Genomic DNA, 44,529 nt, shown 5'->3' on the forward strand with positions numbered 1-44,529 from the left:
TACAACGGGTTCAGATGTTCGCCTTGGGCGTCGCCGCCGCTAAAGCTGCCTATGCCAGCGATGGATAATGCGAGTTTGTGGGTAATCGGATGGCCTTCTGGCCAGATCGAATATATTGAAGTTCCTACTTAAGTAAGAAAAATTCAGATATCAACTGATTTTATGGCAGACATAATCCCGGATTCGCATGGATGGTATTCTATAAAGGGCGATCCAACTCATGAAGTTATTCAGTCACTCCGCGCTGTTGGGCATATAGATAAGCTGTCAATCACTCAAACCCGTCTGATAACCGTTGATATCGCCAAGCGTCTTTGCAGGATTCATTCAGTCCGTCAGCTCTGGCTCTGGTGCGACGTGACTCGAACTGCAATGCGGCACATTTTGCGGATAGCTGGACTCGAAATTCTTGATGTATTGAATATCAAATCACCCGGTACCCTAGCTGGCTTTGATCTTGCCACTAGCCTGCACACTGTTAGAGCGAACCATTACCTGAAGGAACAGGATATCATAGAAATTTCTAAGTGTCTGACTATAAAAGAGCTAGGTATTCAAGGAGCCGAACTTACCTTAACGGCGATTGATACCTTGTTATCACTCAAACGACTCAAATCGCTTGATGTCGAAGGAACCTTGTTCGATGATCAGATGGCTCAACGTGTGAGCACCTCAACCGTCCTGGAATCACTCGAAATTGGCGGCACCAAAATTACGCGCAATGGCTTGAGGCATTTAGTTTCCATGAAACAGCTTCGCTCTCTTGATCTTTGGGCAACGAATCTAGTTGAAGATGATTTTGACCTACTGCGTCAGTTACCAGCCTTGGAATATATTTCCATAGGCGGATATGCTCATTTGCCCTCATTAGATTCAAAGAAAATAGTCCCACTGCTTTTGTCACTTCCTGCGCTCAAGCGAGTCTGGCTTGATGGAGCAAGCATTACTAAGACTGAGCGAGATGCTCTTGAGGAAAAGCTTGAGGAACTTCGTATTACATAGCCATAGAATATTAATAGAGACATTAACTAAAGAACTTATTTTTCACAGTGACTCTTATTAGTTTCTACCAAAAATCTCTTCTAATACCGCCAATAGTATTAGGTTTGATTTCATTATCATATCTAATATTTGAACTGGAATCTTCATCTTCTGTGTGGATTTCTGGTATCGGTGTTTGGGGCCTCATATTAGGTGGCGTTCCATATATTTTTCTAAGTTGCTGGCTTGTTGTGCAAAGTCGAAAACATTCGGCACGTTGGCTTAAAGAGAAATTAGCACTTGCGCTAACCCTTCTACTAGCTTTGATTATAGTTTGGATATTTTTTATTTTGTTTTTCTTGAGCATTATCAGCAGCAGTGAATTTGTAATTAGAGATTATTTAGGTTTCAGCATGGTTGTGAGCATAGTGGCATCTATATACGCTACATTAACTGGTTACTTTTTTGTAATTCTAATCTTTTTAACCTGCATAATTTTGCAGCGATATGGATTCGTAGAACGCCAGTCGCCACCTGAAACACTCGCAAATGACCTTTAGATAGGAGCCGCCCGTGGCCAAACAATACGCGCCCCACATTGAACGCCTATTGGCCGTTGCTGCCAGCGGCAAGTTATTAGCGGTCGGTGGCCGCCGCGACGCGGTGGGCGTAAACAACTCCAGCGTTCATCTGCTGCAACTGCCTAAACTGAACACCCGTTTCAGCGCCCCAACGACCTACCAATTTCAACATCTTCTAGCTAGAACAAGTACTTCTATTGAGTAATTTCTAATGCCAAAAGAGGCCAGCGTAACTATTCAAGCTAATCTCGATAATTTATATCGAGCCGTTGATCTTATGTTTCAAAAAAATACTGATATTGCGCTGTTGCCTGAAAACTTTCCTACTGAAGGACTCGGAGATCAAACTACCTTAGAAATTCTTGCTCCTCACGTTTTTGGGAAAGCGGCTGATTTGGGTAGTCCCATTGCTCTTGCCCATATGGACCCGCCGACACTGCCAATTACCTGGGCGGCTACTTTATGGAATGCCAGTTTGAACCAGAATCTACTGCATCCAGCCACTTCACCCTTTGCCTCTTCGGCTGAAGAAATCGTCATCAACTGGCTCTGTCCCTTTTTTGGCATGAGTGGCGGGCATTTTTGCTCAGGTTCAACCATTGGTAACCTAACCGCCTTATGGGCAGCCCGTGACCAGAAAGGCATTAAGCAAGTTGTATGCTCCGTAGCTGCACATAACAGCATCGAGAAAGCTTGCAAAATTCTTGGAATTAAACTGACTAAAATTCCCGTCGATCAGGATTTACGGCTGCGTGATCCGGAACTTGATTTAAAGGAATGCTGTCTCGTTCTCACTGCCGGAGCGACCGGAAATGGAGCTATTGACCCTCTGGTCTATTGCGGCAAAGCTGCCTGGACTCACATTGATGCTGCATGGGCTGGCCCATTTCGATTAGCACCAAACTATAGCTATTTACTTGATGGTATCGATGGTGCGAATTCTGTAGTCATCTCAGGTCACAAGTTACTCTTTCAACCGAAAGATTCGGCTTTAATTTTATTTAAAGATTACGAAGAATCCAGAAGATATATATCGTTAGGTGGCAATTATCTAGCACGCCCTACTGTCGGTGTACAAGGTTCACGCTCAGCGAATGCAATACCCTTATTAGCGACTCTAATGGCACTTGGCAGGAATGGGATTGCGATGATTTTAGGCCAAATCATGTCCAATGCGGAGAATTTTTATCAATATCTGGTTTCAAACAGCAATTTCACTGTTCTTTCAAAACCTGTAACTGGCATCACTATCTTTCGTCCCAATCATCAAATGACATCGGATTTTCTCGCAAAGTTGCCACAAGGAATGTTTGCAACCTTTCTTTACGAAGACAAAGAATGGGTCAGGTCTGTTTCCGCTAATCCCAAGGCAGATATTCCAACCATTATCTCTTACATCGAAAGAGCTAACAGTATCAAATAAGGAACTACCCATTTTGGCCAAACAATACGCGCCCCACATTGAACGCCTATTGGCCGTTGCTGCCAGCGGCAAATTATTAGCGGTCGGCGGTCGCCGCGATGCGGCAGGCGTGACCGGCTCCAGCGTTCACCTGCTGCAACTGCCGAAGCTGAACGCCCGCTTCAGCGCCCCGTTGAACGCCGCCACCACCGCGCTGGCCTTCAGTGACGACGACCTGCTGCTGGCTGGAACCGCAGACGGTGAACTGCTGATCTGGCGCAGCGATGGCCAGGGCGCAACGCCGGACGCGCAACAAACCGTCCACGCGGGCGCGATTCGGGCGCTGGCTATCAGCGGGCGACAGGTCGCCAGCGTCGGCGAGGAGGGCCTGCTGGTGCTGCATGACCTCAAACGGGATGGCGACCGCATCCAGTTCCGCGAACGCGCCCAGCGCCGCCTGAGCGAGCAAGCCTTACGCGCCGTCGTGGTCGATACCGCCAGCGCCAGTATTGCCGCCGCCGGAGCCGATAACACCATTTACCTGCTGCCACTGGCGAACATCGGCGACGCCGAACCGCGCATCATGCCCTGTGGTGAACGCGGCATCTTCGCGCTCGCCTTCACCGGCGATGGCCGCATCGTGGCCGGGTGCGGCGATGGCTCTATCCGCGTCTGCTTTCTGGAAGGCGCGATTGACGAGGAAGACCGCAGCGGCGATGCCGCCCATCAGGGGCCGGTGCGCGCCCTGCTGTTCAGCGCCGCGCTGAACGACGAGCAGAACCGCCCGCTGCCGCACCGCCTGTTTTCGCTCGGCGAGGACGGCGAACTGAAAATCTGGACGCTGGATCAGCGCCGCAAGCCGCGCACCGTGCCGATTGGCCGCGATCCCCGCGCGCTGGCGCTGGTCGAGGGCAACCCGCAAGCCAAGCCGGAACAGCGCGGTGGAACGCTGGTCGCCGTCACCGAACAACGGCAACTCTGGCTGAGTCCGATCAATCAGGACGGCAATCCCACCGGCAATGGCGAAGTGTGGGATTCGCGGCTGCAACGGCTGCTGGATGAGGTGAAAGCCACTCGCTCGTCATCGGCCACGCTGGAAGCGCTGGCGCAACTGGCCGAGGACGACGCGCGAGATGCTTTGGAATACGTCCTGACGCAGGATTCCCGCCCCGCGCAACGCATCGAGGCGGCGCAATGGCTGGGCAAGACCCAACGTCGCCGCAGCAAGCCCGCGCTGGCGCGAGCACTCAACGACGACAATCCCGGCGTACGCAAGGCCGCGTTGACCGCGCTGGAACAGATTGACACCGACGCGCCCCTGCAAGCCCTGCAACCGGCGCTGACCAGCCGCCATGCCGACCTGCGGCTCTATGCGGTCAAGCAGTTGACCCAATTGCGGCAAGCCTCGCCGCTGGCGCCGCGCTGGCTGGGCGAACGGCTGAACGATAGCGATGAGAACGTCCGCGAAGCCGCTTTGGATGCGCTGCTGGCGCTGGAACCCGCCACGAGCGTCGCGCCTTTGCAAAGCGCCTTCGAGCGTGGCTCACCCGACATCCGCCGCGCCGTGTTGATTCGGCTCGGGCGGCGCAAGCTTGGCGCAACCCCGGACGGTCGTCGGCTGCTCGATCAGGCGCTGAATGACGACACCTTTGCGGTGCGCTATGCGGCGTTCTGGATCAGCGTCATCGCCTATCCCACCCTGCTGGCCCGATTGGGCCGCGATAATCTCGTCAAAATTATCGAAGAATTCAGAGCACAGGGTGTCATCGGGGCTATCACCGACAGCGAGCACTGGAGCGAGGCGCAACTGGAACCGCTGTTCGCTGCGCTGGCCTGTCGCCAGCCGGACATGGCTCTGCAAGCCGCCTTGTGCTTAAGCTGGCTCGGTGACGAGCGGGCCAGTGGTGCGCTGCTGCAACTCAGCCGTGAACCGAATCCGGCCCTGCGCCGTCAGGTCGCCCACTTCCTCGCTGCCGCCATCAACGATCTGGCCGGTGATGCGCGGTTGCGGGCGCGGTTGCAATGGCTCCTGACCGACGAAGACGCCCAAGTCCGCGCCACCGCCTTCGACAGCCTGCTGAAACTGGCCGAACCGGAAGGCCCCGCCGGTGAAATCGCTCTGGCTGAACCCGCCCTGCGCACCCCGTCCGGCGACATTCGCACCCGCGCCCTGCAACTGCTGGTCAAGCACGGCGCGACCGCGCCCACCGAGTTAGCGACTCGCATTGATGGCCTGCTGGGGCAGGCGTTGGACGACGAAGCCGAAGACGTGCGCCGCGAGGCGATGCGCACCCTGTGGGCCTGGCACAGCAAGCGCCCGGAAACGACGCTGCGGCGGGCGGTCACCTCCGTCCATGCCGACGTGCGGCGCTGGGCGGTGGAAGAACTGGCCCGGCAACTGCGCCAGTCCCGCGCCTGGGCCAAGGAGTTGTTGTTGGAGCGGGTCGGCGACAGCGCCGCCGAGGTCGGTTTGGCCGCCTACGAGGCGCTGACCAAGGAAGACGCCGACAAGAAACACCCGGAATACCATCTCGCCGCCCTCCATTCGCCCGCGCCCGCAGTGCGGATAGCCGGTCTCAAGGGCGCGTTGGAAGCCGCATCCGCCGACACCCTGCGCGGTCGGTTAATCGAACTGCTGCAAGTCGAAGACGCGGCGCAATTCATCGCCGCCATCGAAGCGCTGGATAAGCTGTTGCCGAACGATGCGCACGCCTTCGCGCTGGCTTTCGACAGCCCGTTTTATCTGCTGCGGGTGCGGGCGGGCGAACTGTGCGGCAAGCGCCGCGATGTCCGTGCGGTCGGGCCGATGCAGGCGCTGCTCAGCATCACCCCGGCCTCGCGCGACTGGCCCGGCCCTGAATTGCGCCAGCGCGCCGCCGCCGCTTTAGCCGATGTCGGCGATCCGGCCAGCATTCCGTTTTTGACCACCCTGCTGCGCGACGACGATGCGCTGGTGCGCGAGCACGGCGCGCGCGGGCTGGCCGCCGCCTGTCAAAGCGCCAACCCGCAACCGCTGCTGGACGCGCTGGCCCACGCCGATCTGGCGGTGCGCAGTTGGGCCGCCGATGGTCTGTCGAAACTGGGCGATGCCCGCGCCTTGCCGGTGCTGGCCGGAACGCAACGGCACGAGCATCTGCCGATCCGGCGTGGCGCGCTGTATAGCTTTGTCGCGCTCGGCGGCGATGGCGTACAGGGCTTGCTGCAAGGGCTGGAAGACAGCGAGCGCGAGTTGCAGGAACTGACCTTCGCCGTGATCGTCGCCCGCGACATCGCGCTGGCTCGCGCCCGTCTGGAGCCGGATTTGCTGCTCAGCGCCTTAAGCGCCAGTTCGCCGGAAATCCGCTACGCCGCCGCGCGCGTTCTGGAAGCGCGGTTGCGCGATGAAGATTTGGGCCAATGGGGCTTGGATTTGATCGGCCCACGTCAGCCGGAAAAAGCCAGCGACACGCGCAACTGGCCGGATGCCGGGCAACGTCCGCGCCTCTTAAACGCGGTGGTCAACGCGCTGGCCAGCGATGCGCCCGCCCGCCGCTACGCCGCCGCCCAGATTCTCGGCCTGCGCCCGCAACCGGAAACGTTCTGGCGCGAAACCAAACGGCTGGCCGAAGTCGCCACTGAATCCGCGCCACCGCCGACCGCGCCGGAAACCGAGGCGCGACTGGAACGTAAAACCGGCTGGATTCGCAGCCTGTTCGCCCGTCCGGCCAAAGCCGAAACCGGCTCGGCCACCCAACGGCTGTTGACGGTATTGCGCTTCGCCGGTGGTGGACGTCGTCCACCGAACGAGGGTCAGGCCAGCGCTGCCGAATTGTGGCGGCTGGCCTTTGGCAGCTATGCGGGACTCATCCGGCAAGCGCCGGTCGCCAAAGGGCCGGATGACTATCAGCGGGTGCGGCGCGACTGCATCGCCCGACTGGCGGCACTGGCGCAACAAGCCGACATTGGCCGCGACGCCGTGTTGCCGGTGCTACGGCAAGCCCTGAGCGACCCGCATCATCTGGTGCGACAGGCGGCGCTCAATGCGCTGATCGAACTGCATCCGACTCAACCGCTGGAGCCGCTGGCGCTGGCCTTGCAACGGGAGTCGGCCGATATTGGCCGCGCCGCCTTCGACCGGCTGCTGACCGCCGCTGCAACTGGCGACACGGCCGCGCTGGAACTGGCGCAAGGCGCAGTCAACGCCGCCAGCGCCGAAGTGCGCCGCCATGCGCTGGAACAACTGCCCCGGCTGTATCCAGCGGGCAGTCTGGAACCGTGGCTGCTGGCGCTCAACAGCCGCTTCGACGATTTACGGCTGACGGTGGTAGATCGGCTGTTGGACGAGCACGACCCCCGCGTCGCGGCGGCGCTGACCCGCGCGCTGGAAAGCGAGCACGAGGAATTGCGGCTGCGCGCCGCCGTCGGTCTGGCCCAGCGCGGCGAGGCGCTGGCGCTGGACGTGCTGGCGAGCGCCTTACGCGCCGAACCCCGCATCGCTAATCGCGCTTTGGAAGCGCTGGTGACGCTGACCCACGCCCGGCCTAACCCGCAAACGGCGGAACAGGCCGCCAACGCGGTCATCGCCCGACTGGACGACGATCCCGACAAAACCGCCGACCGTCCGGCGCTGCTGCGCGCCCTGGGCCGCATCGGCAGTCTCGCCGCCCTGCCCTTGCTGGGTCGCGGCCTGCTCGACAAGGAACAAGCGGCCCAGCACGGGTTGATGCTGGACATCCTGCTGCAACTGTTGCGCGATCCATCGCAACCGGAGCAGAAGCGCGACGATGGCAAACGCTATCCGAATTATCAGGAAGCCCCGGCGCTAGAAGCGTTGCCGCCGCTGCTCGATCACGATAACCCGGCGATCCGCGCCCGCGTCATCGACGCGCTGGCACTGCTGGACGCCAAGCCCGCCGAAACGCTGCTGATGCGCTTGCTGGACGACCGCAACGAAGCGATTCGCGCCCAGGCGTGCGCGCAACTGGCGCAGCGCATCGTCATCGGCGTGCCTGGCGCGAGTCTGGAGCCGCTGACGCGGGCGCTGGCTGGGGGTCGGCGCGAACTGCTGCTGGCCGCCGCTGAAGGGCTAGCTCGCCAGCAACGGCCGGAAGCGTTTCAACCCTTGTTGCTGGCCTTCACGGCGGGACTGGAACCGGAGCGGAAACGGGCCATCGCTGCGCTGGGCGAATTGGGCGACCGTCGCGCCCTGGAGTATCTGGAGCCGCTGCTCGACCCGCGCGCCGACATTCCGGCGGATGATCGCGCTCTAGCCCCAGATGCTGCCGAAGCGCTGGGCGCGCTGCTGCCGCGCCTGACCGACGCCGACGAACAGAAGCGCATCCGCGATACTCTGGAGCGGCTGGCGCGCGAAGGTTCCGGCGAATTGCGCTGGCGCGCGCTGCGCGGCTTGCGGCGGATCGGCGACGAGCGCAGCCGCGCCCTGCTGGAGCGGCTGACCAGCGATCCGTATGAAGACAGCGCTGCCCGCCAGCGGGCCGCCACCGAACTCGGCCAACTGGGTGCAACCGCTTCCGAGCCGGTGTTGGAAACCCTGTTACATCAACGCGATGCCGGATTGCGCAAGGCTGGGTTGGACGCCTTGCAAAAGCTGTATCCGAACGACGCCACCCAGGTCAATCTGCTGGCGTTGAACAGCGAACATGCCGAAATCAGCCGCCCCGCCGCTCGCTTCCTGGCGCGGCAGGGCGATCCCGACACTCTGACCCAGCGGTTGGGGGTGGTGAAGGATCAGCAGGTGCGGCAACGGCTGCGGCGCGGATTGATCCGGCGGCAGCATTTCTCGACTGACGCGCTACGGACGCTGCTCGACAGCGATTCGGCAGCGACGCGGGCGGAAGCGGCCTGGTTGGCGGGAAACAGCGGCGCGGCGGAATTGGCTGATGCGGTACAGACCGCCTTGCAACGCGCCGCCGATGGCTGGCGGCAGACGGAGCAGAACCACTGGCGCGAGCAGGCCGCGAGCGAAGCGCACGCTTGGCAAGCCGGTTTATGGGCGTCGCGGCAATTGCAGTTGAAAGCGGCTCCTGCCATGCGCGCGGCGCTGGCCAATGCGCATATTCCCAATGCGGTGCGTTGCGAAGCTTTGCGCGGATTGGCCGAGTGTGGCGACGCCAGCGATCAGGCGTTGTTGTTGCCGTTGTTGACCGATGTCGATCCCGACGTGCGGGCAGCGGCTAGCGCGGCGTTGGCGCAGCTTAACAGTCAAGCGGCGCTGCCGGTGTTGGAAAAATCGGCCAGCGTGGACGGCGCGGCCTTGCGGCCGGTGTTGCGGGCAGCGCTGCCGAATGCCGATGGTCGGTTGTTGGCGACTGCCGAGCAGCGCCAAGCCGTATTGCCGATTGTATTGGAACAGCAAGACGCCGCTGCCTTGATCCGTCGCGCTACCGCAGCGGGTGACACGGCCCGCTCTAGCGCCATTGCTGCGTTAGGTCGCTTGGGCGGCGATGCGGCTAAAACCGCCTTGGAAAGGATTTTGGCGAATAAGGGCGAGGATGGCGCAATTCGGGCGTTAGCGTTTAGGAGTTTGAGAAGGGTAGAGAGGAGGGTGACAAGGTAGGTCTTTTAACGGCCATATTCATTGGATACTATTTTTTTAGACAAAACATCATGCAATAGATGCAACTAGCTGGCGAATGTTAGGCTGCTGGTTATCAAGTTGAGATTGGTTAACAATTACCCGACGTCCAGCCACATCATGCTGGCCTGCTACTAAAAGGGTAATTGGAATTCCCAACGAACTTGATATAACAGACGCTGTATTGGCATCAACTATCTCAAACTGAAACATACTGTTGAATTGTGTACGATTGCGTGGACTTCCTACGCCTGTTGGATGGACATAGAACATATTTGGGTTCTGTCGCCAAACAGACCAAATCTCTTCTCCAATTTCGTGCACCACAGTACGGAATGCTTGCGCTGATCTTATATATTGCGTGAGTCTGTTACCGATGTAGCAATATATCTTAGGAATTGCTAATCTAAATTGATTGGAGTTTAAGAAAAACTGTGACTGTTGAGCACCAGGAATCCGGGTAACTCCATACAAAAGAGCTAACAAAGAACGTACAGCTCTTTTTGAGGAACCATCTGCGGAGAATGGGATAATGAGACTGTCCGCTGCTGACAAGGCAAGCTCAGTGTAAATCGAAAAACTAGGATTGCAATCGATAAATATTGTTGAGTTTTCTTGATCCCAAGATTTTTGTAGATCGTCTATAAGATCACGAATCCAAATGTGAACAATCCTCCAAGCATCAGTTGGGCCAGGAAGAGTGGCTCCGAGAACACGAGGTGCTTGAATTTCAAGCTGTTCATCACCAGGGATTAAAAAGAGATTACCTGGAACGGAAGAATTATAATCGACAACATTTATACCATAATTTGATCCTGTATGCGGATTAATGTATGGGCTTCGAATGCGATCCTCAATATATCCAGAAATAGTCTTTCTTGGAGTTTGGCCGCTCAGCATATCAAGTAATTTTTCTCCATTTACCATACCTCCTAGTAACATACCGGATGAGTTGGCTTGTGGGCAAAGGTCTATAACAAGTATCTTTTTTCCTGGATGAGTTCTAGCGTATTCACTAGCGATTTGAAATGTCAAATAACTTTTTCCAACTCCACCTTTATTGTTCCACACAGCATATACGGGCATTTTGAAACCTCCGGTTCTGTTCAGCTGTAAAGCTTAACGCAAGTAAGTTTACTAATGTTAATAAAATTGAGTTCTTCAAGGATTTTGGTATATTTGATAGTTTTTCAAATAGATTTTTGAAAAAAACCATTGCTGAATAAAAAGTTATATTTAATCTATCCTCAACTTTGTTGGTCGGATAAAAATTATTGATGCACCAAAATTAGACATTGAATTTCTTATAAGCATGTTAGTCATTCCTCGAAATCACTGATTTATTCGTTTGCTTACAATCGAAGTATTTATTCCAAGCGATCTCGTAAAATTTAATCTTCTAGGAGTTACGCAGTTGGATCTCTAACGCTCTGATTTTAAAAGAAATCGACTTGTGTGGCAGACAGCCGAAATCTTCTATTAATCAATCACTTAGAATTTCAACTGCGTAACTCCTATCTTCATCAAGCAGCAATTCCCGCTCTACGATATTACGGCCTTGACGGATATTCTCGATGCGCTTTAGTAGCACGCTTCTATTTGGCTCGCGCAACAGATAGGCGGTTTCGTCTTCGGAAGATCGGCTTAGCAGAGTCTCGTATTCAGCAATCGGCAAAATCACTGAAACTCGCTCGCCCGATGAATTGATAATGTATTGCATAGCTAACCCTCAACGGAATCCAGACAACGTATGATAAAACTCAACATCCGCGAAGCCAAAACCCACCTGTCCCGCTATCTCGCCGAGCTGGAACACGGTGAAACCATCCTGTTATGCAAACGTAACGTCCCCATCGCTGAAATTCGCCCCTTGCCCAAGCCCCGCAACCAACCGCGTCCCCTTGGCCTGGCGGCAGATCGCGGTGTGGCACTGTCGCCTGAGTTCTTCAAGCCAGTCTACAAATTATGAATGCTGCACAACAGACCCGGACACCAGCGAACGTCCGAACTTCAACTAAAGATACCCGATCAACGGCATAGACGCTTATCCTACGAAATATAAGCCCATCTACCTCAAACAGCAGGATACAACCTTTTTCCATGCGTGGTAATCTCGATTTCAGTTCCTGGAGCGGGCTGGCGTCCACCCTGTTTGGCCTGATACTCATTTCGCTGATCGCGGTCGGTATCCGCCTGATTTTCATGCAGACTATCCAGCGGCGGCGCGAGCGCGAAAACCGCCAGATCAACGAACGCCTGCGCACCCTAATCGCCGCTTACAAAACCCTGGGCGGGTCGTTCACTGGCGAACTGGCGGTTGATCCCAGCCATCTGGGGCAACTGCGTCAGGTGGAAATCTCAATGGATGAGGCTGAAAACGCTAACGGATTAACGCCCGCAGGCGGCGAGGGCGGGCCAGCGGTCACCAGTTCTGAACGCCGCCGCCGTATCCGCGATACAGTCGAAGCCTCTTTATCGGATGTCATCCTGCTGGGTACGGATGAACAAGTCCGACTGGCTGCGCACGCCGCAACCGAAATGGTGGCTGGCCGTAAAGTCGAACTGGCTGAACTGGTGGTGTCCTTACGAAATTTCATCCGCCAGGCGCTTGACTTAGCGCCGATCCCTCTTAGCCTGATTATCCCCAGCCAGGGGCCATTGCGGCCGAGCACGAGCGGTGGTCGAGGCGGCGGTGGCGATAAAGGGGGTGGCATGGATGGCGGAATGGGTGCCGGGATAGGCGCGGGCGTCGGCGCCAACCTGGGTCACGAATCCGCCGAACCGACGGGAACGCCGCCTGATGAAGCGCACCGATAATCAATCAGCAATGCGCTCTACAAACGGCTTAACTGGAAGTCCGTCCTTCCAACGCTTCCCACCGCCCATAACATCCTTCCAATTCCGTTTCCAGCGCCTTTAATTCTTCCAATCGGGCAGTAACCGCTGCGGCATCCTGCTTATAAAAGGCGGGATCGGCGGTTAAATCATGTAATTCCCGCTGACGTTGTTCCAATTGCTCGATGCGAGCGGGCAATTGCTCCAGTTCACGCCGTTCGTTATAGCTCAATTTGCCCGCCGCCGCCGATTTCGAGGGCTTGGGCGACAGTGCGGGGGCGGGTTTCGGTTTGACGGCAGACGCGGCTTCTGGCGCGGCGCGCTGGCGCAGCCAATCGCTATAACCGCCGACATATTCCCGGATGCCGCCGTCACTCTCGAACACCACGCAACTGGTCACCACGTTATCCAGAAACGCCCGGTCGTGACTGACTAGCAGTAAGGTGCCGGTGTACTCCAGCAACAGTTCTTCGAGTAACTCCAGCGTTTCCAGATCGAGATCGTTGGTCGGTTCGTCCATCACCAGCAGATTGGCGGGCTGGGTGAATAAACGCGCCAATAACAGCCGGTTGCGCTCACCGCCGGACAGCGATTTGACCGGCGAGCGCACCCGTTGCGGGGTAAACAGAAAATCGCCCAGATAGCCGATGATATGGCGGCGCTGACCGTTGATTTCGACGGTTTCCCGCCCGCCCGCCACGCTATCCAGCACAGTCTGTTCCGGTTCCAGATGCTCGCGCAACTGGTCGAAATAGGCGATGTCCAGCTTGGTGCCGTGCTTAACCTCGCCCGCATCCGGCGACAAGCGGCCCAGCAGCAGATTCAACAAGGTGGTCTTGCCGGAACCATTCGGGCCGATCAAGCCAATGCGGTCGCCGCGCATGATTCGGGTCGAAAAATCACGGATCAGCGGTTCATCCTGCCAGGCGTAGCGGACATTTTTCGCCTCGATCACCAGCTTGCCGGACAGTTCGGCCTGGCCCAGCGCAAAGCTGGCCTTGCCGAGTTGTTCGCGGCGCTGGCGGCGCTCCTCGCGCAAGGCGTACAGCGCCCGCACCCGACCCTCGTTGCGGGTGCGACGCGCTTCAATCCCTTGCCGAATCCAGATTTCTTCCTGCGCCAGATTCTTGTCAAACTTGGCGTTGTGGCGGGCTTCAATCTCCAGCAGCGCCGCTTTCTTCTCCACAAACGCGGCGTAATCGCCCGGCCACGAAGTCAGCACGCCACGGTCCAACTCCAGCAAACGCGTCGCCAGCCGTTGCAACAGCGCCCGGTCGTGGGTGACGAACAGCAGCCCGCCGCGAAACTCCAGCAACTCATTTTCCAGCCACTGAATAGTTTCCAGATCAAGGTGGTTGGTCGGCTCGTCCAGCAGCAAAACGTCCGGTTCACGTACCAGCGCCCGACCTAACAGCACCCGCCGCCGCCAACCACCGGACAGTTCCGCCAGCGGGGTATCAGCGGGCAATTGCAAGCGGCTGATGACGGTTTCGACCCGCTGCTGCCAGCGCCAACCGTCGCGCGCTTCCAGTTCGTGCTGCAAGCGTTCCATCTGGCGCATCTCATCGGAGGTGGCGGCCTGGCTCAGCCGGTGGGCGGCTTCGTGATATTCCGCCAGCAGTCCGCCTAACTCCAGGCCACCGGCGACGATTTCAAACACGGTGGCCGCTGTATCAGCGGGCAACTCTTGCGCCAGCGTGGCGACCCGCAACCCGGGCTGCCGCCAGAGATCGCCGCTGTCGGGCTGGATTTCCCCAGCCAGCAGGCGCAGCAAGGTGGTCTTGCCCGCGCCGTTGCGGCCGATCAGGCAGACCCGTTCGCCCGCATCCAATTGGAAATCAGCCCCATCCAGCAGCTTTTCCGCACCGAAGGCGATGGAGAGATTGTCAAAACTGATTAAAGGCATGATGCGAATTCCGTTTTAGGCGCGGATTGATGGGTAGTTTGCGCGGTAGTTTAGACCGGATTGGAGGTTTTCTTGCTTGATAGCAATTCGGGCAAACCCGGATTTCCTTGACAATTTCGGCTCCGCTTCCGCCCGGATCGTCACGCGATTCCCAGCGGCTTTTCTTGGAGAGCGAATCGGCTTTGGTCAGCTTAAACCAATTGGCTTCCGAACGATGCGGATAGGACTTGAAGCGGGTTTTAACGGTGATCTGAAAGGAAGGGATATGGGCGGGAACGATCTTGCTGCAAGATTGGCATTGATACACTACATCCGGCCGGAATGTTTACTCCACGGGGGGGCCGATGTCCCAGCGGCGTCAAGTGGAAACTGATTAAATCGCTGTACGACAATGCAACGGCTGCGGAGTATAGGGCGGTGTACTGTTGTCTGTACAGCGTGTGATTGCCAGGCGGCTAGGCATCACCGACCGTCAATCGGGAAAAACGCCGTTGTGAGCCTGGAAAATCGACGCTCATCAGAAAGGCCGCCAGCAAACCTGCTGCCACCGCCACCAGAACACCGCTCAATGTCATGCTGCGGGCTATTTGCACCACGATACCATCGACCATCGACACCACGATACCCGCCAGGAATAGAACCACCGCCAGCCATTGATAAATAGCGAGATCAAAAATTCTGAAGGTTTGCGGTTCGCCCCGATAACATTCTTCGACAAAGCGCGCCAATGAGGAAAACACCAGATAAAGGCCACCGATAAACGTGGTCGTCGCCCCACAATGCCACAATCGCCATAAACAAGCGAAGATCAATAGATTGCCAATGATTGAATACAACTGGGTTGGGTGAATGGGAACACCCTGTAAGCCACCCAGCGCCGTGACACGGGATTTGGGATTGATAATGCAAAGTCCGGGCGCTTTCAGCACCGGCTTACCGTGGCAACAACCCTGAACCAGACAACGCAAGCGGCCAATCGCCTGAGCGGGCGGTGCGGCGCAGGCAAAACCCGCCATCACATCATGCGCTGCGCTCAGATCGAAAAAAGCGAGAACGCACAAACCCAAAATAGCGCCAAATAAAAACCCATAATACCCAAAAGGCCGCGACAGACGGGTTCCTCCTTCCAGCCAATAACCCCATGCGCCCGCCGATAGTAGCGCAATGCTAAAAACCCAAGCGATTTCGCCAATGAACTCAGGCCCAATTAACCAGATTGCCAGCAGAATTCCCACGGTTGCAGCGATACCCGACCACAGTGCGTGGCTGATTATTCGGATCGGCCCATAGTGAATGGCTGTCCAGGAATTACCGAGCACCTCGGCATAGTGAACTAACCCGCGCCACACGGCTGCGTGATGCCAACACAATAGCCCCACCAGCACACCACCCACGACATCGACCACCGCATGAGAGCCGGTCAGAATGCAACTAACGCCAATAGCGGTAGCGATGAAAAGCCAGGCTGGCGTTAGAATCCTGAAGCGATGACACAAACAATACGCAGCGAATATGACCCAAATCACATGGAACGAGGGCAGCGCCAACCATTCCGCATCCAGCAGCCGATTGACGGCGGATAATTCAGCGTCCAGCCCGTTGCCAGACAGTGGCAATAACGCCGCCCGGCCTAGAAAGAACATCATCCAGCTAAAGCCCAATCCGGTCGCCAACCAGGCGCTGATCACATAGCGCCGCAGTTCTCGGTGGGTACGGAGCCATAAAGGCCCCATCACCGCCAGCGGATAGGCCGCTGAATAAAGCCAGATCGTCCAATTCACTGTGGGAATTTGGTACTCCCACGCCAGGCGCAATTCCCGCGCCCCTTCAGGAATGGGCATCATGGAAAATATCGAATACAAGATGGCCCACGGCCCTAACGCCACTACGGTTGCAGCCAAACGCCGAACCCACGACGCCTTGTCGGGATGGTCGGCGGGCAACCCTAACAGCGGAGAGTGAAGCCTATCCCCAAAGCGCTCCCGCAACCATGGCCCTTCATAGCCCACAACCAGCGCCGTCACCGCAAGCGCCATTATCGGGGTGACGACCCACAACCCGGCGGGCGAATTGACCGTAATTGAAATCCCGCCGACCACACCGATAGACCCCAGATAAATCGGATGCGAGAACACCGAGTAGATTGAATCGGCGACGTAATGCGGTGGTGGATAGGCGTTCATCGGCAAGCCTTTGCCGGTCATCCAAAGCGCGCGCATAGCAACCAGCATGAGAGCCAGTCCGGCGAGCAGCAACGCCATGCCCACCCACGGTTGCCAGGGAATCGGCCAGAAAGTCATCCCCGATTGATCCAGTCGCCACGCCCACGCTATCAATAAGGCAGGCAGCAGAATGACGAAGAAACTACCGTAAAGCATCTGACCAAGCCGCTGGTTTAAGGCCATATCACTTCCTCATACAGAACGCTTCCTTGCTCTACTTCTGCACCGTCCAATTCCAAAATCCCTTCCGCAAACCATTTTGTTTCCACGCCTGATAAAAATTGGGCTATCTCGAAAACTCGAAGCCAACCAAATGGATGCAAAGCGCCAACCCCCAACGGTTCGCTGACGATCTGGTGAGGCGTTTCAATCAATAAACAGGCTTGTTCCGTCCGAACGGCCCGCTCATCGACCGTAAGCCATGCGGTTGCATGACCGTCCAGAAGCGCCAACTTCTTTTGAATACGGCCGCACCATTCGATCCATACAAGCGAATGTTCCCGGCCACAGAAACGGCCCCACTTCAGCGTTTTCAAGCCCAAGCGCCAGGGCATGAAATTGAGAGTCAGCCGCTCCGCATAACCGCGTACTTCCTGTTGTTCCTGCGCAATCGACATTTCACCATTCAGTACGACCGGTTCCCATAAAACGGCTTGTTTGCCCTGCTGCCACAGCCATTGGGGCCGACGGCAAACACCTTTCCAAATGATTTCAGTTTGATCAATGCTGGCGGGCCAATAGAGGGATTCACCCCGAACGGTCGGCATCTCAAAACCACGAAAATCTAAAACCGTCTTACTTGCACGACCCGCCCCCAAGTTTCCCTGGTAACCCAGCGTCAATGGCCCAAAATGTAAATTTGCCAAATACCAAATTTGAGCGCGTCCGTTGCTTACAAAATCTCCGTACCATTTTTCTAAAAACATACCGAGAAAAACACCCTATAGCAGCGACTGAGAACTGGATTATTCCAGATTATTTTTCAGCGGATTTCGAGTGACTCAACTCGTATTAACTCACAGGCCCCAAATCCCACATCATCACGACTCAGTGAGGATCGCCAACGCCAACCATCAGCAGCATATGCCTCAACTAATTGGCCGCTAATGCGTATTACTTGCCCGACACGAAGCTTTTTTATTTGCTTTTCGAGCATGGGAGAAGCTGGAATCAGATGCACATTCGCACTGTGGCTAGCTATCTCCGCAGGCGGGCGGGGAGGAAGCTCATCCCAGCGATAACGGTAAGCCCTATTACTCTGGCTAATGGCTAATTTCTCAATAACAGAACTGTCAGACATTGATCCCCAACCTAGCGCCAAATCGACAGGGGCCAATTCAGACTCACGGTCAAGATGATAAATTTCTTTAGCAAGAACCCGTGCTTCAATAATATAATCTGCCAATAGATCTAATTTATATTTACCCTGATTCAAAGCCTCTTTTTTCAAGAGATTGGTTTGTATTGGCTCATTAGGAGCCATGCTTCCAGGAGGATGCTTCAGTTCTCGATGACTCCAGTGCCACCAAGCACTGAAAAGAATTAAAATAACAAATAGCCAACGCCAAGATATTGTTATCATAACTTAATTTTAATAACAACCTATGTAACAATTCCCCGTTTCTCCAGAAGCCTGCAAAAAATGATTTATAGGGTTCGGCAATAAAATCGGCTATCCACTCCCATAACTGGGAAACTGGCAGGCAATGCAAAACGGTCGATCATTTGAAAGCCATTTTTCTCGTAAAATCGATGAGCAGCGAAAAATACATCCGTCGTGCCAAGATAAATTTCCAGCACACCTCGCAATTGGCACCACGCTATCAGTGTATCGAGTAATTGCTTAGCCACGCCCCGCTTCGAGCCACGATGGGTGGCTTTTACGAATATTTTTCGCAGGGCGGTCTGACGGTTGCTGATATCGAGCAAGCCCAGTGTTCCTACAATCTCCTCACCGTCTAAGGCCACCCAAAAATTGCCATTACCCCGCTGATAAAAACGAGAAATACTCTGTAAATCAGGCTGCGCTTCCAGCGTAATGGGAATTTCAAATTCCAATCGCTGGATCGATAGAATGAGATCGACAACACCTTGGACATAGTGCTGAGAGAATGGAACAATAGTGATCATGTTTCCTCTGGTATTTCGATAGTGGGTGCAATAGAGTGAGCGCAATGGTGTCCTGGCTTTTCCAACGCTACCAACGTATTTGCCGCCATCCCAGCATAGACCGGCTCCATCTTTAGACCAGGGAGGATGTCAAAACCGGCGCTAATGACTCACTCACCACAAGCCGGAACATCGTCTTTGCGGCCCATTCAAGATCCACTGGGTTCCGATCTCTCAAGCAAACCATTCGCCATCACTGCGTACATCGGCTCCAGACTTTCCAACGGCGCAACTTCGCCGCGCCAGAACGGAAACGGGCCAAGCCGACGCAACAGAGCGGCTGATTTGGCGGGGGCAATCAGCGCACCCGTCAATGTCTCCGGCAACGGCGGCATCGCCCAGAATGTCGATGGTTCTTCGGGCAACGGTTCGGGCACCGCCACTACCCAATCATCATCGCCGTCCGCCGTCTCGCCCAATTGCGCCAGCAACGTATCCCGCTCCATGCCGCGCAACCGGAACATCAAAAACGGATCGTTATCGAAGGCCTCGCCCAGCAGGTAATAAACAGCGGCAATGTGTTTGCAGGGATTGGAATAGTCAGGACAGGAGCACTCCGTCGTCAAATCGCCGTGCGTCCTGGGAAACAGTGACAAACCTTCAGCGGCAAACAGTTGTTCGATGTCGGTGGGCATTTCTCCGGCCAGCAGCCGGGCGCTGAACTGCGCTTCCTCGGCCATTGCCTCGGTCAGCTTTTGCCAGTCCGCCGCACTCAGCGGCTTAAGCTTGATCGATACCTGATAGGGCCGCCGCTCGGAACCCTGCACCTTGGCCTTGACGTGGCCCGGCGTGATTTGGATGTCCAGCACTTGGCCCTGACGGGCGTAACTGCGCCCGCGCCCCAACCGTGCGCCGATGTTGAACCGCTCCAGCGTCTCAATCCAGCGTTTGGCCCACCACCGGCTGGCGAATGCGCCGCGCTGGCTTTGCGCCTTGATGCCGCCACTGACCCGACGCGGCTGGCTGGCGGGAAAATAATAGTCGTCATAGCCCATGCCCTACTCCTCCACCGCTTCGTCCCGCAGCCGGAACAGGTCTTTCAGTTCATGGGTGGATAATTCAGTCAACCACGCCTCGCCGCTGCCGACAATTTTTTCCGCCAGCGATTGCTTGCGCTCGATCAGTTCGTCGATGCGCTCCTCCACCGTACCGACACAGATGAATTTATGCACTTCCACCTGCCGACTCTGGCCGATGCGAAAAGCGCGGTCGGTGGCCTGATTCTCCACCGCCGGATTCCACCAGCGGTCGAAGTGGAAGACATGGTTAGCACGGGTCAGATTCAAGCCGACGCCACCCGCTTTGATGGAGAGAATAAACACCGGCGGCCCGTTCTCGCCCTGAAACCGCTCCACCATCTGATCGCGTCGGGTCTTGGTCAGACCGCCATGCAGAAACAGCACTTCCTGGGCCAGGTGCTCTTGCAGGTGATTGCGCAACAACTGCCCCATCTCGGCAAACTGGGTAAAAATCAGCGTTCGCTCGCTCATCGCCTGGATTTCTTCCAACATTTCCGTCAATCGCGCCAGCTTGCCGGAACGGCCCGGCAAGGGCGAATGATCGGCCAGATAGTGCGCCGGATGGTTACAGATTTGCTTGAGCCGCAGCAGCGTACTCAAAATCAGCGCCCGCCGGTCGATGCCGTCCGCGCTTTCCAAAGCGGCTTCCACCTGCTGCACCGCTGCGGCATACAGCGTCGCCTGTTCCTTGCTCAGGGTGCAGTACACCTTCATTTCCAGCTTGTCCGGTAAATCCTGAATGATGGCGCGGTCGGTCTTGAGCCGCCGCAAAATGAACGGGCCAGTCAGCCGCTGCAAGCGTTCCATAACGCGCTCGTCGCGCTGCACCTGCACCGGGATAAAGAACTCGCGCTTGAAGCGAGCGGCGTGACCGAGAAAGCCGGGATTGAGAAAGTCCTGAATCGACCACAAATCACCGATGTTGTTTTCGACCGGCGTGCCGGTAAGCGCAATGCGCCGTTCGGCCCGTAACGCCCGCGCCGCCTTGGCCTGCTTGGTTTCGGCGTTTTTGATGTTCTGGGCTTCATCCAGAATCACCACCGCCCATTCCACGCCCTGGAACAACGATAAATCCCGATGCAGCAAGCCGTAGCTGGATAGCACCAGCGCGTGCTCTCGTGCTTGCTGGACAAAGGTTTCGTCCTTGTCCCGGCCAGCGCCGTGATGAGTCATCACCGCCAGTTGCGGCGTGAAGCGTGAGGCTTCCTTGCGCCAGTTGCCAAGCAACGAGGTCGGGCAGACCAGCAAGGCCGGTCGCGGTTCGCCCACTTCCCGCAATCGCTGCAACAGCGCCAGGGTTTGCACGGTTTTCCCCAGCCCCATGTCGTCGGCCAGACACGCGCCCAAGCCCCAGCGGGTGAGAAAATCCAGCCAGGCATAACCGCGTTCCTGATAGGGTCGCAGCGTGGCGCTCAGACCGGAGGGTAGCGGCAGCGGTGCGATTTGGTCGCCTTGCGCCAGACCGGACAGCAGCTCGCCAAGCGGGCCATCGGCGGTAACGCTGCTCACCGCCAACCCGCCAACATCCTCCGCGCCCAGCGCCAGCCGCAGCAACTCGCGCCCGGTCAGCGCCTTTTCGCCTTGCCGTTGCAGTTCCAGTGCCGCCTGAATTTCTGCGGCGGATAATTGCACCCACTGACCACGCACCCGCACCAGCGGCGCCTTGAGTTTGGCCAGCGCCAGCAATTCCTTGGCGGTCAAACCGGTATCGCCCAGCACGATGTCCCACTCGACCGCTAGCACCTTATCGAGGGTCAGACCAGCCTTGGACTCGAAGCGTGGCTTGATTTTGGTCTGCGCCGTCAATCTGACCCGGCGCTTGCCCACCAAACCCGCAGGCAACAGCACGCCAAAGCCGTTCTGCTCCAGCAACGACGCTTCCTCACCGAGAAAGTGGAATGCGCCTGCACTATCCAGCGCATAGCCCACCGGCGCGGATTCGCGCAAACTGCTTTCGATGGCGGGACACAAAGACGCCGCCTGCCCCAGCGAGGCCAGCAGTCCTTCCCGCGCTTTCGGCCCCAGCGTCTTCAGTCCGGCGCCGGTGCCCCGCTGCGGCTTCCACACCGCGTCGGCGGACACCAGCAGGCTGGGATCGTCGCGTGCTTGCAGCAAATAATGCACCCGCCATTCGGTGGCGGCATCGGGGAAAAACAGCGCGGACGGGTCTGCGTCCTGCTCCAGCCCCGGCTCCTCCAGGCGAAAACACAGCCGATAGGGCGCGTTAACCAAGCGCAACAGCGGTTGTTGCCAATCACGAATCTGCTTGGCCAGTTGTCGCAATTCGGTCTTGTCGCCTTGCAGCGCACCGTCCGGCTGGCGCAAAGCCTGAAGCCATTGCCCGTGCAGATGGGCAGCTTTCGCTCCCATGCGTCCGGTTGGCCGTATGGCCGCCTGTCGAACCAGATGATCGACCATCCAATTCAGAAATTCCCGCAGCACCACGCGGGCGGCTGAGTCCGGCAACGCCCGGTGATCGGAACCGATGGCGCGAGCAGCGGGCGGCATGGCGCGGGCCAACTGTTCCAGGCGGCCACCGTCCTCGCCCAGCAAAATCGGCGTCCAACAGGCCCAATAGGCCCCTCGGCCTCGTTCGACCAGATCGGGCAATACCTGTTGGCGATAAACCAGCGCCCCGGCCAGATACAGGGCTTCGCCCCAGTAGCGCAGATCATCGCCTGCGCTGATGCCCGGCCCCAGCGTGGGACGCGCTCGAACAGCAGCGAGAAGGCTGATGGCATCCGCCGGAGGCAGTGTCAGGATGGGGATTTTCCAGGGCGACAGAATCAGTGGTTTGCGGGATTTAGGCGGCTCCGCCACCAGTGGCGAGGATGGCAGCGGGACACCGCCCTGGGTCGGTAGCCAAATGATCTGCTCGCTGGCCGCTGGTCCGTCCGTCGGTAACGACAGGCCCGCTTGCCTGAGGCAGTCCCGCAAGGCTGCGCTGTCGGTGCGATAGGGATAACGTGCAGCGGTGGCGGGCTGGTCTGGCGCCAATGCTTCCTGAGGCGCTGACTCCGCCCAGAAACGCAGGCAGCCCTTATGAAACGCGGCGTGCAAAATCCGCATCGATTGAATCCATCTCCAGCAAGCGAAAAACCATCAGCGATGCGTTCGCCATCCACCGCGCACGCCGCAGGAATGCTTAAATGGAAGCCTGCAACACGCTGCTATCACCATCCGGTTCGGTTGCCGTAAAGGGGTCTAGGTGGCGTGAATGCCGCAATAACACCAGCGAACGACCACCGACTGGATAAGGCTCCTCGGCCGGATGCTGGTTATCGTTAGTCGGATAACCGTGCGGCAGCGCGGTATCGATCATCACTTCAAAGAACGCTTCACCCCGGACAATCGGTAACACAAACGGAATTTCTTCATGATGCGCGTTAAATAACATCAAGAAATCATCGTCTTGCAATGGATGGCCGCGCCTGTCCCAATCCCCCAGGCCATCACCGGGCAAATACAGGCCCAGGCAACGGGCATAGTCATGATCCCATTCATCATCATTAATCTCGCGGCCATCGGGATTAAACCAGAGGATATCGCGGACGCCGCTGCCGTGAATGCCGCGAAAGAAATGGCGTCGCCGGAAGGTGGGATGCTCGCGGCGCAACTGCACCAGTCGCTGCACGAACATAAACAATTGCCGGTTATCGTCCAGCCAGATCAAATCCCAATTGAACCAACTGATTTCACTATCTTGACAGTAGGCATTGTTATTGCCTTTTTGCGTGCGGCCCGCTTCATCACCGGCCAGCAACATCGGTATCCCTTGCGATAACAACAGAGTCGCCAAAAAATTACGCCGTTGGCGCGACCGCAAGGCCATGATGGCCGGATCGGTGGTCTCTCCTTCTACTCCGCAATTCCAACTCTGGTTATGCGGATCGCCGTCTTGATTATTTTCCAGATTGGCCTGGTTATGGCGGTGGTTGTAACTCACCAGATCGTAGAGCGTGAAACCGTCGTGGGCGGTAATGAAGTTGATGCTGGCCTGCGGTCGGCGGCCATTGTGCTGATACAAATCGGCGGAACCAGTCAAGCGATAGGCCAGATCGCCGATCAAACCCCCCTCGCCGCGCCAGTAATCGCGCACCACGTCACGGTATTTGCCGTTCCATTCGCTGACCGTGACCGGAAACTGGCCGACCTGATAACCGCCATGCCCGGTATCCCACGGTTCGGCGATCAGCTTGACCCGCGCCAGCACGGGATCTTGTTGCATCACATCCATGAACGAACCCATCTGATCGACATCGCCGTGACTTTCCCGCGCCAGCGCCGCCGCCAGATCAAAGCGGAAGCCATCGACGTGCATCTCTTGCACCCAGTACCGCAAACTATCCATCACCAGTTGGATGACGCGAGGATGTGAGGTATTGAGCGTATTACCGCAACCGGTGTAATCCATGGTGTAGCGCGGATGCTCCGGCGACAGCCGGTAATACACCGCGTTGTCGATACCGCGAAAACACAAGGTCGGGCCGAGATGGTTGCCCTCGGCGGTGTGGTTATAGACCACATCCAGCAGCACTTCGATACCGGCCGAGTGCAGGGTTTTCACCATACTCTTGAATTCGCTGACCGGATTCTCGGTCGCGGCATAACGGGGATCGGGCGCGAAGTAGCCGATGGGACTATAGCCCCAGTAGTTATGCAATTTCTTATCGATCAGATGGCGCTCGTCCACAAAGTAGTGGACGGGCAGCAGCTCAACGGCGGTCACGCCGAGCGATTTCAAATAGTGAATGGCTGGCTCAGACGCCAAACCGGCATAGGTTCCGCGCATGTGCGGCGGAATCTCAGGATGCAGCAGGGTGAAGCCGCGCACATGCAATTCATAAATAATCGTGTCATGCCAAGGGGTATAAGGTGGTCGGTCATCGCCCCACAGAAAGGCGGTATCGACCACCTGGCATTTGGGCATCCCCGGCGCGCTGTTGCGGGTGCTGAAACTTAAATCCTCGTGGCGGTTGCCGACCTTGTAGCCAAACTGCGCCTCACTCCAGTGCGGCTGACCAACGATGCGTTTGGCGCAGGGATCTAATAGCAGCTTATGGGGGTTGAAACGGTGGCCGAGTTCCGGCTTGTACGGGCCGTGGACTCGATAGCCATAGAGCAAGCCGGGCCGTGCATCGGACAGATAGCCGTGCCAAACCCCACAGGTCTGCTCGCGCAACGGAATCTGCTCGACTTCGTGCTTGCCCTTGGCGTCGAATAGGCACAACACCACCTGCTCGGCGTGTTCTGAAAACAGGGCAAAATTGACACCCTCGCCATCCCAGGTCGCACCCAAGGGGTACGGCCAACCCATCAGCACAGCAGTGGTCAGTTTTTTCATTGGGGGTTATGCCATCCTCTCCCCCAATGGGTGCTTAGGGGTGAGTGTTTATTTTTATGAGGTGAGCATCCTCACCCTCTCCCTGGCCCTCTCCCGCAGGAAGAGGGCTGATGATGGCCTGTCCGTGCTTACTCGCTAAAGGCCCGCAAAGCCGTGGTGACTTCGCCCGGTCCTACCACTGTGATACCGCTCTCTGTAACGCTATAACGGCGTCCGTCGAGTTCGGGATCATAGCCGATGCGAGTTCCGGCTTCGATGACGTTATAGCCACCGATAATCGCCCGCCGCAGCTTGGCACCGCGCTTGATATGCACGTAGTCCTGAATAATGCAATCCTCGATCTCCACATCGTCCTCAATGATCACCTCGCGGCGGACGATGGTGTTGCTGACAGAAGCGCTATGCACCAGCGAACCAGCAGCGACCACGCTATTTTTCAGCTTCGCATCCAACATGCGGGCGACCGGTCCCTGATAGTTACTGGAAAAGATTCGCCACTGCGGGTTGAATACATCAAAGCGCGGCGGCCAGGCCAGCATGTCCTGATGGGCATTGAAATAAGCATCCAGCGTACCGACATCGCGCCAGTAAGGCTGTTCTTCGTAGGGTTTGACGCCCGGCACCTTGTTGGTGGCGAAATCGTAGGCGAACAGGCGATGGGTCTCTTTCAGGCGCGGCAAGATGTTCTGGCCGAAATCGTGCTCACCGCGCTCGGCGGCTGCCTTGAGGGCATCGACCAACACTTTGGCGTCGAACAGGTAATTACCCATTGAGGCATAGGCACGGGTGGGATCGGAGGGCATCGGCGTCGGTTTTTCCGGTTTTTCCTGAAACTCGCTAACGCGCCCGGCGTGATCGGCGACGATGACGCCAAAGCCCCGCGCCTCGACCAGCGGCACCGGCAAGGCCGCGACCGACACGTCGGCTTCCCGCTCCCGGTGGAAATCGATCATTTGCTGTAAATCCATCCGATAGACGTGATCGGCGCCGAACACCAACACCAGATCGGGGTTGTGCATCTGGATCAGGTTGAGGTTCTGGTAAACCGCGTCCGAGGTGCCCATGAACCAGTCGCCACCGCGCATCATCTGCGGTGGCACCACCGTCACGAACTCCTCATTGCGCATCGGCGATACCACCCAGGCTTTGCGGACATGCTCAATCAGCGACTGGGATTTGTATTGCACCAGCATGTAGATCGAATGGATGCCGGAGTTGAGCAGGTTGCTCAGCACGAAGTCCACGATGCGGTAGCGACTGCCGAAAGGTAAGGATGGCTTGGAATTTTGGGAGGTCAAAGGGCTGAGGCGAGAACCCTCACCACCCGCCATGACGAACGCAAGAATTTTTGGTTGTTTCATCTTTAGTATCCTCCAGTTCTAGTAGGCGGCGCTGACAAGACTGAATATTCTTTTTTTTCCTTCTCAGCCGTCGAAGGTATCGAAATCGCGCTCCGTGTGCGGATGATGGTGGAGGCGGAACACATGGGCCGGCATCCGATGCGGGTTGAGTTCCACGTAATTGTGTGGGCCACGCCAAACATAATGGGCGCCGGTCAACAAATCATGGACTTGGAAGGGTTGGCTTGAATCAACGCCCAATGCACCCAAATCAAGGTCCGTCCACCCTGCCTGCGTGTAATTCGGGTCCAGGTTGACCACGACAAGGATCACATTCGCCCGGTTGTCGGTCGCTTTGCTGTAGCAAAGGACTTGCTCGTTATCCAATCCGTGGAACGTGAGGCTCCAATCCGACTGCAACGCCGGGTTGCGCTTGCGGATCCGGTTGACCAGGGCGATGAAGTCACGGAGGCTGCTGGGGCTATCCAGTTCCTGAAAACTGCGATAGCGCAGTTGGTATTTCTCCGAGTCCAGATATTCTTCACTGCCATGTTTGACGGCTATATGCTCCATCATCTCGTAGGCTGGCCCGTAGATACCGTAGTTGGCGGTCATTGTGGCCGCCATGACCAGCCGGGACATGAACGCCGGGCGGCCACCGAATTGTAAATACTCGGTCAAGATGTCCGGCGTATTGGGCCAGAAGTTGGGACGGAAATATTCGCGGCCTGGTCCCTTGGTGAGTTCGTTCAGATACTCCGTCAATTCCCACTTGTTATTGCGCCAAGCGTAATAGGTGTAGGACTGGTTGTAGCCCAGTTTGGCCAGGCGATGCATGACTTTCGGCCGGGTGAAGGCTTCGGCCAGGAAAATGGCATTGGGCGTGTGCTTCTTGACTTCAGCGATCAACCATTCCCACATCGCAAACGGCTTGGTATGGGGATTATCGACCCGGAAGATGCGCACCCCTTGCTCAATCCAAAACTCGAAGATGCTCTTGATCTCTTGCCACAGCGCCTGCCAGTCGGCAGTCTCAAAGTTGAACGGATAGATGTCCTGATATTTCTTTGGCGGATTTTCCGCATACTGGACGGTGCCATCCGGCCGCCAGCGGAACCAGTCGGGATGTTGCTTGACGTAGGGATGATCCGGCGCGCACTGCAAAGCGATGTCTAGGGCAATCTCGATCCCATGCTCTTTGGCTTTTTGCACCAGTTGGCGGAAATCCTCCAGCGTGCCCAAGGCCGGCAGAATATCCTTGTGACCACCTTCCGTGGCACCGATGGCCCAGGGGCTGCCGACATCATCGGCGGTGGGGGTCAGAGTATTATTCTTGCCCTTGCGGTTGACGCGGCCGACGGGATGAATCGGTGGAAAATACAGGACATCGAACCCCAGGGCAGCCAGACGCGGCAACCAGGTTTCGCAATCCTTGAACGTGCCATGTTTACCGGGTGCCGAACTGGCCGAGCGCGGAAACATCTCATACCAGGTACTGAAACGGGCGCGCTCGTCATCAACGGTCACGCGCAGCGTCTTGGCGAAACTGAGGGCCAACTGACGGTCAGCGTAACGCTGCATCAGCCGAGACAGATCCTCATCCATCCCCAACTGCCGACGGTAATCCAGGGTCTGCTGGCCGACCAGCGCCTTGGCGCGTAGCGCCAGCCACTGCGCTTCTTCACCGCTCGCACGCTGGCTGGCTTTTTCCACCAGCCCTTCACCCACCCGCAGGGCGAGTACAATATCTTCTGCCTGCACCCAGCGGCTCAAATCGTGTCGCCAAGATTTGAACGGGTCCACCCAGGCAATAAGGGTGTATTCGTAGGAACCCACTTCTAAAATCTGAAATTCACCCCGCCAGCGGTCATTGACCAAAAACTGCATCGGCACTTCCCGCCAATGAGAGTCCCCGACTTTACGGTGTTGCAGGATGCAAGACAGTGAATCATGGCCATCGGTAAATACATCGGCTTCGACCACCACCGAATCACCCACAGTCCGCTTGATGGGAAACCGGCCACCGTCGATCATCGGAGCCACCCCCTCAATGATCACTCGCTTGCGACCATCGACATCACTCGGTGCGGCTTTGGCAGCCAGGCCCGACTTGGGCGCCGGCGCTGGTGCGGCAGCTACCGCCTGGGTGGGTTCTGGAATCACCGGCCGGCTCGGCGCTGCGCTTGCATCCAGTGTCGTGGGCGCAGCGGGTAGAGTCGGGGTCGGTACGGTAGGCACCGTCTTGTGATCATCCGCCGCGGTTTTTTTGGTCATACCGGTTATCCTCGTTCTTGTGGCATGGTTGCGCGTTATAGATGCCGATCTTAGCCGAGAGTGCGGTAACCCGCTGTCGTTCGAGGGCTGAGATGTTAAAGTTAACGTTCGGGTCCGGCTCGTCCGCGCGGCGATCGGCCAATCTTTATCCCCCCCTATTATGACGGTTTTTTGTGGCGGTGCCTAAATCTTAAATCCGGCCGATAGCGCCCACGCAACGAGGATTTCATTAGCATGACTGAATTACAGCGAATCATTGATGACGCTTTCGAGCGCCGCAGCGAAATCGACCCCGGCAACGCGCCCGGCGTTCTACAAGAGGCGATTGCCGAAGCCATCGACTTACTCGAACTGGGCCAAGTGCGGGTCGCCGAAAAACGCGATGGCGGCTGGGTGGTCAACACCTGGTTGAAAAAGGCGGTCCTGCTGAGTTTTCGCATGAATGAAAGCGCTATGATCCGCGACGGTTATACCAATTACTTTGATAAGGTTCCGCCCAAGTATGCCGGCTACGGTGCCAACGATTTCCTAGCCGCCGGTGTTCGCGTGGTGCCGCCCGCTGTAGCCCGGCGCGGCACCTACATCGCCCCTGGCGTGGTGCTGATGCCTTCCTTCGTCAACATCGGGGCGTATGTCGATTGCGGCACGATGGTGGATACCTGGGCCACAGTCGGTTCATGTGCGCAAATCGGCAAGAATGTCCATCTCTCCGGTGGCGTCGGCATCGGCGGCGTGCTGGAGCCGTTGCAGGCCAGCCCCACGATTATCGAAGATGATTGTTTCATTGGTGCACGCTCCGAAGTGGTCGAAGGCGTCATCGTCGAGCGCGGCTCTGTGGTGTCGATGGGCGTTTACATCGGTCAGAGCACCAAGATTTATAACCGGATGACCGGTGAAGTCAGTTACGGCCGAGTGCCAGCCGGTTCGGTGGTGGTGCCAGGGGCGTTGCCTGCCGCCGATGGCAGTCATAGCCTGTACTGCGCCATCATCATCAAACAGGTCGATGATAAAACCCGTGGCCGGGTCAGCCTCAATGAGTTATTACGCGATTGATGGACGACACGCTGGCGCTGGCAGTTGAGCTGATCAGCCGACCCTCGGTCACCCCGGAGGATGCAGGCTGTCAGGAGGTATTGATGGCCCGATTAGCCGCGCTGGGCTTTCGCATTGAGCGGCTCCGATTTGGCGAGGTAGACAATTTCTGGGCGCGGCTCGGCGACATTGAACCGCTATTGGCCTTTGCCGGCCATACCGATGTGGTGCCATCCGGCCCGCCGGAACAGTGGCAATCGCCGCCGTTTACGCCGACCGTCCGCGACGGGATGCTGTACGGACGGGGCGCGGCGGATATGAAAGGCAGTCTGGCGGCAATGATCACCGCCTGTGAGCGCTTTCTCGCGTGCCACCCCCACCCGCACGGCTCCATCGCCTTTCTGATCACCAGTGATGAAGAAGGCGTGGCGGTCGATGGTACGGTCAAGGTGGTGGAACACCTGGAGGCGCGCGGCGAGAAAATACGCTGGTGTTTGGTAGGCGAGCCGTCGTGCGTCAAACAACTGGGTGACACCATCAAAAATGGTCGGCGCGGCTCCTTAAATGCGCGTTTTGTCCTACACGGTGTCCAGGGTCATGTTGCCTATCCGCATCTGGCGCAAAATCCCATTCATGCCATTGGCCCGATCTTAACGGCATTGAGCGATGAAATCTGGGACCAGGGCCATGCTTTTTTTCCGCCGACCTCGTTTCAAATCTCCAACATTCATGCAGGCACCGGCGCGGACAATGTGATTCCGGGACCGTTGGAGCTGTCGTTCAATTTCCGCTTTTCGCCCGCTGTGACGGTTGAGCAGCTTCAGGAGCGCACTCGCCTGATCATCGAAACCGGCCTGCTCAACGAAGAAGTCAAAACCGGTCAAGTCTTTCAATACGATCTGGAGTGGCGTTTGTCCGGCCCACCTTTCTTTACCACACCAGGGGATTTGGTCGCCGCCGTTGTGGCCGCCATTCGCCATGAAACCGGCCTGGAACCGGCATTATCGACTAGCGGCGGCACTTCCGATGGCCGTTTCATCGCCCCCACTGGCGCACAAGTGGTTGAATTTGGCCCACTCAATGCCACCATCCACAAAATCGACGAATGCGTTCCCAGTGCCGATTTGGAGCGGCTGAGTCGCATTTATGAGGGAGTTCTCACGCAATTACTCGGTGCTTCGTGAAATGAGTTGGCGATCTGGCAGCGTTCTTTTCAAAGAGATTTGGCCTCTGCTGCAAAAGCATATCCTCGATCAAGAGGAGCGAATTGAATTCACAGCAAAGCTCCTTGAGATTTTGGTCAATGAAGATATGGACGCCTACGATGTGGAGGATTTACATGCGGAGGTTAGAGCTGCCATGCGAAAAATCGGCCTCAGCATAGCTGAATCAGAGCGTTATCAACAGGATAATTTGACCTGTAGCGCATCTACACCACAGAAATCTCAATGGTGGAAGATATGGTGATCAGTTGAACTCTCAAACTTCCTAGCGGCCAGATAGGCAAACGATATTATTCCCTGCCTGCTATAACATCCCTTTTACGGAGGATGAGCCATGCAACAGCGCGAACTCGATAGCACCGGCTTGCATTTCAAAGCGATTGGCTTAGGCGCGATGCCGTTGTCGATTAGCGGTCGACCGGATCAAAAACAGGCGTTTGCTGTTATTGAGGCATTTGCTGAGGGTGGTGGTAATTTCATCGACACGGCCAATGTTTACTGTCTGGATGACAATGATATCGGTCATAACGAACGCTTGATTCGAGAAGTGCTCAACGAATTGGGTCTTAGCGATCAGGTCTTTGTCGCCACCAAGGGTGGTTTGCGTCGTCCCGGCGGTGCGTGGATTACTGACGGTAATCCCGATTGGCTACGGCAGTCTTGTGAACACAGCTTGCAAGCCCTGCGCACGGATTGCATTGGCCTTTACCAACTTCATGCGGTTGATCCAAAAGTTGCTTTTACCCGCTCGCTGGAAGCGCTGATCAAGTTGCAGGAAGAAGGAAAAATTCGCCATATCGGCCTATCCAATGTCAATTCAGCCCAATTGGAACAGGCATTAAGTCTGTGCTTGATCGCCTCGGTGCAAAACCGCTGCAACGTTTTCGACAAGCGGGATTTCCACAACGGCCTGATTGACTTTTGCCAAGCCCATCAAATCAGTTATATCCCCTATAGTCCGGTCGGCGGTCACAATGGTCATACTCGACTGTCACGGGAACCGCTGTTATTACAACTGGCCGCCCACTATGAAGCGACGCCACACCGCATCGCCCTGGCCTGGCTGCTGCATAAAGGCCAACATATTTTACCAATCCCAGGCGCTAGCAAGGTCGCTAGTATCCGCGACAGTTTACAAGCCACCCATCTAAATTTAAGCGCGGAAGATATCGCTGCGATTGACCGCTTACCGGATCAATGAGACGCGCTACCCCTCACACTCTCCTTTTCGGTCCGGCTACCTTAACTTGGAATCAACGCCGATGGCGTCGGTAAGCGATCTTCTACTAGAGCAGTTAATAAACGCCTATTTGCAAGCTCAGCGTTTGATTCTTGTATTTGATTACGATGGAACATTGGCGCCGTTTGCAGCACGACCAGAATTGGCGCGTTTGGACTCCAAGTTGCGCGGCTTGCTGGCCCGGTTGGCGGCCACTCCACAGCTAGCCGTTGGCGTAGTCAGTGGTCGCGATTTGCATGATTTGACAGCGATGGTCGGTTTGCCTGGTCTGTATTACGGCGGAACCTGGGGGTTGGAGCTGGATTTGCGCGGCGAACGCCTGATTCCGGTTGATAGCCCAGCGGCCCGACATCGGGTCAAGCAGTTGATCGCCCTGCTTGAAACCCGCGTCACGGCTTATCCGGGCGCCTGGGTGGAAAAGAAAGCCTTGGGTTTAACCGTCCATTACCGGCAAGTGTGCGCTGAGCACAGCGCCGCCGCGCATGAGGACTTCATGGCGCTGTTGCGACCTTACGCCGAATCGGTACAGCTCTTCCAAGCGCCACTGGCCATCGAAGTGCTACCGTCTTTAGGCGTCGATAAAGGGACTGCGTTACAAGCGATCATCGCCCATAGCCACAGCCGCCAAGCGGATGGCGTACTCTACGCTGGTGATGGGCTGAACGATGCCGCCGCCCTGGCCGTTGCGGCCGCAATCGGTGGCATCGCGCTGGGCATCGGCCCGGAACCGCCCGCCGCCGCGACGCACCGTCTGGCGGATTACCGGGAGCTGACCGCGTTGCTGGCGCAACTCGCAGCGACGCTGACCACCCTGCGCGCCAGCGCCTGACGGTCGTCACGCTGTGGAACTCGGTCTTGAGCTGACCACGATACTGCTGTTGGGTCTGGCCGCACTGCTGGCCGGTTTCATCGACGCGATTGCCGGTGGTGGCGGAATGCTGGTGATGCCCGCGTTACTGAGCATCGGGATGCCGCCGCATCTCGTGCTCGGCACCAACAAGCTGGTGGGCACCTTCGGCACATTCAGCGCCTCCCTGACCTTTATCCGCAAAGGTTTGTTCACGCCTGCGCTGTGGTGGGCGATGAGTTTCGGCACCTTCGTGGGGGCCTTGTGCGGCGCGCTGCTGATCTACCTGATGAGCGCGGGCGTTCTCAAAAAGCTGCTACCGCTGGCAATTCTCCTGGCGGCGGCCTATCTGGCCTGGCCACGCCGATCCACAGCCGAACCACTTGCTTCAGAATCTGCGCCAGTGCGCTCGGTGTCGCGCGGGGTCAAGCTGGCGACCGGCGGCCTGATTGGCTTTTACGATGGCTTTATCGGCCCTGGCACCGGCGCCTTCTGGATGGCGGCGGCCATGAAGCTCTTCAATCTGGATTTGGTTGCGGCGGCCGGGGTGGCGCGTTTTATGAATTTCATCAGCAACATCACCGCGTTGTTGACGTTCATGGCGCTAGGTACGATTGATTACCCCATCGGCCTGACGATGGGAGTAACCTTGATGCTGGGGGCGTTTATCGGCGCGCATAGCGCCATCCGTTATGGTGCGCCCTTTATCCGGCCGGTTTTTCTCGGCGTGGTGCTACTGATGGCGGGACGACTGCTGTTGATGGGCTAAGCCCTGCATGGTGGCGCCAGAGGGAATTGAAAGCATCCGTGACCACTCGGCTTAGCGACTGGCCCGATCAGCGACCGCGCTTTGGCGGAATATAAATCTCGTTCTCGTTTTTTCTTCTCTTCTTGCGCTTCCGTTCCGGCCAGTCGCAACTACCACAATTGCAAACATCCGGCACCCAATCCCCCGGCGAATCACAAGGCAGATCGCAGCCGATGTCACAATCGCCACGCTGGCGGGGAAAGGGGTGGTGGCGAGTCGGCGTATGCCGTCGTTGCACCACACCGCAGAGCGTCAGACGTTGGCGCAGAATCGCAAGGCCGATCAGCCCGCCGTATCTGCGAACCGCGCGATAGCCCAGCGTCGAGCAACTGGCATGAGCGGTATGAACATGATAAGCACAGCAGAAACCTTTATACGGCGACACATAGCGCTGGTAAGCGCGGATAGCGACCAGCACTAAGGAACGCATAACAGCGTGAACTGACGAAGAAAAAGGCTTCTATCCCAACCCGCTTTCATCGACTCAGCCCATTTTCAAACCGACGAAAAATCCAGCGGCTCCGCCTACCCCAACTCCGCCAAGACCTGACAGGCTATTGACCAGAAACGAGCCAAAGCGATTGACGGCGCCGGTTCCTTGCTCCACCGCGTGAGTCAATTCGGCGCCGCTGATATGGATCACGCCGTAATAGCCCGCGACTAACAGCAGCACTATCGATAGTCCTAACAGAAACAGGCCAATTTTCAGCGTCTTTTTCATGAAATAGCCGACGGCCATTCCCATCAAAAAAGGTGCGCCGACACTGACCAGTAAAAACGAACCGGTATCGTTCATGGAATTTTCTCAATGCGCCCAGCGGGACGACTGTACATCTGAATATTATCCGCGCTCTAGGCCGCTTGCGCCATGTCGCCGTGCGCCGCTGAAAACGCCATCCTTGCTAAAGTGCTTCCGCTACGCCGCCAGCATAAAAAAACAGCGCGGCTAGTACACGCGCTGTCTGTTCAATCCGCCGGTGATTACGGCTTGAGGCGCAGCTTGAACTTGATTTGCACTTCGTTGGCTACCGTATCGGTATCGGCCCATTGGCCATCGCCGACATTGAAATCGAGGCGCTTGATCTCAAACTGTCCTTCCGCCAATAAATCCGAGCCTTCGGTTTTCAGGGTCAACGGTGCGCTAATGTCTCGACTGACCCCTTTCAGCATCAACGTGCCATCCACCTGATAAGCGCCATTGTCCAGCTTGCGAAACTGCTTTGACTCAAAGGTAGCTTGCGGGAAATTCTCGGTATCAAACCAGCGCTTGCGTTTGACTTCCGTGGTTAAATCCGCCGCCGGCAGCGTCACGCTATTCATATCGATCACCACGCGCACCCGGCTTTTATCGATGGCCGCCGGATCAAGCGCGGCATCGGCCGTGAACGCTTGAAACTTGCCTTCTGCGGGCACCCCCATCTGTTTGCCGACAAAGGTGATGGCGCTTTGCTCCGGCACCAGCGCCTGGCCCGCTTGCGCCGCAGCGCCAAGCAGACCCAGGCTCAGCAAGACTGCTTGCAGCCACCAACCCCGTTTCATTGTCATGCCTCACTCCTGGGTCTAAGCAACGGCAACATCCGCGCCAGCACCTGGTCGCGTTCGATGAAATGATGCTTTAGCGCCGCGCCGACATGCCCGACGAAAGCCAGCACCAGCCCATAATTCAGCCATTCATGCAGGCTGCGCAACTGCGTCGCCAAGGCTTCATTGGGGCTAACCCAATCCGGCAGCGGCAGAATCCCCAAATACACCACCGGAAACCCCTTGGCCGAACTGAACAGCCAACCGCTGAGCGGAATGGCGAACATCAAACCATACAGCAGCAGGTGCAGGAGATGGGCGGCCTGTTGCTGCCAGACCGGAATCGAAGCCGGTAGCGCGGGCGCGGGATAGAGAAGCCGCCAAAGCAACCGCAGCGCCGCCAGTCCGAGGATGGTGATACCCAGCCATTTATGCCAGGAAATCCAGCGCAGCTTCTGCGGGCTGGTTTCCATGTTGGCCACAGTCCAACCCAGAGCAAATCCGGCGATGATCAACCCCGCCATCAGCCAATGCAGGGCAATGGCCAGCGGGGTGTATTGAGTAGCGTTCTGATTCATGACGATAGCATCCAAGAGGCCCTGAAAACCGCTGTTCCCCTGCCCTGGCCGAGCGAGGCGCAGCGGCTGTTTGCCCTTAGCCTTCGCGGGCCGCTTCAATTGAAATAAACAGCTTCACCTCATCGCCGACCGCGCCCTGATAGCCGGTCATGCCAAAGTCGCTGCGCTTGAGGGTGGTAGCGGCATCGCCCGCACAATACGGCTTCTTGGCCATCGGATGTTCACCGCATTTGAACTGGCTCATGGTCAAGGTGACTGGCTTGGTAACGCCATGCAAGGTTAATTGGCCGTGGACTTTAGCCACTTTCTCGCCGTCAAAATCGAATTTATCCGCCTTAAAGCTGATGGTCGGGTACTTCTCGACATCCAGAAAATCTTCGCTTCGCACATGACGGTCGCGCTTTTCAAAGCTGGTATCCAGCGAGGCGGCGTCAATCAGAATCTCGGCCGAACCGGTTTTGGCCGCGAAATCCACCGTCACCGCGCCGCTGGTCTTGCTGAACAAGCCGCGCGTGGTTGACCAGCCCAGATGGGTGATTTCAAAGTATGGATAGGTATGGGAATTGTCGATGAGGTATTTCTCAGGGGCGGCCTGCGCGGTCGATAGCCAACCCAGGCTTAAACCGGCGACTAACAGGGCGCTGCTCAGTAACGGTTGGGTTTTCATGAGCCGTTCCTTTCAGAGTGGATTGCATTGCGAGAGAGTGCGGAATCGATCAATCGGCGGTTGCACGCCACCGCTGAGCTACTTCAGCCACCCGTTTACCAAAGGCGTTGGCGGTTGCCAAATCACCGGGCAACGGCCCTTGTTCAGGACTGGCATCCGCAGGCGATTGGGCCATTAACCCGGCAAATGAGCCAAGATAATTGGGATCATTGCGCTGGGCCGCTTTGGTATTCGAGGGCAACATACCCAAACCGACCCACAGCATGGAATGCTGCATGGCCAGGGTAAACAGATAGTGCAAAGTGGACAGCTTATCGCCGTTCATGGACGCTGAATTGGTGAATCCGGCCGCCAATTTGTCTTTCCACACCTGACTAAACCACGGCTTACTTGAGGCATCGGCAAACTTTTTAAACTGCCACGACACGGAACCCATATAGGTGGGGCTGCCGAAAATAATGCAGTCCGCCGCCGCCAAGGTATCCCAGGCCCCGTCCGGTACATTGCCTTCGGCATCTATCGCCAGCAGCTCGGTTTGCGTTCCGGCAACCCCTTGTACGCCCGCATGGACTGCCTCGGCCTGTTTCCTGGTATGGCCGTAACCACTGTGATAAACGATGATGACTCTAGCCATCACAAGCTCTCCTGGGAAATGTGCTAACGATTGTCGCTAAGCAGGATGTGCTTTAGCATAGCTTCTGCATGAATACCCATGAAGTACCCATTTTGCGTTATTAAATCTGCAAAAAAGCACATACAGACATGGACTGGGATGACTACCGTTACTTTCTGGCTATAGAGCAAGCAGGCTCGGTGCTGGCGGCAGCCAAGCGGCTGGGGGTCAACCACACCACGGTGCTGCGACGCATCGCCAGTCTGGAAAAACGGCTTGGCGTGCGGCTGTTTGAACGCTTGCGCACCGGCTATACCCCCACCGCAGCGGGCGAGGAATTACGGGAGGTCATCGGTCGGGTACAGCAACTGCTGATTGATGCCGAACATCAACTGGCGGGCAAGGATTTGCAATTGTCCGGCATCGTGCGTATCGCCACCACCGATACCTTATCGTCGAGCTTATTGCTGCCGCATCTCGGCGCTTTTCGGCGCTTGCATCCGCGCATTCAGCTCCAGGTGGTCAGCTCTCACCAGATGGTCAATCTGACCCACCGGGAAGCCGATGTGGCGATCCGCGCCACTAACCATCCCCCGGATAACCTGCTCGGTCGCAAGATCGGCGTGGTGCGTTCCGCCGTGTACGGCGCCGCGCAGTATCTCGACCAACAGGGCTATGACCCCACCTTTAGCGGCCATGATTGGATCGGTTTGGATGAAACCCTGGCGCATCTGCCGGAATATCGCTGGCTGGAGCAGCAGATCGCGCCTGAACGGGTGGTCCTGCGCTTAAGCAATTTGTTGCACAAGCTGGAGGCGGTCAAGGCCGGGCACGGGGTCGCGCCGCTGTTTTGCTTTTTGGCCGAACCAGAACCGCAGCTCATTCGCTTGACCGAACCGGAACCGCTATTCGATACCGCGATTTGGCTGTTGAGCCATCCTAACTTGCGGCAGGTGGCGCGGGTACGGGCCTTTATGGAATTCATCAGCCAATGCGCCAAGGCGGAGCCGCTGTTACAAGGCGGGCTGCTTAAGCCCATTGGCTCTAAAAAATCGGCTGCCCAGCCCTGAACAGCGCACGATAAAGTGCCTTAATTCCACCGGAAACATGCTCCTAAAAACGCTATCGTCAGAATCCAAGGCTATACTTTTGGGCTGAAATGGCTTGGTTCAGGAACCGCCAAGCCGGACTGCCACCGCAACCGAATGCTGTCTATCACGGCTTGGAATGGTACATTGGGGTTCTAAAGGCCATGCCAACCACTTTTGATCACTTCAACACGCTTACTATTGAGGAGCGGATGTAATGGAGATAATCCAAACTGACATCGCAATCGTCGGTGCGGGAGGAGCGGGGCTGCGCGCCGCTATCGCACTTGCGGAGGCCGATCCGAAGCTTCGCATCGCCTTGATCTCCAAGGTCTACCCGATGCGCAGCCATACCTGCGCGGCGGAAGGCGGGGCCGCTGGCGTCATCAAATCCGACGACAGCCTTGATCTGCACTTTGGCGATACCGTGGGTGGCGGCGACTGGTTGTGCGATCAGAATGCCGTCGAATACTTCATTAACGAAGCGCCCAAGGAGTTGATGCAACTGGAGCATTGGGGTTGTCCGTGGAGCCGCGAGCCGGATGGCTCGGTGGCGGTGCGGCCCTTCGGTGGCATGAAAATCAAGCGCACCTGGTTTGCCGCTGATAAATCCGGTTTCCATATTCTGCATACCCTGTTTCAAACCTCGCTCAAGTATCCGAGCATCCAGCGCTTCGATGAGTATTACGCCACCGATCTGCTGGTCGATGACGGGCGCTGTCAGGGCTTGACCGCGCTGGAAATCCGCAGCGGTGAGATGAGGCAATTTCAGGCCAAGGCGGTGATCATCGCCGCCGGTGGCGCGGGCAAGATGTTCCCCTTCACCACCAACGGCGCGATCAAGACCGGCGACGGCATGGCGCTGGCCTATCGCGCCGGGGTGCCGCTCAAAGACATGGAGTTCGTGCAATATCATCCGACCGGACTGCCCAACAACGGCATTCTGCTGACCGAGGGTTGTCGCGGCGAAGGCGGCATTCTGGTCAACAAGGACGGCCGGCGCTATTTGCAGGATTACGGCATGGGACCGGAAACGCCGGTCGGCCAGCCGGTGCTGAAAACCATGGAACTCGGCCCGCGCGACCGCCTGAGCCAATCGTTCTGGCACGAACAGCGCAAGGGCAACACCGTCTCGACCCCGTGGGGCGATTGCGTGTTGCTGGACATGCGCCACCTGGGTGAGAAGAAGATCAACGAGCGCCTGCCGCTGGTGCGCGATCTGTGCATTAGCTACCTCAACATGGACCCGGTGAAAGAGCCGATCCCGATCCGGCCGGTGGTGCATTACTGCATGGGCGGCATCCATACCGACATCAAGGCAGCGACGCCGGTGCCGGGCTTGTTCGCGGCGGGCGAATGCGCCTGCGTCAGCATCAACGGCGCCAACCGGCTCGGCTCCAACTCCTTGACCGAACTGCTGGTGTTCGGACGGCGGGCGGCGTTGAGCGCCATTGAGCACATTCAATCCGGCTTGTCGAACAGCAATGACGGTGCGCTGGCGGCCCAGGCCAAGAACTCGGAAGACCGCATTCGCGCCCTGTTCGACAAACGCGACGGCACGGAAACCGTGGCCGGACTGCGCAAGGAAATGATGGCGACGATGGAAGAAAATGCCGGTATTTACCGTACCGGTGAGGAATTGGCGCGCGCCTGTGAGAAGGTCTCTGAACTGCGCCAGCGCTACGCCAATCTGGCGCTGACCGATAAGAGCAAGGTGTTCAACACCGACCTGATGCAGGCGCTGGAGTTGAATTCCATGCTTGATTGCGCCGAAGCGGTGGCGGTCGGGGCGCGGGATCGCAAGGAATCGCGCGGCGCGCACCAGCGGCTCGATTTCACCGCGCGGGATGACCAGAATTTCCTCAAGCATACCCTGACCTACTATCATCCCAAGGAGCCGCCGCGCGTCGAGTATCTCGATGTGGTGATCACCAAGTCGCAGCCCGGGGTCCGCGATTACTCAGGAGCCAAGAAATGAGCGAAGAACGCCAAATCCAATTGGAAGTGCTCCGCTACAACCCGGAGACCGACCTTGAGCCGCGGTTTCAGACCTATAGCGTTCCTTGTGTGAACGAATGGGTGGTGCTCGATGCGCTCAATTACGTCAAGGAAAATCTGGACCCGACGCTGAGCTATCGCTGGTCGTGCCACATGGCGGTCTGCGGCAGTTGCGGTTACATGATCAACGGCGAACCCAAACTCGGCTGTAAGGCGTTCATTCACGAGTACGGCGATCACATCCGGGTCGAACCGCTGGCGCATTTCCCCATCGAGCGGGATTTGGTCACGGTGGTGGAGGATTTCATTACCAAATTCTCCAGCGTCAAACCCTATCTGATTCCCAAGGAAGACAAGCCGATCAGCGCCGGTGAATTCAAGCAAACGCCAGCGCAGTTGATGAAGTTCAAGCAGTACACGCTGTGCATCAACTGCATGTTGTGCTACGCCGCGTGCCCGCAATACGGTTTGGTGCCGGAATTCCTCGGCCCGGCGGCGATCTCGATGGCGCATCGCTACAACCAGGACTCGCGCGATGGTGGCCGCGATCAGCGGCAAGAAGTAATCGCCTCGCACGAAGGTGTTTGGGAATGTTCCTTCGTCGGCGCTTGCTCGGAAGTGTGTCCCAAGCATGTCGATCCCGCCGGTGCGCTCCAGCAAGTCAAGGTGGCCAGCACCATCGACTGGTACAAAGAGCACTTGATGCCGTGGAGTAAAAAATGAGCAGCAAACCGTATATCCGCGAAATCCCTAAATCGAGCTGGTTCTTCCGCCAGCCGCGCTACATGCGCTACATGGCGCGCGAAGTCACCTCCTTTTTCATCGGTGCTTTCACGCTGCTGCTGGTGGTTGGGCTGAAAAGGCTGGCGCAAGGGCCAGACGCCTTTCAAAGTTTTCTGGACGCTCTGCGCGGCCCATTGGGCGTGTTGTTCTGTCTGGTGGCGCTGGTGGCGGCCATTTATCACAGCACCTCGTGGTTTAACGTCACACCGCAGGCCATGCCGATTCAGCGCGGTGAGGAATTTGTGCCTGGCAAACTGATCGTTGGCGCCCACTATGCGATCTGGGCCGTCGTGTCGCTTATCGTGCTGATTATGGGGATCTAATCATGGCTAAATCCAACAAACCCATCGTGTGGGGGCTGTTCGCGGCCGGTGGCACGGTCACGGCGTTTATTACCCCGGTGCTGGTGCTGCTGACTTTGTTTGCCGCGATGCGTTTCGCGCCGAGCCTGTTCACCTATGAAAGCATCCATGCTTTCGCTGCCAACTGGCTGGGCAAACTGATCATTTTTGGCGTGATCACCCTGTCGCTATGGCACGCGGCGCACCGCTTCCGTATCACCGCATTCGATTTCGGCATCCGCGCCGATCTGGTGGTGGCGACGATCCTTTACATCATCGCCGCGCTCGGTACCATATCAACCTTTTTCTCACTGCTGTCGATTCATTGATCGATTATAGGAACCTTGCTTTCCTGATTGATCATTCAGCTTGATACCGTGTTATCACCCCGTTCCCTGCTCCCGCAGGGGCGGGTTTTTTGGTTGTATGCAGCCAGTTATTTGGTTTTAATGCGTGTTGTCAATCAGTCGGCCCTAGCGCCTCCGTTTTTTAAGGAAGATTTCCATGAGTTCTCAATCCGTTCATACCGCTGCCTTAACCCCACCCCGCCAGTTGCCAGACGGTGCGTCGGCTGAGTCTGCGGCGGCGAGCGAGGAGAAAGAAATCCGGCTCGATGAATCCAGCTCAGCGCTTGACGATGTAACGCAAGTGCCCTTACCAGCTTACCTCCAGCAAGTTTATTGGTGGGCCTATTTGCATCCAGCGGCGGTGCGTATTTTCGAGCGGCAATGGCTGGTTAACCTGATTCTGTGGGGCAATTTCGCGCGGCTGCGCGATCTGGCGCTGGATGAACTGGGCGCTTCCATTGAAGGCGATGTGTTGCAGGTGGCCTGTGTCTATGGCAACTTCACCGAACGGCTACTGCAACGGCTTCACCCAGAGGCCCAGTTAGCGGTCGTCGATGTGGCCGAAGTGCAATTGGAGAATCTCAAATCCAAAGTCAACATCAGCTCCCGTATGACGCTGCATCATCAGGACGCTTCCAACCTGAAATTTGCCGATGCCAGCTTCGATACCGTCGTGCTGTTTTTCCTGCTGCACGAACAACCGGAAGAAGTACGGGCCAAAACCATCGCGCAAGCCTTGCGGGTGGTCAAGCCGGGCGGCAAAGTGGTTTTTGTCGATTATCATCGACCGATTGCAACCAATCCCTTCCGTTACGTGATGATCCCTATTCTCAGCACGCTGGAACCGTTTGCGATGGATTTGTGGCGGCATGAGATCAGTGATTGGTTGCCGGAACCTGTCCGCAACCGGGCCAAAATCGACAAACAGACTTATTTTGGTGGGCTGTACCAAAAAGTGGTGATCACGGTTTAAGACGCTGCCTCCGGCTGTGTGCCGGCTCAAATCAGAGTTTGCCGAGAGCATCCAGTTTACGGGCGCGTGCGCTGAAAGCGTTGACCATCGTCGTTGCCATCTCCGTCAGTAGCACTGTGGCCAGTGGTTGAAGCAACAGTGAGCGAACCTCACAATCAAGGGAAAAATCGGTTAGGCACAATCCGTCTGGTGTCGGTGCGAATGACCAGCGGATGTCGAAGCGACTGAAACCGCGATCTGTCGATGTAACCACGATGGATTTTGGCCGCTGGAGTTCGGTACGGCTAACAAACCGGTGCATGATCAGCCCCAACGCCAAGACTTGCTCGGTTTCGTAGGCCGTCTCATAACGGCGAATAATCGTGGCTTTACGGATCAATGGCAGGAACTCAGGATAGCGTTCGACATCAGCCACAAGATCGAACATCCGTTCTGGAGAAACTGGGATGACTCGACTTTCGCGATGAGATGTATGAGACATTGGCTGGGCACTTCCATCCCCGGACCCCGGAGAGTTGATGATCTGGAGAAAAGTTCAGTCTTACCCTCAAGCGTAGTAGGGCCATGGTACGAATACCAGCACTCTGAATTAGGCGGCGCCCTCCAACGTCTTGCCTTCTTAGAGCGTTATCGGCAACTGTTAGCAGTCATAAAAAAAGCCCGGCTAAACCGGGCTTTTTAACAGCATATTTATAGAGGCTTATGGAGCCGGCATGGCATGGGTTTTGTCGAAAATACCCTCTTCAATACGATGCCATGTCTTGGGGAAAAACTTGGCGATCACAGCACCGACGGGCAAGACCAGCAGCCCAGCACCAATCAACGCAACGATCCAGAATCCTCCGAATGGAGCCAAAGCCAATACCAGGACCGCGAACACTACGATTTTGCTTAGATCTTTCATGATGTCTACGTAGTGGAAACCCCGTTGCTCAGAACGAAGACCACTCACGCCCTCTAATATTTTGGTGTCAGAAGCTCAACTTTGGGTAGCCGTTAGCACAAAAAACGACCCCGCCTTGGAGGCGTTGCCTTCCAGAGCAAGGTCCACGCCTCAAATGCTCGAAAAAAGGAGCATATTATCTTTGCACCAGAGGGATATCATTAACTCGAAAAGAATCCAAAAACGCTACCTATCCCCAATAGTGCCACTGGATTGAGATAAATTTTACCATAAAAAATGTTGCGTTGCAAAATTTTTTGCGCCCTCTAACGCAAAATTTAGCGACGTTCGGCTAAAACCCAGATTGAGAACCAAACTAAATCGTACAAAATTATTCCTATTTCTTCTGCAATATGGCAAATTAATGTTCTAAAATTTCATCAACGATCATTTTTGAGGATTATTTTATGGCAGCGAAAAAATTCTACTTAGAGTTGCTTGGGGCTGATGGAAAGGGTGTTGCTGGCGTCACTGTTGAGGCGAGCGGCTGCTCAGAGTTATCAACAAGTCCTATGGGGACTGCATTATTCCTCACCGAAGAGCCGGTTGTAGCGGTTAAGGTGGAAGGCAAGGAAGTTTTCAAAGCACCCGTTGAGGCTTTGCCAGATCGCCTGGTCCTCGTTCAGGACGGTGGCGGCTGGAAGCAGAAATAACGGGCGAAAAAGGCACGACCGCCTCAAAAAATTGGGGATGGCGTTGTATCGTCATCCCCAGGCTGGATTATCTTGAATTCATCACGAAGCAGGTTCGGTTGCAAACCTGAGTACTCCGTAAATTAAGTTTCTTAGGAGTTACGCAGTTGCCGGTAGCCTGTAAAGTGGATTAGTCAGATAGGTGCGGATGGCGGGGCGGATGATAGCGAGTTTCGCCTCAAACCAGC

The 44,529-nt window shown here is 56.7% G+C and carries 40 protein-coding genes; 19 read left to right on the top strand and 21 right to left on the bottom strand.

Going from position 1 to position 44,529, the window contains the following annotated elements:
* Window positions 1-162 precede the first annotated feature (162 nt).
* Window positions 163-1,002 (top strand): hypothetical protein, encoded by an 840-nt coding sequence (locus tag BN873_RS07535; RefSeq protein ID WP_048672422.1) that lies wholly within the window; start codon window positions 163-165, stop codon window positions 1,000-1,002.
* A gap of 64 nt (window positions 1,003-1,066) precedes the next feature.
* Here BN873_RS07535 and BN873_RS20060 read toward each other — a convergent pair whose 3' ends face one another.
* Window positions 1,067-1,348, bottom strand: coding sequence for a hypothetical protein (locus BN873_RS20060; RefSeq protein ID WP_139031665.1), 282 nt, complete (start codon window positions 1,346-1,348; stop codon window positions 1,067-1,069).
* A 206-nt stretch (window positions 1,349-1,554) separates the two neighbouring features.
* On the opposite strand from BN873_RS20060, the gene BN873_RS07540 reads away from it, so the two are divergent.
* Genes BN873_RS07540 through BN873_RS07550 form a run of 3 tightly spaced genes read left to right on the top strand, consistent with a single transcriptional unit; the run spans window position 1,555 to window position 9,520 of the window.
* Window positions 1,555-1,767 carry a hypothetical protein gene (locus BN873_RS07540; protein WP_048672425.1) on the top strand — a complete coding sequence of 71 codons (213 nt, stop codon included), beginning with the start codon at window positions 1,555-1,557 and terminating at the stop codon, window positions 1,765-1,767.
* Window positions 1,768-1,773: 6 nt separating this feature from the next.
* The gene (locus BN873_RS07545; RefSeq protein ID WP_048672427.1) at window positions 1,774-2,985 is read left to right on the top strand and encodes a pyridoxal phosphate-dependent decarboxylase family protein; all 1,212 of its coding nucleotides are present in this window, start codon (window positions 1,774-1,776) and stop codon (window positions 2,983-2,985) included.
* Window positions 2,986-2,998: 13 nt separating this feature from the next.
* Complete coding sequence (locus tag BN873_RS07550) at window positions 2,999-9,520, top strand: HEAT repeat domain-containing protein (RefSeq protein ID WP_048672430.1); 6,522 nt, start codon at window positions 2,999-3,001, stop codon at window positions 9,518-9,520.
* Window positions 9,521-9,568: 48 nt separating this feature from the next.
* Here the strand turns inward: BN873_RS07550 and BN873_RS19370 are convergent, their stop codons facing one another.
* Together BN873_RS19370 and BN873_RS07555 are read right to left on the bottom strand one after the other, a co-directional pair.
* Window positions 9,569-10,624, bottom strand: coding sequence for a ParA family protein (locus BN873_RS19370; RefSeq protein WP_082161151.1), 1,056 nt, complete (start codon window positions 10,622-10,624; stop codon window positions 9,569-9,571).
* A 397-nt stretch (window positions 10,625-11,021) separates the two neighbouring features.
* Entirely contained in the window at window positions 11,022-11,258 is a 237-nt protein-coding gene (locus BN873_RS07555) for a type II toxin-antitoxin system Phd/YefM family antitoxin (RefSeq protein ID WP_048672431.1), read from the bottom strand.
* 30 nt (window positions 11,259-11,288) lie between these two features.
* Here BN873_RS07555 and BN873_RS07560 point away from each other — a divergent pair, with 30 nt between their 5' ends.
* Both BN873_RS07560 and BN873_RS07565 read left to right on the top strand, forming a co-directional pair.
* The gene (locus BN873_RS07560) at window positions 11,289-11,507 is read left to right on the top strand and encodes a type II toxin-antitoxin system Phd/YefM family antitoxin (RefSeq protein ID WP_048672432.1); all 219 of its coding nucleotides are present in this window, start codon (window positions 11,289-11,291) and stop codon (window positions 11,505-11,507) included.
* A 131-nt stretch (window positions 11,508-11,638) separates the two neighbouring features.
* Entirely contained in the window at window positions 11,639-12,355 is a 717-nt protein-coding gene (locus BN873_RS07565; protein WP_048672434.1) for a hypothetical protein, read from the top strand.
* Between the two features lie 28 nt (window positions 12,356-12,383).
* Here BN873_RS07565 and BN873_RS07570 read toward each other — a convergent pair whose 3' ends face one another.
* The 10 genes from BN873_RS07570 to BN873_RS07620 form a co-directional block, all read right to left on the bottom strand.
* Window positions 12,384-14,279: an ATP-binding cassette domain-containing protein gene (locus tag BN873_RS07570; RefSeq protein WP_048672436.1), complete on the bottom strand. Its 1,896-nt coding sequence runs from the start codon at window positions 14,277-14,279 to the stop codon at window positions 12,384-12,386.
* A gap of 455 nt (window positions 14,280-14,734) precedes the next feature.
* Complete coding sequence (locus BN873_RS07580; protein WP_048672441.1) at window positions 14,735-16,684, bottom strand: prolipoprotein diacylglyceryl transferase family protein; 1,950 nt, start codon at window positions 16,682-16,684, stop codon at window positions 14,735-14,737.
* On the bottom strand, window positions 16,675-17,427 hold the full coding sequence (locus BN873_RS07585) for a hypothetical protein (RefSeq protein WP_048672443.1): 753 nt from the start codon (window positions 17,425-17,427) through the stop codon (window positions 16,675-16,677). Before BN873_RS07585 ends, BN873_RS07580 begins: the two co-directional genes overlap by 10 nt.
* 56 nt (window positions 17,428-17,483) lie before the next feature.
* Window positions 17,484-18,083, bottom strand: a complete 600-nt coding sequence (locus BN873_RS07590) for a hypothetical protein (RefSeq protein ID WP_071244070.1) — start codon at window positions 18,081-18,083, stop codon at window positions 17,484-17,486.
* A 65-nt stretch (window positions 18,084-18,148) separates the two neighbouring features.
* Window positions 18,149-18,631 carry a GNAT family N-acetyltransferase gene (locus tag BN873_RS07595; protein WP_048672446.1) on the bottom strand — a complete coding sequence of 161 codons (483 nt, stop codon included), beginning with the start codon at window positions 18,629-18,631 and terminating at the stop codon, window positions 18,149-18,151.
* Window positions 18,632-18,819: 188 nt separating this feature from the next.
* Window positions 18,820-19,665: an SWIM zinc finger family protein gene (locus BN873_RS07600; RefSeq protein WP_048672450.1), complete on the bottom strand. Its 846-nt coding sequence runs from the start codon at window positions 19,663-19,665 to the stop codon at window positions 18,820-18,822.
* A gap of 3 nt (window positions 19,666-19,668) precedes the next feature.
* Entirely contained in the window at window positions 19,669-22,758 is a 3,090-nt protein-coding gene (locus BN873_RS07605; protein ID WP_048672453.1) for a DEAD/DEAH box helicase, read from the bottom strand.
* 76 nt (window positions 22,759-22,834) lie between these two features.
* Entirely contained in the window at window positions 22,835-25,033 is a 2,199-nt protein-coding gene (gene glgX / locus BN873_RS07610; protein ID WP_048672456.1) for a glycogen debranching protein GlgX, read from the bottom strand.
* A gap of 128 nt (window positions 25,034-25,161) precedes the next feature.
* Window positions 25,162-26,394, bottom strand: coding sequence for a glucose-1-phosphate adenylyltransferase (locus tag BN873_RS07615; RefSeq protein ID WP_048672459.1), 1,233 nt, complete (start codon window positions 26,392-26,394; stop codon window positions 25,162-25,164).
* Window positions 26,395-26,457: 63 nt separating this feature from the next.
* A complete protein-coding gene (locus tag BN873_RS07620) occupies window positions 26,458-28,647 on the bottom strand; it encodes an alpha-1,4-glucan--maltose-1-phosphate maltosyltransferase (RefSeq protein WP_082161152.1) in 2,190 nt (729 codons plus the stop codon).
* Between the two features lie 234 nt (window positions 28,648-28,881).
* Here BN873_RS07620 and dapD point away from each other — a divergent pair, with 234 nt between their 5' ends.
* The 6 genes from dapD (at window position 28,882) to BN873_RS07650 (ending at window position 33,758) form a co-directional block, all read left to right on the top strand.
* Entirely contained in the window at window positions 28,882-29,700 is an 819-nt protein-coding gene (gene dapD / locus BN873_RS07625) for a 2,3,4,5-tetrahydropyridine-2,6-dicarboxylate N-succinyltransferase (RefSeq protein WP_048672461.1), read from the top strand.
* Window positions 29,700-30,863 (top strand): succinyl-diaminopimelate desuccinylase, encoded by a 1,164-nt coding sequence (gene dapE, locus BN873_RS07630; RefSeq protein ID WP_048672463.1) that lies wholly within the window; start codon window positions 29,700-29,702, stop codon window positions 30,861-30,863. Before dapD ends, dapE begins: the two co-directional genes overlap by 1 nt.
* Before the next feature lies 1 nt (window position 30,864).
* Window positions 30,865-31,146: a hypothetical protein gene (locus tag BN873_RS07635; protein WP_048672467.1), complete on the top strand. Its 282-nt coding sequence runs from the start codon at window positions 30,865-30,867 to the stop codon at window positions 31,144-31,146.
* A gap of 90 nt (window positions 31,147-31,236) precedes the next feature.
* Entirely contained in the window at window positions 31,237-32,103 is an 867-nt protein-coding gene (locus tag BN873_RS07640; RefSeq protein WP_048672470.1) for an aldo/keto reductase, read from the top strand.
* A gap of 61 nt (window positions 32,104-32,164) precedes the next feature.
* Entirely contained in the window at window positions 32,165-32,971 is an 807-nt protein-coding gene (otsB, locus tag BN873_RS07645) for a trehalose-phosphatase (protein ID WP_048672472.1), read from the top strand.
* Window positions 32,972-32,984: 13 nt separating this feature from the next.
* Window positions 32,985-33,758 (top strand): TSUP family transporter, encoded by a 774-nt coding sequence (locus BN873_RS07650; protein WP_048672473.1) that lies wholly within the window; start codon window positions 32,985-32,987, stop codon window positions 33,756-33,758.
* A gap of 67 nt (window positions 33,759-33,825) precedes the next feature.
* Here the strand turns inward: BN873_RS07650 and yidD are convergent, their stop codons facing one another.
* The 6 genes from yidD to BN873_RS07680 form a co-directional block, all read right to left on the bottom strand.
* Complete coding sequence (gene yidD, locus BN873_RS07655; protein ID WP_048672478.1) at window positions 33,826-34,227, bottom strand: membrane protein insertion efficiency factor YidD; 402 nt, start codon at window positions 34,225-34,227, stop codon at window positions 33,826-33,828.
* 54 nt (window positions 34,228-34,281) lie between these two features.
* A complete protein-coding gene (locus BN873_RS07660; protein ID WP_048672481.1) occupies window positions 34,282-34,593 on the bottom strand; it encodes an FUN14 domain-containing protein in 312 nt (103 codons plus the stop codon).
* A 185-nt stretch (window positions 34,594-34,778) separates the two neighbouring features.
* On the bottom strand, window positions 34,779-35,342 hold the full coding sequence (locus BN873_RS07665; RefSeq protein ID WP_082161153.1) for a YceI family protein: 564 nt from the start codon (window positions 35,340-35,342) through the stop codon (window positions 34,779-34,781).
* A complete protein-coding gene (locus tag BN873_RS07670) occupies window positions 35,339-35,896 on the bottom strand; it encodes a cytochrome b (protein ID WP_048672526.1) in 558 nt (185 codons plus the stop codon). The genes BN873_RS07665 and BN873_RS07670 overlap by 4 nt, the downstream gene beginning before the upstream one ends.
* A 76-nt stretch (window positions 35,897-35,972) precedes the next feature.
* Window positions 35,973-36,563: a YceI family protein gene (locus BN873_RS07675; protein WP_048672487.1), complete on the bottom strand. Its 591-nt coding sequence runs from the start codon at window positions 36,561-36,563 to the stop codon at window positions 35,973-35,975.
* A gap of 49 nt (window positions 36,564-36,612) precedes the next feature.
* On the bottom strand, window positions 36,613-37,197 hold the full coding sequence (locus tag BN873_RS07680) for a flavodoxin family protein (RefSeq protein ID WP_048672490.1): 585 nt from the start codon (window positions 37,195-37,197) through the stop codon (window positions 36,613-36,615).
* Between the two features lie 128 nt (window positions 37,198-37,325).
* Between BN873_RS07680 and BN873_RS07685 the strand changes: the two genes are divergently transcribed.
* The 6 genes from BN873_RS07685 (at window position 37,326) to rquA (ending at window position 42,706) form a co-directional block, all read left to right on the top strand.
* Window positions 37,326-38,246 (top strand): LysR family transcriptional regulator, encoded by a 921-nt coding sequence (locus BN873_RS07685; RefSeq protein WP_048672493.1) that lies wholly within the window; start codon window positions 37,326-37,328, stop codon window positions 38,244-38,246.
* Between the two features lie 235 nt (window positions 38,247-38,481).
* Window positions 38,482-40,242, top strand: a complete 1,761-nt coding sequence (gene frdA, locus BN873_RS07690; RefSeq protein ID WP_048672497.1) for a fumarate reductase (quinol) flavoprotein subunit — start codon at window positions 38,482-38,484, stop codon at window positions 40,240-40,242.
* Window positions 40,239-40,985, top strand: a complete 747-nt coding sequence (locus BN873_RS07695) for a succinate dehydrogenase/fumarate reductase iron-sulfur subunit (protein ID WP_048672501.1) — start codon at window positions 40,239-40,241, stop codon at window positions 40,983-40,985. Before frdA ends, BN873_RS07695 begins: the two co-directional genes overlap by 4 nt.
* Window positions 40,982-41,368, top strand: coding sequence for a fumarate reductase subunit C (locus tag BN873_RS07700; RefSeq protein WP_048672507.1), 387 nt, complete (start codon window positions 40,982-40,984; stop codon window positions 41,366-41,368). Before BN873_RS07695 ends, BN873_RS07700 begins: the two co-directional genes overlap by 4 nt.
* A gap of 2 nt (window positions 41,369-41,370) precedes the next feature.
* Window positions 41,371-41,715, top strand: coding sequence for a fumarate reductase subunit FrdD (gene frdD / locus BN873_RS07705; protein ID WP_048672510.1), 345 nt, complete (start codon window positions 41,371-41,373; stop codon window positions 41,713-41,715).
* A 175-nt stretch (window positions 41,716-41,890) separates the two neighbouring features.
* Window positions 41,891-42,706 carry a rhodoquinone biosynthesis methyltransferase RquA gene (gene rquA / locus BN873_RS07710; protein ID WP_082161154.1) on the top strand — a complete coding sequence of 272 codons (816 nt, stop codon included), beginning with the start codon at window positions 41,891-41,893 and terminating at the stop codon, window positions 42,704-42,706.
* A 31-nt stretch (window positions 42,707-42,737) separates the two neighbouring features.
* Here the strand turns inward: rquA and BN873_RS07715 are convergent, their stop codons facing one another.
* Together BN873_RS07715 and BN873_RS07720 are read right to left on the bottom strand one after the other, a co-directional pair.
* Window positions 42,738-43,187: a type II toxin-antitoxin system RatA family toxin gene (locus BN873_RS07715; RefSeq protein ID WP_071244072.1), complete on the bottom strand. Its 450-nt coding sequence runs from the start codon at window positions 43,185-43,187 to the stop codon at window positions 42,738-42,740.
* A gap of 219 nt (window positions 43,188-43,406) precedes the next feature.
* Window positions 43,407-43,610 carry a hypothetical protein gene (locus BN873_RS07720; RefSeq protein ID WP_048672515.1) on the bottom strand — a complete coding sequence of 68 codons (204 nt, stop codon included), beginning with the start codon at window positions 43,608-43,610 and terminating at the stop codon, window positions 43,407-43,409.
* Between the two features lie 446 nt (window positions 43,611-44,056).
* Between BN873_RS07720 and BN873_RS07725 the strand changes: the two genes are divergently transcribed.
* Entirely contained in the window at window positions 44,057-44,302 is a 246-nt protein-coding gene (locus BN873_RS07725) for a hypothetical protein (RefSeq protein WP_048672518.1), read from the top strand.
* The last annotated feature ends 227 nt before the right edge of the window (window positions 44,303-44,529 follow it).

This window comes from Candidatus Competibacter denitrificans Run_A_D11 (assembly GCF_001051235.1).
Lineage (GTDB): Bacteria > Pseudomonadota > Gammaproteobacteria > Competibacterales > Competibacteraceae > Competibacter_A > Competibacter_A denitrificans.

Coding starts and splice junctions, on each gene's coding strand:
- BN873_RS07665 (WP_082161153.1), bottom strand. CDS start 35,342: ATGACAATGAAACGGGGTTGGTGGCTGCAAGCAGTCTTGCTGAGCCTG.
- BN873_RS07595 (WP_048672446.1), bottom strand. CDS start 18,631: ATGATCACTATTGTTCCATTCTCTCAGCACTATGTCCAAGGTGTTGTC.
- BN873_RS07700 (WP_048672507.1), top strand. CDS start 40,982: ATGAGCAGCAAACCGTATATCCGCGAAATCCCTAAATCGAGCTGGTTC.
- rquA (WP_082161154.1), top strand. CDS start 41,891: ATGAGTTCTCAATCCGTTCATACCGCTGCCTTAACCCCACCCCGCCAG.
- BN873_RS07560 (WP_048672432.1), top strand. CDS start 11,289: ATGATAAAACTCAACATCCGCGAAGCCAAAACCCACCTGTCCCGCTAT.
- frdA (WP_048672497.1), top strand. CDS start 38,482: ATGGAGATAATCCAAACTGACATCGCAATCGTCGGTGCGGGAGGAGCG.
- BN873_RS07720 (WP_048672515.1), bottom strand. CDS start 43,610: ATGAAAGATCTAAGCAAAATCGTAGTGTTCGCGGTCCTGGTATTGGCT.
- BN873_RS07680 (WP_048672490.1), bottom strand. CDS start 37,197: ATGGCTAGAGTCATCATCGTTTATCACAGTGGTTACGGCCATACCAGG.
- yidD (WP_048672478.1), bottom strand. CDS start 34,227: ATGCGTTCCTTAGTGCTGGTCGCTATCCGCGCTTACCAGCGCTATGTG.
- BN873_RS07580 (WP_048672441.1), bottom strand. CDS start 16,684: ATGGCCTTAAACCAGCGGCTTGGTCAGATGCTTTACGGTAGTTTCTTC.
- BN873_RS07535 (WP_048672422.1), top strand. CDS start 163: ATGGCAGACATAATCCCGGATTCGCATGGATGGTATTCTATAAAGGGC.
- otsB (WP_048672472.1), top strand. CDS start 32,165: ATGGCGTCGGTAAGCGATCTTCTACTAGAGCAGTTAATAAACGCCTAT.
- BN873_RS07585 (WP_048672443.1), bottom strand. CDS start 17,427: ATGTTTTTAGAAAAATGGTACGGAGATTTTGTAAGCAACGGACGCGCT.
- BN873_RS07695 (WP_048672501.1), top strand. CDS start 40,239: ATGAGCGAAGAACGCCAAATCCAATTGGAAGTGCTCCGCTACAACCCG.
- BN873_RS07725 (WP_048672518.1), top strand. CDS start 44,057: ATGGCAGCGAAAAAATTCTACTTAGAGTTGCTTGGGGCTGATGGAAAG.
- BN873_RS19370 (WP_082161151.1), bottom strand. CDS start 10,624: ATGCCCGTATATGCTGTGTGGAACAATAAAGGTGGAGTTGGAAAAAGT.
- BN873_RS07635 (WP_048672467.1), top strand. CDS start 30,865: ATGAGTTGGCGATCTGGCAGCGTTCTTTTCAAAGAGATTTGGCCTCTG.
- glgX (WP_048672456.1), bottom strand. CDS start 25,033: ATGAAAAAACTGACCACTGCTGTGCTGATGGGTTGGCCGTACCCCTTG.
- BN873_RS07670 (WP_048672526.1), bottom strand. CDS start 35,896: ATGAATCAGAACGCTACTCAATACACCCCGCTGGCCATTGCCCTGCAT.
- BN873_RS07590 (WP_071244070.1), bottom strand. CDS start 18,083: ATGATAACAATATCTTGGCGTTGGCTATTTGTTATTTTAATTCTTTTC.
- BN873_RS07660 (WP_048672481.1), bottom strand. CDS start 34,593: ATGAACGATACCGGTTCGTTTTTACTGGTCAGTGTCGGCGCACCTTTT.
- BN873_RS07555 (WP_048672431.1), bottom strand. CDS start 11,258: ATGCAATACATTATCAATTCATCGGGCGAGCGAGTTTCAGTGATTTTG.
- BN873_RS07570 (WP_048672436.1), bottom strand. CDS start 14,279: ATGCCTTTAATCAGTTTTGACAATCTCTCCATCGCCTTCGGTGCGGAA.
- BN873_RS07615 (WP_048672459.1), bottom strand. CDS start 26,394: ATGAAACAACCAAAAATTCTTGCGTTCGTCATGGCGGGTGGTGAGGGT.
- BN873_RS07565 (WP_048672434.1), top strand. CDS start 11,639: ATGCGTGGTAATCTCGATTTCAGTTCCTGGAGCGGGCTGGCGTCCACC.
- BN873_RS07715 (WP_071244072.1), bottom strand. CDS start 43,187: ATGTCTCATACATCTCATCGCGAAAGTCGAGTCATCCCAGTTTCTCCA.
- dapE (WP_048672463.1), top strand. CDS start 29,700: ATGGACGACACGCTGGCGCTGGCAGTTGAGCTGATCAGCCGACCCTCG.
- BN873_RS07685 (WP_048672493.1), top strand. CDS start 37,326: ATGGACTGGGATGACTACCGTTACTTTCTGGCTATAGAGCAAGCAGGC.
- dapD (WP_048672461.1), top strand. CDS start 28,882: ATGACTGAATTACAGCGAATCATTGATGACGCTTTCGAGCGCCGCAGC.
- BN873_RS07620 (WP_082161152.1), bottom strand. CDS start 28,647: ATGACCAAAAAAACCGCGGCGGATGATCACAAGACGGTGCCTACCGTA.
- BN873_RS20060 (WP_139031665.1), bottom strand. CDS start 1,348: ATGCTCAAGAAAAACAAAATAAAAAATATCCAAACTATAATCAAAGCT.
- frdD (WP_048672510.1), top strand. CDS start 41,371: ATGGCTAAATCCAACAAACCCATCGTGTGGGGGCTGTTCGCGGCCGGT.
- BN873_RS07605 (WP_048672453.1), bottom strand. CDS start 22,758: ATGCGGATTTTGCACGCCGCGTTTCATAAGGGCTGCCTGCGTTTCTGG.
- BN873_RS07545 (WP_048672427.1), top strand. CDS start 1,774: ATGCCAAAAGAGGCCAGCGTAACTATTCAAGCTAATCTCGATAATTTA.
- BN873_RS07640 (WP_048672470.1), top strand. CDS start 31,237: ATGCAACAGCGCGAACTCGATAGCACCGGCTTGCATTTCAAAGCGATT.
- BN873_RS07600 (WP_048672450.1), bottom strand. CDS start 19,665: ATGGGCTATGACGACTATTATTTTCCCGCCAGCCAGCCGCGTCGGGTC.
- BN873_RS07675 (WP_048672487.1), bottom strand. CDS start 36,563: ATGAAAACCCAACCGTTACTGAGCAGCGCCCTGTTAGTCGCCGGTTTA.